Genomic DNA, 57,082 nt, shown 5'->3' on the forward strand with positions numbered 1-57,082 from the left:
GAGCGTGCAGCGTCGGCCGGGCCGCCGTCACTTGGAGATGAGACTATGCGCGCCGAAGCGCAGCAATATATCGATCGTATCGACGCCGCGCTGAACCTGTTGCGCCGCTTCCTCGACTGGGACCGCGCACTGCGCCGTCTCGACGAGTTGAACGCCCGCGTCGAAGATCCGACGCTGTGGGACAATGCGAAGCTGGCGCAGGAAGTCATGCGCGAACGCACCCGGCTGGACAGCGCGATCGGCGCGACCCGCGCGATCGCCGCGGAGAAATCCGACAATGCCGAACTCATCGAAATGGCCGAGGCCGAGGGTGATGAGGATATGGTCAGCGAAGCCATCGCCTCCTTGAAGGCGCTGGCCGACCGCGCTGATGAAGACAAGATCAAGGCGCTGCTGGCGGGCGAAGCCGACGCCAGCGACACTTATCTCGAAATCCACGCGGGCGCTGGCGGCACCGAAAGCCAGGATTGGGCCGAGATTCTGTCGCGCATGTATCGCCGTTGGGCGGAACGGCGCGGCTATAAGGTAGAACTGGTCGATTATCAGGCGGGCGATCAGGCGGGCATCAAGTCCGCGACTTTCCTGATCAAGGGCGAAAATGCCTATGGCTATGCCAAGACCGAAAGCGGCGTCCACCGCCTCGTCCGCATCAGCCCCTATGACAGCGCCGCGCGCCGCCACACCAGCTTCTCGTCGGTGTGGGTCTATCCGGTCATCGACGACGATATCGATATCGAGGTCAAGGAAAGCGACCTCAAGATCGATACCTATCGCGCGTCGGGCGCAGGCGGGCAGCACGTCAACACCACCGATTCGGCTGTCCGCATCACCCACGTTCCGTCCGGCATCATCGTCGCATCGCAAAATGATCGGTCGCAGCACAAGAACCGTGCGACCGCGATGAACATGCTCAAGGCCCGGCTCTACGAAGCCGAATTGGCCAAGCGCGAAGCCGTCACGGCAGGCGAATATGCGGCCAAGACGGAGATCGGCTGGGGCCATCAGATCCGCTCCTATGTGCTGCAACCCTATCAGCTGGTGAAGGATTTGCGCACCGGGGTCACCTCGACCGCGCCCGACGATGTTCTCGACGGCGCGCTCGATCCCTTCATGGCCGCTGCTCTGTCGCAAAAGGTGACGGGCGAAAAGGTCGATGTGGAGGATGTCGACTGATGATGCGCCTGGCGCTGGTGGGCATCTCCGTCCTGCTGGCCGCTTGCGACATGCTGTCGCCGGGCGACGGGACCAGGCGCGCCGTCGCTGCCCAGCCTTTTCCCCAGGCCGATCGCCCGGTCGCGCCGATCGTTTCGACCCGCTGGTCCAGCGAGGAAGCGCGCGACCGCGTGCATGAGGCCGACGATATCATGGACCGGGCGGGCATCCGCCCCGGCATGACCGTCGCCGACATCGGCGCAGGCGAGGGCTATTATACCGTCCGCCTCGCCGCGCGCGTGGGCGCGCAGGGCCGCGTGCTGGCCGAAGACATCATGCCCGAAGTGATCGAAGCGCTCTCACGCCGCATCACCCGCGAAAAATGGGATAATGTCAGCGTCAAGCTGGGGGCGCCAGAAGACCCCCGGCTGCCCGAAAACAGCTTCGACCGGATCATGATGGTGCATATGTATCATGAGATTGCCGAACCCTATGCCTTCCTGTGGCACCTGTCCCCAGCGCTGAAAAAGGATGGCGAACTGATCGTCGTCGATGCCGATCGGCCGACCGACCAACATGGCACGCCGCCGCGCCTGCTCGCCTGCGAATTGGCGGCGATGGGCTTCCGCATGGAAGAACTGATCCCCAAGCCAACCGCCGGCGGCTATTTCGCCCGTTTCCGCCGCATCGCCGCGCGGCCCGACCCTGCCACGATCATCCCCTGCGCACTCGATGACCGGTAAAGAGGGTTAATGCCGTCCTGACTTTTCTTGTTGGGAACGCATCGTCTTCGCCCATGTTATGCTTCCCAACGGGAGGCACAGGATTGCAGGACCATCATTCGCTTGGCGCGGCCCGTCGCGCGACGCGGCTCAAATTGTTCGAGCCGGTCCTGTTGCGCGTGCAGGGTCTGCCGGTGCGCGCGCATCTGCTCGATCTGTCGATGACGGGCGCGCTGGCGCATAGCGACAGTCCACCACAGGTCGGCGACCATGTCGTGATCGAAGCTAGCGCGCTGAGTGTGGCGGGCCGGGTCATGTGGGTGCGGGCGAAACGCTTCGGCGTCCATTTCGACCTGCCCTTGCCGCAGTTCACGGTCGATCGCGTCGTACGCGGCGACTAGCCCTTGCGCCGCCAGCGTCGAAACAGCGATACCCCCAACACACCGCCGCCGACCAATGCCGCGATCGCGCCACCGGCTGACGCCAGTGCCCAGGCACCCGCCGCCAGCAGCCCGGTCAGAAAATCGACAATGATCAGGGTCAGGTGGATCATGGGGGAAGGACAGGGGCCTTACGCCCCTAATTCCTTCGCCTCCTGATATTTCAGCTCCAGAAACCGGTTCTGCGTCGCCAACTTGTTGAGGTCGCCGCTCGCCAATTGCTCGCTCATCCGCGCGATTTCCGCGTCGATGACGCCCAGCCCGTCGATCAACTGCTGTTCGGGCACGCGCCCGTTCCGCTGTTCGCGCCGCATCGGCTGGGGGATGGACTGATAGCCGGTCACCAGTTCGGGCAAATGATCTGACAGCAAGCGGCGCACATCCTGCGCGGCCGGGTCTTGCGGGTCGAGCCGCTCCAACTGCGGGGCCAGCGTTTCCAGCTTGACGCCGATACTGTCGACCAGCGTGATCGCGGGCGCAGGCAGGGCCTTGCGCTGATTTTCCAGCCAGATTTCGGTCTGCAGCGGCAAGGCGGTGAGCGGCGTCTGTGCCAGCGCTTCGGACTTCACCTTCGTCTCCGTCGGCAACAGCGCGATCAGCAATAGCGCGGCGATCATCACGCCCAGCGCAATCATCACGCCGGTAGTGCCAAGCGGCAGCACGAACCCGGCCACCACGCTACCCAACAACACCGTCAGCACCGCCCAGAAGGCATATTTGACCTTCCGCATCAGCCCCGCATTGCGCCGCTGCCGTGCCCGCGCGCTCAGGCTCTGCCCGCGCTCGCTATGACGGCGCAGCACAGCCTCGGCATCGGCCAAGACGCGATCGGACCGGCTCATGCTCGTCCCCCCTCCGTTCGGTTCGAGCTTGTCGAGAACTGGCGCGCGAGGGTTCTCGACAGGCTCGAACCGAACGGGGTGGGGGCGCACATGCGGCTCACCCCTCGATCGCGCTCAACAGCGAATTATCCACGCGCACGTCGCGTGAGGCTTCGGCCTGGCCCTGCGCGCGGGCGATATAGCCCTTGGACTTCTCCACTTCGCCCGACAGCGTGGTCACCGTCGTCTTCATATTCTCCAGCGCCTTCATCTTGAACGCGTCGATATTGTCCATCGTGTCATAGATATTCTGGAAGGCGCGCTGCAGCGTTTCGATCGGGATCGTGCTGGACGCGGCCTGCTCGTGGATTTGCGCGGTCTGGCTCTTGAGCAATTCGCCGGTGCGATCGATCATGTTCGCGGTCGTCGTATTGAGCGCGCTGATCTGTTCCAGCACCAGCCGCTGCCCGGCCAGCGCCTGCGCCACCGTCACCGCCGTCCGCAGCGCCGCGACCGTGGTCGTGCTGGCGCGGTCCACGCCCTTGACCAGTTCGATATTATTCTTTTTCACCAGATCGAGCGCCAGATAGCCCTGCACCGTCACCGCCATCTGCGTCAGCAGATCCTGCGTCCGCTGGCGAATGTAGAACAGCGCGCTTTCGCGGATCGCCTTGGCCTTGGCCGGATCGCTCGAATCCAGCTCCAGCGCCTTGGCCTCCAGCCGCGCATCCATCGTCTTGCTGATATGGATCATCTGTTCCAGACGGCCCATGGTCTGCCACATATTCTGCCGCTCCACGTCGATCGCGGCATTATCCTTGATCAGCGTATCCTTGCCGCTGGCCAGCGACCCCAGGATCGCATTGATATGCCCCTGCGCGCTTTTATAGCCGTCGAAATAGTCGCGCATCTTGTTGCCGAACGGGATGATGCCGAACAGCTTCTTGGGCGCAAGCAGGTTGCCGCGCTTGCCGGGGTCCAGATCCTCGACCGTGCGGCGCAGTTCGGCGAGGTCCGCGCCGACCTTGGTATCGCTGTCCATCGCCCGCACCGGGCGGTCGAGGAAGCGGTTGGAGTGCCCGGCCGCCTCGGCGATTTCCTTGCGCCCCATATTGGTCAACTGGTCGACCCGCACCCCGAATTCGGGACTGTTGGCATCCTGCGCCACCAGATCGTCGATGAAGGCATCGACTTTTTCGTCCAGCTTGGACTTCTTTGCCTCGTCGATCGGCACCAGCCCGGCCGCCTTGTCGGCCGCGACGACCGGCACCGGGTCGGGCGCGGTCAGGTTCAACATATCGGCGGTCGCGGTCTGGGTCGCGGTGGGCGCAGTCGTAGCCATGCTATCTCCTTGGGTGTCATATCGATATAGAACACCTGCGCTGCAAGGCGCAATCGTCGCCATGATGATAGGAGCCACGTCGCGCGATGGGAAGCACGAAGGCACTTGGCCTTTGGCTTGGCTGCGGTCCTGCTCTTGCCGCAACGCGTCATTTCCTGTAGGGGCGCGGCCGAAGCCTCTGCGTGACCTTGTGTCGGCGTGGGCCAACACATATCCCGAAGGCAAGACATGTCCCTGCGTAATATCGCCATCATCGCGCACGTCGATCACGGCAAAACAACCCTCGTCGACCAGCTTTTCCGCCAGTCCGGCACCTTCCGCGACAATCAGCGCGTCGAAGAGCGCGCGATGGACAGCAACGATCTCGAAAAAGAGCGCGGCATCACCATTCTTGCCAAGCCGACCTCGGTTGAGTGGGAAGGCACCCGCATCAACATCGTCGATACACCGGGCCACGCCGATTTCGGCGGCGAAGTCGAACGCATCCTCTCGATGGTCGATGGCGTCGTCCTGCTGGTCGATTCGTCCGAAGGCGCGATGCCGCAGACGAAGTTCGTGACCGGCAAGGCGCTGGCGCTGGGGTTGAAGCCCATCGTCGTCGTCAACAAGGTCGACCGCCCCGACGAGCGTATCCAGGAAGTGCTGGACGAAGTGTTCGATCTGTTCGTGTCGCTCGAAGCGACCGACGAGCAGCTCGATTTCCCCGTTCTTTACGCGTCGGGTCGCAATGGCTACGCCAATGAAGACCCCACGCTGCGGGCGGGCACGTTGAAGCCGCTGTTCCAGAAGATTGTTGATCACGTCCCCGCGCCCGCCGTGGAAGTCGATGGCGTGCCCTTCACCTTCCTGGTGACTTTGCTCGACCGCGACAACTTCCTCGGCCGCATCCTCACCGGCCGCGTAACCAGCGGTTCGGTCAAGGTGAACCAGGCGATCCACGCGCTCGACATGGACGGCACGGTCATCGAAACGGGTCGTGCGTCGAAGATCATGGCGTTTCATGGCCTTGATCGCGTTCCTGTTGACGAAGCCAAGGCAGGCGACATCATCTCGCTGGCGGGCCTCTCCGTCGCGACCGTCGCCAACACCATCTGCGACATCTCGGTCACCGAACCGATCCAGGCCCAGCCGATCGATCCGCCAACGCTCTCGATGCGCTTTGCCGTGAATGATTCGCCGATGGCCGGCCGCGAAGGCACCAAGGTCACCAGCCGCATGATCCGCGATCGCCTCGCTCGCGAAGCCGAATCGAACGTCGCCGTGAAGGTCACGGAGAGCGCCGACAAGGACAGTTTCGAAGTCGCCGGCCGCGGCGAATTGCAGCTTGGCGTGCTCATCGAAACGATGCGCCGCGAAGGCTTCGAACTCTCGATCAGCCGCCCGCGCGTGCTGTTCGGCACGGACGAGGACGGCAACAAGACCGAGCCGTATGAAACCGTCATGATCGACGTCGATGATGAATTTTCCGGCACGGTCGTCGAGAAGATGAACCTGCGCAAGGCCGAGATGACCGACATGCGCCCATCGGGCGGCGGCAAGACCCGCATCACCTTCTCCGCGCCCTCGCGCGGCCTGATCGGCTATCATGGCGAATTCCTGTCCGACACGCGCGGCACGGGCATCATGAACCGCCTGTTCGAGAAATATGGTCCCCACAAGGGCACGATCGAAGGCCGCAAGAATGGCGTGCTGATCTCCAACGGGTCGGGCGAAGCCAATGCCTATGCGCTGGGTCCGCTCGAAGAGCGCGGCATCCTGATGGTTGGCGTGGGCGAAGCGCTCTATGAAGGCATGATCATCGGCCAGAACGCCAAGCCCGACGATCTCGAAGTCAACCCGATGAAGTCCAAGGCGCTGACCAACTTCCGTGCGAGCGGCAAGGACGACGCCGTCCGCCTGACCCCGCCCTGGAAGCTGACGCTGGAACAGGCCATCGCCTATATCGATGATGATGAGCTGGTCGAAGTCACGCCCAAGACGATCCGCCTGCGCAAGCGCTATCTGGATCCGAACGAGCGCAAGCGCATGAGCCGCTCGAAGGCAGCTTGATCAATCCTCCCTGAGCTAGCTCGGGGAGGGGGGCCATCAGCACAGCCGATGGTGGAGGGGGCGGGCGGCAACGCCCCGCCCCCGATCTTTTTACAGGAGCCCCAAATGGCCGACCTCTATCTCAAGGCCCTCACCGCCGAACGCCGCGCGCTCTGGGCCGAATGCCGTCTCAAGGGGCTGGCCAAGGACACCCCCCAACGCCTGCGCATCTTCGAAATCGACGCCCTGCTGGCCGCGCACAAGGCCAAGCAGGACGCGAAGGGCGCTTGAGGCGCCCTTGTGATCAGATAGCCAGCCCGACTGTCACCGACCCGGTAAAGCCGTTGGTGATGTCGCCGGTCATGGCGGGCGTCATCGCTGCGATCTGCTCTGCCGTGTTGTCGCCAAACACATTGTCATTGGCTGTCGTCGTGCTGGAGAAATTGCTTCTGCTGCTGGCGTAGCCGCTTGTGGCGTAGATGGCGGTACAGGCCGCTGTCGGCATCGCCAATTGGGACGTCAGCACGCGATTGGCGTAGGTCGTCGCGCGCGCTAGGCTGGGATAGACCTCGAAATGGATATGCGGGTATCGTCCAGCATAACATCCTGGAAAGATGCTGGTAAAAGTCACTTGTCCGTTGGCATCGGTCACGCCGACACCGCGCAGATAATTCTCGCCAGGGATATCGTATAGCGAATATTGGCCATCGCGCGTACAATGCCACAGATAGACTGCATAACCAGCCAACGGCGCACAACCGCTGTTCACATTCACGACAGTGATCGTCAATTGCATGTAAATCCCGGCAGCCGTGCCGGACGCCGTGCCGAAACTGGAACGAATGTCGGCGCGAACGATGCCGTTGTCGTCCAGAGCGTTGACCACACTGCCATTGACGCTATTGGACCCATCAGCCGGATATGGTCCGTTGGTTTCGGTCGGATCGGCGACGCAGCTTTCGCTGGACGTGCTGGTCGTTCCGGTTGTCGATGTCGTCGTGGTGTTTGTGGTGGTCGTCGTCGAACTGGTCGTTTCCACCGAGCCGCTGGCGTCGCTGCCCCCGCAGGCACTGACCATCGCTGCACCGCCCGCCGACAAAAGGAGCCGCAAAGTGCGCCGCCGACCGATTGCCTGGCGCGACAGAACGCTCATATGGCTCAGGTCATGGATCAGGCCGTGATCATGGGCATCTGCTATAGTCGTCACTCGTTTGCTCCTCACGCAAGCTTGGTCGGAACAGCAAACGTCGCGTCATGATGATTCCCGTCATGGCTGAGGCTTACCGTTCGCATAAGCCGGACGCGGCAGGCTCGCCAATGTCAGGCTGCTTGCCACCATCAGCGCGATGGTCAGCCACAGGAATGGGCCATAGCCCCCGGTCGCGTCATAAAGCGCCGACGCCCCAAGCGGCCCGGTTGCGGTGCCGACCGACAAGGCCATCAGCAACCCGCCATATAGTCCGCCAAAGGTCTTGAGCCCAAAATGCTGGGTGGTGAGATAGACGATCACGTCGACCTCGGCGCCCAATGTCAGCCCGATCATAGCGGCCGCCGCTGCCTGCGCGCCCCAGCTATCCCCGCCCATCAGCAACAGCAGGCAGCCGATGGCCGGCAGCAGAAAGACGACCGCCCCCACCATCGATCCGCGAAACCGGTCGAGCAGCAGCCCCGTCGCCAGCCGCCCGATGACCGAGAAGATACCCACCAGCGCAGCGATCCCCGCAGCCTCCATGCGCTCCGCGCCGCGATCGGTCAGGATGGGCACGAAATGCACGACCAGCGCGATGATGGTGAAGGTGAAGAGCAGGCTGGCCAGCAGCAGCCGATGATAGATGGAAGAGCGCACGCCTTCGCCCAGCGTCGCGCCCTCAAGCGCCGGCCGTTCTACCAGTGCGGCTTTCGCCCGCCGGTCGTGCGCGCCACGAAAGAAGAGGAAGATCATCGGAAAGGCGATTGCAACCCAGATCGCCGCCTGGATCGGCGCCGCGGTCTGCCAGCCATGGCGCGCGATGAGCCAGCTACCCAGCAGCGGAAACAGGGCGGCGGCCAAAGAAGCGCCGCACAATGTGACCGCAAACGCTAGCCCCCGCGACGCAGCAAAGCGGGTCGCCACCGCACTGGTCCACACCGTCGCCTGCACCGGCAATGTCGCCAAGGCCAACAGGCTCCACAGCATCAGCCATTGGGCCTTGTCCCCGGTCGCTGTCCCCAGCATGGCAAAGGCAGCACAGGTCAGGACCACACCGACCAGCCCGAACAGGCGCGGTCCCAGCCGGTCGACCATCAGCCCGATCGGCACCGAAAACAGCGCTTGCACCAATGTCGCCAGCGTCAGGCCGATGGTGGTTTGCGTCCGCGACCAGCCAAAGGATTGGCTGATCGGCTCGATATAGGGGCCAAGTCCATAGATATGGATGACGCTGGTCGCATAGCCAAGGCCCGCCGCGATCGGCAGGATCGGCGCCCGCCGCCATTCCGCCCCGGCCGTCATTGCTGCGCCTGTCTCTGCCATGGTCCTGCCTCTCCCGCTTTGCGTCCGTCTTTGTGGCGCATGATGCCAAGCAATTGGATAAAAAACTATAGCATCTCATTTATTATGATCCACACGCACGGCAAAGCGGCTGGCCATGCCGCTGCCCCGCTCATATAGTCGCGCCTGATTGTCCTCCCCCGCGAAAGCGCTTCATGCATCTTCTTATCGGCCTAGCCGGCATCCTGCTCATTCTTGCCGTTGCCCTCGCCCTCTCGTCCGATCGCCGCGCCATCAAGCCGCGCGTCGTCGGCGCGGCCTTTCTGTTGCAGGCGGGGATCGCCCTGCTGGTCCTCTATGTGCCCGCCGGTCGCGCCATCATCGGCGGCATGTCGAAGGGGGTGTCGAACCTGCTGGGCTATGCGCAGGCGGGCACCGACTTCATCTTCGGCCCGCTCGCCAGTCCCGAAATCGGCGGGGCCAGCTTCGCCATCGCCGCGCTGCCGGTCATCATCTTCTTCGCCAGCCTGGTGTCGATCCTCTACTATCTGGGCGTGATGCAGTTCATCGTCCGCTGGGTTGGCGGCGCGATCGAAGCCGTGACGGGCGTGTCGAAGGTTGAAAGCCTCTGCGCCGCCGCCAACATCTTCGTGGGACAAAGCGAAAGCCCGCTGGTGATCCGCCCCTATCTGGCCGCACTCACCCCTTCGCAACTCTTCACCGTGATGACCAGCGGCATGGCTGGGGTCGCGGGCACGATCCTGGCGGCTTATGCCTCCATGGGCATCCGCATCGACTATCTGCTCGCCGCCAGCTTCATGGCGGCACCCGGCGGGTTGCTGATGGCCAAGATCATGATGCCCGATCCGCGTGTCCCTGTGCAGGGCGAATTGCCGCTCGGCGACACGCCCGATGTCCCGCTGCCCGAAACGCGGATCAGCGGCGTCGGCCCGGCCGCGCTACTCCCCGAAGGCACGCCGGGCGAACCCATGCCGGTCGCCAGCCATGACGAGGAAAAGCCCGCCAACCTCATCATGGCTGCCGCTCAGGGCGCACAGACCGGGGTGAAACTCGCTGTCGCGGTCGGCGCGATGGTGCTGGCCTTCGTCGCGCTTGTGGCGCTCGCCAACGGCATATTGGGCGGCATCGGTGCCTGGTTCGGCTATCCTGACCTTAGCTTCCAGATGCTGCTTGGCTATGTCTTCTCGCCGATCATGTATCTGCTCAACATTCCCTGGGAAGAAGCGCAGGTTGCGGGCGGCCTGTTCGGGACGAAGGTCGTCCTCAACGAATTCGTCGCCTATATCAACCTTGGTCAGGTGCAGGGCGCGCTGTCGCCCGCGACCATCGCCATCGTCACCTTCGCGCTATGCGGCTTCGCCAATTTCAGCTCGATCGCGATCCAGATGGCGGTGACCGGCAACCTCGCGCCCAATCAACGGCCGATGATCGCACGTCTGGGGCTGAAGGCGCTGGTGGCAGGCAGCCTCGCCAACCTCATGAGCGCCGCGCTTGCCGGCCTGATGCTCAGCCTGCGCTAAGGGGCAGTCCTTTTGCTATCGTAACGGAAATGCTACCATCGCCCGCCCAAATCGGTTATGGTTAACCCATGGGGGCAAAGACACTTTCCGCAGCCGCACTAGCGGCTCTGTTGGCATCGTCGCCTAGTCTGGCGCAGGCGCCAAAACCGGGCGCGCTTGAAACCTACAAGGATTGGACCATCGGCTGCGACAATCGCAACCGATGCGAAGCCGTCGCGCTGATGCCCGAAGGCGCCGACTGGCCGGAGGTTCCGCTGATGATCGGCGTTGCGCGTGAGGCCGGGCCGGATGCAGCGACCGAAGTCTGGATTAGCCGCGAGAGCAAGGGCGTGGCGGATGTCAGCTTCCTGGTCGATGGCCGCACAGTGGCAACTGCGCGCGCTCGCGATGGCGAAGCGAAGGTCCGGGGACCGCAGGCCTCCGCCCTGGCCATCGCCATGGCACGCGGCACCACGATGGACGTCCGCGCCGGAAACCGGTCATGGGACACGCCTTCACTCGCCGGATCAGGCGCAGCGCTGCGCTACATGGACGCGCGGCAGGGCAGGGCGGGCACGATGACCGCGCTCGTTGCGACCGGTCCCATGGGCGTCATGGCGGTCAAGCCTGCACCCACCCCCCCGGTCATCCGCCGCGCGCCAGTGCCCGGCGGTACAGCGCCAGCCCCGCTCTGGCGCGAAGAACTGGCTAAACTGGTGACCTTCACAGGCTGCGCCGACGAAATGCGCAGCGACCAGACGCCGGAATTGCATCGCCTCAGCAAGACCGAAACCTTGATCCTCGTGCCCTGTGGGTCGGGGGCCTATAATTTCACCTCGGTTCCGGTCATCGCCACCGGCATCGCCGGTCGTCGCACCTTCCGCTTCGCGCCCTTCGACGCCCCACCCGGCTGGCTCAGCGATGACAAGCATCCGACCTTGGTCAATGTCGGCTGGACCCCGGAAAAATCCCGCCTCGACAGCTTCGCCAAGGGACGCGGCATCGGCGACTGCGGCGGTAGCGAAGCCTATGTCTGGGACGGCACCCGTTTCCGTCTGGTCGAAGCCGCGAGCATGGGCGAGTGCCGCGGCGCGTGGCACTGGATTCCGACCTGGACCGCCCAAGTCACCGACTGATTTCAAGACCAGATGGGACATCGCATTCTCACTGCCGCGATGTCCCATATTTCAATGCGCCGCGCCCCAACTCGGCCCCGTCCCGATCTCCACCCCCAACGGCACGCTCAGCTTCACGATCGGCTCAGCCGCACTCTCCATCACGCGCCGGATGACCGCGCTCGCCGCCTCGACGTTCCCCTCCGGCACTTCGAACACCAGTTCGTCGTGCACCTGCAACAGCATCTTCACGCCCGACAGCCCCGCCGCGTCCAGCGCCGGTTCCATGCGCGCCATCGCCCGCTTGATGATGTCGGCGCTCGTCCCCTGGATCGGCGCGTTGATCGCGGCGCGTTCGGCGCCTTGCCGTTCGTGCTGGACCGATGCCTTGATGCGCGGGAACCAGGTCTTTCGCCCGAACAGCGTCTCGGTATAGCCGCAGGCGCGGGCCTTTTCGATCGTCTCGTTGATATAGATGCTGATGCCGGGGAAGCGCTCATAATATTTGGCGATCATGTCCTGCGCCTCGTCCGCGCTGATCTCCAGCCGTCCGGCCAGACCCCAGCGCGAAATGCCGTAGAGGATCGCGAAGTTGATCGTCTTGGCCCGGCCGCGCGTGTCGCGATTGACCTCGCCGAACAATTCCTTGGCGGTGGCGGCGTGAATATCCTCGCCCGCCGCGAACGCATCGCGCAACGCGGGCACGTCAGCCATATGCGCGGCCAGCCGCAGCTCGATCTGGCTATAGTCCGCTGCCAATATGACATTGCCGGGTTCGGCGACGAAGGCATGGCGGATCTGCCGCCCGACTTCGGTGCGGATCGGGATATTCTGCAGGTTGGGATCGGTCGAGGACAGTCGCCCGGTCTGCGCGCCGGTCAGCGAATAGCTGGTATGGACGCGGCCCGTATCCTTATTGATCTGCGCCTGCAGCGCATCGGTATAAGTGGACTTCAACTTCGATAATTGCCGCCATTCCAATATCTTGGCAGCGATCGGCGCGCCCTGCGCCTGCAACTGCTCCAATATGGTGACGTCGGTCGAATAGGCACCGGACTTGCCCTTCTTGCCACCCTTATAGCCCATTTTGTCGAACAGGATCGCGCCCAGTTGCTGGGTCGATCCGATCGCGAAAGGCTGCCCCGCCAATTCGTGAATCTCGGTCTCCAGCGCCGCGATGCCAGCGGTGAACTCGCCCGACAGTCGCGCCAGATGCTCGCGATCCACCTTGATTCCGCGCTGCTCCATCCGCGCGATCACCGATACCAGCGGCCGGTCGACAAGTTCATAGACGCGGTTTGCGCCTTCATTGGCCACGCGCGTCTTGAACAGCCGCCACAGCCGCAGCGTCACGTCCGCATCCTCGGCGGCATAGGCGGTCGCCTTGTCCAGCGGCACTTCGGCAAAGCTGATCTGGTTCTTGCCGGTGCCGACCACCTCCTTGAAGCTGATGCACGCATGGCCAAGATGCGTCCGCGCGGCCTCGTCCATGCCATGGCCCGACAGGCTTTGCCCGGCATCCAGGTCGAAGCTCATGACGATCGTATCGTCATAGGGGGTGATCTCGATGGCGTGCCGGCGCAGCACGGTCATGTCATATCTGAGGTTCTGGCCGACTTTCAGGACCGCATCATCCTCCAGCAGCGGCTTGAGCTTCGCCAGCACCAGCGCCTTGTCGAGCTGCACCGGCTTTTCCGCGAACATGTCGCGCCCGCCATGGCCGACCGGAATATAGCAGGCCTGGTTGGGGCCGGTGGCGAGGCTGATGCCGACCAACTGGCACGACACGCAATCGAGCATGTCGGTTTCGGTGTCCACCGCGACGACCCCCTCGGCCCGTGCCTGTGCGATCCAGCGGTCGAGCGCCTCTTCGCTCACGACGGTTTCGTAGAGGCTTCGGTCGATCGGCGGCGCTTGCGGCGCGACCGGCGCGGCGATCGGCTCGGCCACGCCCGCAGCAGCGGCAGCAACTGCCACCGCCGCTGCGGGCGCACCCAGGCGATTGAGCAGCGTCTTGAAGCCATGATGCGTTAGGAAATCCTGCAACGGCTCCTTGGGAATGCCCTTCAACGCCAGGTCTTCGAGCGGTTCGGGCAAGTCCATGCTGTCGTGCAGCGCCACCAACCGCCGCGACAGCCGCGCCATGTCGGCATGGGCGATCAGATTTTCCTGCATCTTGGATTTCTTCATCGACGGCGCGGCATCCAGCGCGGCTTCCAGCCCGCCATGTTCGATGATCAGCTTGGCCGCCGTCTTGGGACCGATGCCCGGCACGCCCGGCACATTGTCGACGCTGTCGCCCATCAGCGCGAGGACATCGCCCAAGTGTTCGGGCTGCACCCCGAACTTGCCGACGACATAGTCGGCCCCGCGCCGCTCATTCTTCATCGTGTCGTACATGTCGACGCCGGGCTGGATCAGTTGCATCAGATCCTTGTCGGAACTGACGATGGTGACATGCCATCCCGCCGCAATCGCCGCCTTGGTATAACTGGCGATCAGATCGTCCGCCTCATAGCCCGCCTCCTCGATACAGGGCAGCGAGAAGGCGCGGGTCGCGTCGCGGATCATGGGGAATTGCGGGACCAGATCTTCGGGCGCGGGGGGACGGTTCGCCTTATACTGGTCATACATGTCGTTGCGGAAGGTGTGCGATCCCTTGTCGAGGATCACCGCCATATGGGTCGGCCCTTCTGCCTTGCCCAATTCCTCGGCCAGCTTCCACAACATCGTCGTATAGCCATAGACCGCGCCGACCGGCTGGCCATGCTGGTTGGTGAGCGGCGGCAACTGATGATAGGCGCGGAAAATATAGCCGCTGCCATCGACGAGATAGAGGTGATTCTGGGTCATGGGGCAGGGGATAGCCGGTAACGCCGCCCCGCTCCAGTAGCGCGGTGCCCGCGCCACTCGTAAGCGAACGGTCCGTGAGGCGGACCGCCTCAGCGTCGAACCCCTCATCCCACTGCGCCTAGGTGCCTTCGGCACTAAGGCTGCATATCCTTCTCCCCGGCGGGGAGAAGGGGTAGATTGAGGAAGGTCGGCTATCAAGCAGTGTAGCCCGCTTAGCGGACATTGACGCACATTCTGATCAGGATAGTTTCACATGATGAAAAGCGGCTATCCAACACTATTATTGTCGCTGCTTCTCGGCTGCTCAGAATTTCGAGAGCCGGAGGCGCAAGACCCATCACCGGTGTTTGGGTGCTATATGTCATCGTCCGCGCCTGCTTTTGCGCTTGGTCCACAAGGCTTGATGTTAAATTCTACTCAGAAAACCGTTCCCTTCCGATATGAATTTCGAAAGGTAGGAATGATCGTGCGTGCGCCAATCTCAGCAAATGTAGAGGGTGGCCGATATGTTTTCCGAAATTCAGACGATCGTTTCTACAGAGTTATATTTTCTGCGGGGCAACCAATCATAAGGGTCGCGTTTGGCAAGGAAGGTTACATTGTTGACTATGTCCGCTATCCGAGCACCAATTGTAAGCTATAAACGCCTATAAATGGGCGTTTGCGGAAGGCCCACTCCTAGCGACACTGCGGATCGCGTTGACCATCGGCATCGCTCCGCCTACCCGTGCGTTATATGAGTCAAACCTTGATTTTCCGAAGATATCCTTAGATTTCGGCCCTCAAGAAAATGCCTGGATCGTCCAAGCAATACCTATCTTTGCGTTCCCGTGCGGATCATAGGGTTGGCCTTCACAAGGGTCAGTCACAGGTGAGACGTGTATCGAACTGGAAAGCAGGATGCCTCCCATGGCCCATAGAGGGAGCCACTTTCTCAAGTGGAGGCGGTGAACGTCGAGGGCATAAACGGAGTAGGTCAGCCAAGCCGCCGCAGAGACTGTGGAAATCGCGATCAGGCAGTCCCGTATGCTCCACATTCGGCATACGATTGGGAATGCCAGCCAAAACATGTTCTGTGCTGCGTATAAAGCGAAGAGGCAACCGATAGCCCAATTCGTTACAGCAGTAAGGGATGACAGACGGTTTGACATGCTTCACGTTTATACCGATGCCGCTAACGCATCCCTAATAGCGAAATCGCATACCAGCCTGTTGGAGGTCGTCTTGATTAAAAAACTGGCTGTGTTCGCAGGTGTAACAGCGGCAACCGTCTCTTATTGGTTTGCTGTGATTGTTGCGGGGCAATATATCATCAACAGCCTATATGTTTGTCACTCTGAATTGAGGGAGCCGCTGTGGACGCAGTGCCGCGACGGCCAATACAACTCAGGTTTTCTCATATTCTTCATAGCTCAACTAGCTTTCACGGCAGCCATCTGGCGCAGCGCTCCATATTTCAAGGTCGAAAAGGACTAGGCAAAGCGACGTTGCGTTAACCAGTTGGCTTAACCACGCCTACAAGCGCGCTATAGCCAACCTGTCACACAACAGCACAGACAGACCATCCCTTACCGATCGATCACAATCAGCGTTGATGGTTCGCCGCGACCGCCTTCGCCACGCCCTGCATCAAGGCCCAGCGTTCGGGGATCGACACGGTGGTCGATCCGATCAGCACGGCGACGGCATAGCTGGTGCCATCGGGTGCGGTCATGATGCCGATGTCGTTATAGCCGGTCGAGCGTGGGGCGAGATCCTGGCCTGTGCCGGTTTTGTGCAGATAGGCCCAGCCCGGCGGCACACCGCCCTTGATCCGCTGCGGCCCGGTCTTCGCTTCGCCCATGACAGTCAGCAACAAGCGGGTGGATTCGGCCGACAGCATGTCGCCCTGCTTGAGCTTGGCGAGCGCGCCGACGATCGCGGTGGGGGCTGCACCGTCCGGCGGATTGGCGAGATAATTGTCCAGCGCCTTGACCCGCGCCGCCATCGGCAGCCGTGATCGCGCGGTGTAGAAATTGCGCCCGATCGAATAATCCTGCCGCCAGTCGAGGCCCGCCGTCGTCGCCTGCAACAACCGTTCGCCGGGGCCGAAGCGAACATCCTTGATCATTCGCCGCGCCAAATAGCTGCGCACCGCTTCCGGGCCGCCCACTGCGCGCAACAGCGTGTCGTTGGCGGTATTGTCGCTTTGCGTCATCGCCCGGCGCATCAGGTCGGAATAGCTGGTGGTCCAACCGCCCGCCTTCACCATCGCGGCCGAGGGCTGATGGAACAGGGTTAGGTCGTTTTTCGTGATCGTGGTCGTGTCGGTCAGGCGCAGCTTGCCCCGGTCCACCGCGTCCAGAAACGTCAGCGCCACCCAGAATTTCGATACGCTCTGCTGCGGGAACAAGGCGGTGCCGTTCCAGGCGACGGTCCAGTCCGCATCGATCCGGCGGACCGCGATGCCGACCTTGCCGCGAAATCCCTGGCCCAGATTGCGGATCGCGCTGACCAGCGTCGGCGATGGCGCATCATTCTGGCTGACCGCGCGATAAGGCAGCGGCGGATTGGGTGCCTGGCGGATCGGCCAGCTATTGGTCGCCGGGCGCGACGTCTGCGGCGCGCTCGCCGCCGCCTGGGCCGGGCGCGGATCGGGCGCGCTCACACAGGCCGACAGGGCCATAACCAGAAGGACCAGGCGCGCGACCCCGCCCCGGTTGTCATTCGATGCCATATAATCCCCGCACTTTGAGCGAACATAGGGGCTGCCCCCGCCCGGACGGGCAAGGACGATGCGACGAATGAGTCCACAAATGCGATGATAGGAGCCGGACGGATGCAACCCTTTGATCGACAGCGTCATCGCTCAGTTGCGGTTCAGTGAGTGGCGGGCAATAGCGGGCGGATGACAATGAAAGCTATAAACAGGCGCAATTGGCTGCTCGGCGCATTGGCCACCGGCGGCTTGCTTCGGGCGGGCGTGGCGCAGGCCGCCCCTTTTGCGTCGCGCCGGATCGCCGTGACGGTGCGGGGTACGGGTCGCGATGTGCTGCTCATCCCCGGCCTCGCCAGCGGCCCCGGCATCTGGAACGGCGTGCTGGCGGCGGTTCCCGGCTATCGCTTTCATCTGGTCCATGTGCGCGGCTTTGCCGGATTGGCGGGCGAGGCCAATGCAGGCGGCGACGCTCTGCTCCGGCCGATCGCCGATGAAATTGCGCGCTATGCCAGCGCCACGGGATTGAAACGTCCCGCGATCGTCGGCCATTCGATGGGCGGCACGCTGGCGATGCTGCTCGGCCTCAAGGGGCTGGCGAGCCGGGTCATGGTGGTGGACATGCTGCCCGCTGGTGCCGCCATGGTCGGCGGCACGGCTAGCGGACTTGGCTATCTCGCTGACCAGATTGGTGGCTATCTGACCGGCACGGCGGCGGGGCGGCGCTATCTGGGGCAGATGGTGGCGCAGACGCCGGGGGCCAAAGGCAGCGATCCCGATGTCATCGCCCAGGCGTTGCGTGATCTGGCCAACACCGATCTCGGCCCGCAACTGCCGCGCCTTAGCGTTCCGCTGGAGGTCGTCTATGCGATCGGATCGGATCGCGAACAGGCCGCCGCCATCGCCAGCCGCTTCCGCGCTGCCTATGCCCCCAAGAAGGATGCGCTGCTCCGCGCCATCGGTCCCAGCGGCCATATGCTGATGGCCGATCAACCGGCGCGCTTCCATGCCGCGCTGGGTGATTTTTTGAAGCGCATTTGACGGGCGTCAAAGCCGATGATGGTGCTTGGACGTACACCGAAGGCCCCGGACAGGCTTTCAGCATGTTCCCCTCCCCCTCAAGGCGCGGCGCCCCCCGGCGACCGCGCCTTTTTTTACGGCGCCAGCACCGTGTCGACCGCCGCGTCCAGCATGTCGGGATAGTCGAGCGTATAGTGGAGGCCGCGGCTTTCCTTTCGATGGAGGGCCGAACGTACCACCAGCCGCGCGACTTCCAGCAGGTTGCGCAATTCGATCAGGTCGGGCGTGACGCGGAAATTGCCGTAATAATCATCCACCTCCCGCGCCAGCAGGTCGATGCGGTGCTGGGCGCGTTCCAGCCGCTTGGTGGTGCGGACGATGCCGACATAATCCCACATGAAGCGGCGGATTTCCTTCCAGTTATGCTGGACGATGACTTCCTCGTCGCCATTGGTGACGCGGCTTTCGTCCCATGGGCGGATCGGCGGCGGAGCGGGTAGATCATCCCAGTTCGCGCGGATATGCTTGGCCGCTGCTTCGCCGAATACGAAACATTCGAGCAGCGAGTTGGAGGCGAGACGGTTGGCCCCGTGCAGGCCGCTTTCGCTGACTTCGCCCGCCGCATAGAGGCCGGGCAGGTCGGTGCGCCCGTCCAGGTCGATCACCACGCCACCACAGGTATAATGTTGCGCGGGCACGACCGGGATCGGTTCCTTGGTGATGTCGATGTCCAGGTCCAGCAGCCGGGCATAGATGGTCGGGAAGTGATGCTTCACAAATTCCGGCGGCTTGTGGCTGATGTCGAGATGGACATAGTCGAGGCCGAGCCGCTTGATCTCATGGTCGATGGCGCGCGCCACCACGTCGCGCGGGGCCAGTTCCTCGCGCGGATCGAAGCGCGGCATGAAGCGCTCGCCGCCGCCCGGTACGCCGGGGGGCAGCTTCAAATGCCCGCCTTCGCCGCGCACGGCTTCGGTGATCAGGAAATTCTTGACCTCCAGATTGTAGAGGCAGGTGGGATGAAACTGGTTCATCTCCATGTTCGACACGCGGCATCCCGCGCGCCAGGCCATGGCGATGCCGTCGCCGGTCGCGCCGCGCGGCGCGGTGGAGAAGAGATAGGTGCGTCCCGCGCCACCCGTGCATAGGATCGTCGCGCGACCGAGTAGCGCATCGACATGCCCCGTCGCCTTGTTGAAGGCATAGACGCCCCAAACATGCCCCGCGCCCGAATAGCGCTCGCCATGGCGGGAGGTGATCAGGTCGATTGCGACCATATCCTCCATCAGCGTGATGTTGGGGTTGGCCCGCGCGGCCTTGAGCAAGGCGACCTGCACCGCATGGCCGGTCGCGTCATCGACATGGATGATGCGGCGGTGGCTATGCCCGCCTTCGCGCGTCAAATGCCAGCGCTCGCCAAATTCCTCGCCGCCGTTGAAGGGCACGCCCAGCGCCGCCAGCCGGTCGATCGCGGCGGGCGCTTCGGACACGACGAACTCGACCGTCGCCCGATCATTGAGGCCCGCGCCCGCGACCATCGTGTCATGGACATGCGCCTCGAAACTGTCACCGGCGTCGAGTACGGCAGCAATGCCCCCCTGCGCCCAGTTGGTCGACCCGCCATCCAGCGCGCCCTTGGCCAGCACCAGCACCTTGCGGTCCTGCGCCAGGTTAATGGCGGCCGTCAGGCCCGCCGCGCCCGAACCGATGATGACGACCTCGTAGGTGGTGATGGGCATTCTAATCTCCCCCCTCCTGCGTGCGGGAGGGGCCGGGGGTGGGCAGTTGCGGCGTTACCGTAGAAGAGTAGGTCATGTCAGGAAGATTTTCTTTCGATGACTGTCCAGTCCGGAGGACGTCCGTCTATTTCCCACAGGTCATGGCGAAAGCCGGTGATGCTGGCAGCCAGTTCGATGGGAATGTCGAAAACAAAATCAACTTCCGCGCTTCCCGCATCTTCCTTTTCCTGTTCGCCAAACAGTCCGTCTTTGATGGCTGGAAATTCCTCCGGCGGGTCACCGGAAACCGAAAGATCGTGCAACGATTGTTGCGCGTCATGGATGACGCTCCACAACTCGATGCCATCCTCAGCACCATGCACGGCACTATACATCAAGCCCTCATGCAACTGGCAACTGACTATGCGCTTGGTAGGAAACGATAATTTGATCGGCTGCGTTGCTGCCCACTCAAAGTCGTTAGACCAGATTATGCTCCAGCCATTGCGCAATTGAACGGCAGAAAAAGGGCTTTCATTCGCCTCATCAGCTTCGCCAGTGTCTTTGAAGTCCAAAGCCTCCAGCAAAGCGGCTTTTTCGACGGACTCAAAAGCTAACCATGAGATTCTAAAGCCCACGATCCTACTCCTTCAAAATCACGCAGCCGCCGCCGTCAAATTCAAGAACACATCTTCCAGATCCGGGTCGCGGGTCACCACGTCGACGATCGCCAGCCCGCTCGCCTGCACGGCGCTCAGTACCTGGCCCGCATTGGCGCGGTCCTTGAGGTAGGTGATGGTCAGCGTGCGCTCGCCCGTCAGTTCGATCTTTTCAAAGCAGGGGGCATCCGGCACCATGGTCACGTCGCGGTCGACCGTCACCTGCACCACCTTTTCCTGCGCCATCGCCAGCAATTCGCGGGTGGGCTTGTCGGTGATCAGCTGGCCATGGTTGATGATGCCGATGCGGTCGCACAGTTGCTCGGCTTCTTCGAGATAATGGGTCGTCAGCACGATCGTCACGCCCAGGGCGTTGAGTTCACGCACATATTCCCACAATTGCTGGCGCAATTGCACGTCAACGCCTGCGGTCGGTTCGTCCAGCACCAGGATCGGCGGGCTATGCACCATCGCCTTGGCCACCAGCAGGCGGCGTTTCATGCCGCCCGACAGCGTGCGGGCATAGGCGGTGGCCTTGTCCTCCAGATGGACGGCGCGCAGCAATTCCATCGACCGGCGCTTGTCCTTGGGCACGCCATAGAAGCCCGCCTGATTCTCCAGCGTTTCGAACGGCGTGAAGAAGGGATCGAACACGATTTCCTGCGGCACGATGCCGATGCTGTTCTTTGCATTGCGCGGATTGGCGTCGATGTCGAAGCCCCAGATGCTGACCGACCCTGATGTCTTGTTCACCATCCCGGCCAATATGTTGATCGTGGTCGACTTGCCCGCGCCATTGGGGCCGAGCAGCCCGTAAATCTGGCCGCGCGGGATCGACAGGTTGATCCCGTCCAGCGCGCGCTTGCCGCCCTTATAGACTTTGGTGAGGTTGCGAATGGCGATCGCGGGGGGTGGGGCGGGGGGCGGGCTGTCGGTCATGGCTGATCTCTATGGGGATCGAGGGCAGGGAAGGAAAGAGGGCTGATTGTCCTGCGGCGCGCACGGAGTGACGCGACAGGGCGAAGTTCACACCGTCGTCGAGGGTCGTCGGGCCGATTCGCAGAAATTGGGACAGGGAAGCGACAGTAAAGCAAAGGCGACGTACTGCCGACGCGACACCCGCGCGACAGGTGCGTCCCATTGGCGCGTCAGGGACGCGACAGGCATCAGCGCGCTTTGTGCGGGGTGTCGTGAACGGCGCCAGTGGCGAAGGGATCGGCCATGCGATCGGCGTGCAGGGCCAGGGCCTTGTCCCATGTGCGGTCGAAAACGGTCCCGGCCAGCCGCACGCGGAGGCGATGCGCGCTCGACCGCGACATGCCCGCCGCCCGCGCCGCGCGCGAGACATTGCCAGTTTCGAGCAGCGCCGCGAGAAAGAGGCGCTGCCGGGCCGGGGTCCAATGGGTGCGATCGGGCTGGACGGTCGCAGGCGAGGGGGTGGGGATATGGTGCTTCATCTGACAGGATAAAGCAGAGGAAATCCTACATTGGAAGGGGGGTGGTCCGCAGCGTAGGTGTTGCGCAGGCCCACCCCGCTGCGACTAAATTCGCTCCGCTCATCAAGTCTCGCTGCCCTTCCCGCAAGCGGGCGGGGCGAAGAAAGCCTACGGTCCGCAAACTACCATCTCTGCTCCGGTGGATTGGTTGCTTTGCTCGCCGCTTATCTGCCGCCGCTTTTCACCCACATCCTCCCGCGCAATTGACGCGGTGCAGCATTGGCGTCACTCAGGGGCGAAGAGGCTTTGGATTGATGCGAATCGTCATCATCGACGACAGCGGGCTGCGCGCGACGGTTCTGGAGGAGGGGCTGCGCGAGGCGGGCTATGACGATATTCATATCGTGCCACCGCGCGGCGCTTTCGTCGCGCGGCTCGAACGCATGGCACCCGACGTCGTGCTGATGGACCTGGGCAGCCCCAGCCGCGATACGCTCGAAGAAATGCTCATCGTCAGCCGGGCGCTGGCCAAGCCGATCGCGATGTTCGTGGACCAGTCCGACGATGCGATGATCGGCGCGGCGATCGATGCCGGGGTGTCGGCCTATGTGGTGGACGGATTGCGCAAGGAGCGGGTCAAGCCGGTGCTGGAACTGGCAGTGCGGCGTTTCAATGCCTTTGCCAAGATGCAGAGCGAGTTGGACGAGGCGCGCACGGCGCTGTCGGATCGCAAGATCGTTGACCGCGCCAAGTCGATCCTGATGAACCAGCGGTCGCTCAGCGAGCAGGATGCCTATGCGCTGTTGCGGTCGGCGGCGATGAACCAGGGCAAGAAGATCGTGGAGGTGGCGCAGGCGCTGATCACCGCCAGCGAGTTGTTGGGAGGGGGAGTATGACGACGGGCCTGCGGATCGCCTTCCTGCCGCTGACCGATGCGGCCGTGCTGGTCGCGGCGCGCGAGCGGGGCTTTGCGGAGGCCGAGGGCATTGCGCTCGACCTGGTGCGGACCACAAGCTGGGCCACGCTGCGCGACCGGCTCGTCTATGGCCAGGTGCAGGCGGCGCATATGCTGGCCCCGCTGGCGGTTGCAGTGACGCTGGGGCTGAGCCAGCAGCCCGCTGCATTGGCCGCGCCCTATAAGCTCAACGTCAACGGCAATATGCTGGTTATGACGTGCGATTTCGCCGCTGCGCTGGAGCCCGATGTGGCGGCGCGGCTGGCCGATCCGCTGGGGACGGCGCATGATTTTGCCGCCGCGATCGGGCTGTGGCGGCGCAAGCCGGTGATCGGCGTCGTCCATCGTTTTTCCAGCCATGCGATCATGCTGCGTTACTGGCTGGCGAGCGCGGGGGTGGACCCGGACCGCGACGTGGTGCTGCGCGTGCTGCCGCCGTCGCTGACGGTCGAGGCGATGCAGGCGGGCGAGATTGATGGCTTCATCGCGGGCGAACCGTGGGGCAGCGCGGCGGTCGAGGCGGGCCTGGCCGAAGTGGTGGCGATCGGCGAGCGGATCTGGCGGCGGGGCGTCGAGAAGGTGTTGGCGTTTCGCGAGGCGTGGGCGGAGGAAAATCCCGATATGGTCGATCGTCTGCTGCGCGCGCTGGTGCGGGCGGCGGCCTGGTGCGATGATCCCGCCAACCATGGCGATCTGGCCGGGTTGCTGGCGGCGCCTGCCTATGTCGATCAACCCGCCGATCTGATCGCGCGGGCTTTGTCGGGGCAGATCGTCGCGCGGGCGGGTGAAGCGCCGATCGCCAGCCCCGATTTCATGCTGTTCGCGCGTGAGGCGACGCCCTTTCCGTGGCGCAGCCAGGCGCTGTGGATCTATTCGCAACTGGTGCGGTGGGGGATGGTCGATCATGACCCCGCGGCGGCGGCGAAGGCGGGCGCAGTGTTTCGGCCCGACATCTTCCGCCGCGCGCTGGCGGACAGCGATGTGCCGATGCCGGGCGCGAGCATGAAGCTGGAGGGGGCGGTGGGTATGCCGCTGGCGGTCGGGTCGCGCCGCGGCGAGCTGACGTTGGGGCCGGATCGATTCTTCGACGGGCGCGTGTTCGACCCCGAACGGATCGAGGAGTTTCTGGCGGGCTTTACGCCGCTACGTTGAAAGCAGGCGCAAAATTGTGCCTTGCAACATGATGCGAATCGGGAGATAACATAGGCGTCGCGCGATGAAGCGCGCCTATATCTGGATGCGCTCTCCCAAGGACGGGACCGCCATCCCCATCCACATCGCAGCAAAGCCGCTGACCGGACTACGCCCTTCGTGCGTGCGTCCGGCCTGCGGCTTTTTTCGTGTCCATTTCCGTTTATTGGGGGACGTATCATGGCTACCGCTTATTGGGATCGCGACAAGGAGGGTGAACAGCCCGCCGCCGCGATCAGCTTCTGGAAGGCCGGCCACACGCCGACCCTTGTTGCCGCCTTTCTCTATTTCGACCTCGCCTTCATGGTGTGGGTGCTGCTCGGCCCGCTTGCGCCGATGATCGCACAGACATTGGCGCTGACCCCGGCCGAAAAAGGCCTAATGGTCGCCACGCCGACATTGATGGGCGCGCTGCTCCGCGTCGTGAACGGCCTGCTGGTCGACCGGATCGGGCCGAAAATGTCGGGCGCGATCAGCCAGTTGATCGTGATTGCCGGGTTGTTTGTGGCCTGGCTGATGGGGGTCAGCAGCTTTGAAGGCACGCTGGCGCTGGGGGTCGTGCTGGGCTTTGCGGGCGCGAGCTTCGCGATCGCGTTGCCGCTGGCGAGCCGCTGGTATCCGCCTGAGCATCAGGGCAAGGCGATGGGCCTGGCGGGCATGGGCAATTCGGGCACCGTGCTGGCGGCATTGTTCGCGCCGGGGCTGGCCAAATTATTCGGCTGGAACGCGGTGCTGGGCCTCGCCTGCATCCCGCTGACCATCGTGTTCGTCATCTATATGATCATGGCGAAGGACGCGCCCAACGCGCCGCCGCCCAAGAAGATGATCGACTATTTCCAGCCGCTGAAACAGGCCGATGCCTGGTTGCTGATGGCCTTTTATGCGGTGACGTTCGGCGGTTTCGTTGGCCTCGCCGCCAGCCTGCCGATCTACTTTACCGACCAATTCGGCCTGACGCCGGTGATGGCGGGCTATTGCACCGCAGGCTGCGTGTTCGCCGGGTCGCTGGTTCGCCCGATCGGTGGGGCGCTGGCTGACAAGATTGGCGGCGTAAGAACGCTGATGATCGTTTATCTGATTGCCGCGATCGCGCTGGCAGGCGTCGCCTTTGCCACGACGCTGGTGACGGCGCTTGGCCTCTTCGTCCTCGCCATGCTGGCGCTGGGCACGGGCAATGGATCGGTTTTCCAGTTGGTGCCGCAGCGGTTCCAGGCGGAAATCGGCGTGATGACCGGCCTTGTCGGCATGGCAGGCGGGATTGGCGGCTTCTACCTTGCCAGTTCGCTCGGCTTTGCCAAGCAATTGACCGGCAGCTTTTCGGCCGGGTTCCTGATCTTCGCTGGCCTTGCGGTCGTCGCCTTCATCGGCGTGGCGCTGGTCAAGGCGCGGTGGCGGGCGACCTGGACCAGCGGCGCACGCATCTGACTTTGGAGGGGTGGGGGCGGACCGGCATAGCCAGGCCGCCCCCCAATAATTCCTCCCCTGCGAGGGGAGGAGTTTAGCGAAGTCCGAGGGGGACAGATTTCCATGAAATATATATTCGCAACGGCGGCCTCTTTGGCCGTCGCAGGGACCGCTTGTGCCCAGGAAGTGACGCTCAAGCCGATCGCCGAAACGCGGTTGCGCTATGAACAGGCCGATCAGGCGGGGCTGGCGACCGAGACATCCGACGCGCTGACCATCCGGGCGCGGGCCGGGCTGTCGGCCAGCAGCGGTGGTTTTTCGGCGATGGTTGTGGGGCAGGGGACGCTGGCTGCCATCGACGACTATTATGACGGGCTGAACGGCGCAGCGACCCGGCCGATCATCGCCGACCCGGAGAATATCGCGCTCTATATCGCCCAGCTCCAGTACAAGACCAAGGCGGTGACGCTGACCGGCGGGCGCCAAAGGATCGTACTGGATGACGAGCGGTTCGTCGGCAATGTCGCCTTTCGCGACAATGGCCAGACATTCGATGCGGTGCGCGCCGAACTGACCCCGGCCAAGGGGCTGAAGCTCGACCTCTCCTATGTGTGGAGCGTGCGGACGATCTGGGGCTTTCAGGGGCGTGGTGCGCGGCAGCAGGCGGTGGGCGGCGACACGATCCTCGCCAACATCTCCTATGCCACGCCGGTCGGGGCGCTGACGGGCTTTGCCTATCTGGTCGATCAGGATGAGGCGGCGATGCAGGGCTATCGGCTGTCGAGCCAGACCTATGGCGTGCGGCTGGCGGGGGCGCAGCCTTTGGCCAAGGCGGCGAAGCTCAGTTACCAGCTCAGCTATGCGCGCCAGTCGGACTATCACCGCAATCCCAACAGCTATAGCGCGGATTATTGGCTGGCGGACCTGACGTTGGACGTGAAGGGCTGGAAGCTCAATGCAGGCTATGAGGTGCTGGGCGCGACTAGCGGCACGCCGCTGACGAGTTTCCAGACGCCGCTCGGCACCAATTTCAAATTTCAGGGTTGGGCCGACAAATTCCTGACCACGCCCGCCAACGGCATTCGCGACCTCTATGTCGGCGGCGGCTATGGCTGGAAACAGCTGGGGCCGCTGACCGGCGTGTCGATGCAGGCGGTGTGGCATCGATTCGATAGCGACCGGCTGGACCAGCATTATGGCGATGAGATCAATCTGATCGCTTCGGCCAAGGTCAAGAAGACCGCGCTGTCGGTCCGCTATGCACGTTACGAAGCCAAGACGATGGCGACCGATACGCAGAAATTATGGGTGCAGGCCGATTGGGCCTATTGATCGGGCCAGGAACAGGAATCGCTTGAGGCATCAGGCGATTCTGTTATGGTGCAGTGCAAGAGGGCAAAGCTGTCCTTCCAACCATAGCCAAAGCGATCCAGGGACGGATCGACAAGGCGCATATGATGGCAAAGCCGCCATCCTGACTCCCGGTTCTCACCGGGGGTCAGGATGGCGGCTTTTTTGTTTTCTGGAGTCACGAATATGGAATTTCAGATCGGAACGGAGCCGATGGCAGGCAGCGAGGAGACTATCCTTGTCCCTGCCGATGAGGGGCGCGACCATCTGGTCGTGATCGGCAACGGCATGGCCGGGTGCCGCGCGGTTGAGGAACTGCTGGCGCGCGACGCGGGGCGCTATCGCGTCACCATCTTCGGCGCGGAACCGCATGTGAACTATAACCGCATCATGCTGTCGCCGGTGCTGGCGGGTGAAAAGACGTTTCAGGACATCATCATCAACGACCGCGCCTGGTATGACGATAATCGCATCGACCTGATCGTCGCTGATCCGGTTGTGGCGATCGATCGCAGCGCCAGGACCGTCACGAGCCAGTCGGGCCGCACCGTTGCCTATGACAAGCTGTTGATCGCGACCGGCTCCGACCCGTTCATCATTCCGGTGCCGGGCAAGGATCTGCCGGGCGTCATCAGCTTTCGCGACATGAAGGATGTCGATGCGATGCTGGACGCCGCTGGCCGGGGTGGCGACGCCGTGGTGATCGGCGGCGGGCTGTTGGGACTGGAAGCGGCGCATGGCCTGACGCTGCGCGGCATGAAGGTTACGGTCCTGCACATCATGCCGACGCTGATGGAACGGCAATTGGATGAGGCGGCCGGCTGGCTGCTCAAGAGCGCGCTCGAAGCGCGCGGCCAGACCATCTTGACCGGGGCCGACACGGCGGAAATCTGCGGCGATGGCAAGGTGGAGGGCGTGCGGTTGAAGGACGGCACGCTGATCCCCGCCAGCTTGGTGGTGATGGCGGTGGGCATTCGTCCCTGCGTCGCGCTGGCGCGGGCGGCGGGGCTGGACATCGGGCGCGGGATCAAGGTGGACGACCATATGGTCACCAGCGATCCCGATGTGCTGGCGGTCGGCGAATGTGTCGAACATGACGGCAATGTCTATGGCCTGGTCGCGCCGCTGTGGGATATGTGCCGCAGCCTGGCCGATGGTCTGACCGACCGGCATACGGGCTATAAGGGGTCGGTGACATCGACCAAGCTGAAGGTGGCCGGGTTGGACGTCTTTTCCGCCGGAGACTTTTCGGGCGGCGAGGGGTGCGAGGACATCGTCCTGCGCGATGCCTCACGCGGCGTGTATAAACGGGTCGTGGTGAAGGAAGATCGCGTCATCGGCGCGGTGCTCTATGGCGATACCGCCGATGGCGGCTGGTATTTCGATTTGCTCAAGCGCGGCGAAGATGTTGCCGACATTCGCGACCTTCTGATCTTCGGCCAAGCCTTCGCCTCTGGAGGGGGCGCGCAGGACCCTAAGGCGGCCGTTGCAGCGCTCTCGGACGATGCCGAGATTTGCGGCTGCAACGGCGTGTCCAAGGGCCAGGTGGTTGCCTGCATCAACGCAGGCGCATGCAGCCTGGACGCGGTTCGGGCCGGGTGCAAGGCGTCGGCGAGCTGCGGTTCCTGCACCGGGCTGGTCGAAACTATCCTGGCGTTGACGCTGGGGGAGGATGTCCAGTCCGGGCCGAAGACGATGTGCAAATGCACCAGCTTTGGCCATGACGATGTACGGCGCGAAATCGTGGCGCAGGGCATGACGTCGATCCCCGAAGTGATGCAGAAGCTGCATTGGTCCACGCCCGACGGCTGTTCTTCCTGCCGTCCCGCGCTCAATTATTATCTGCTCTGCGCGCTGCCCGGTGCCTATGTCGATGACCAGCAGAGCCGCTTCGTCAATGAACGGATGCACGCCAATATCCAGAAGGACGGCACCTATTCGGTGGTGCCGCGCATGTGGGGCGGGCTGACCAATCCGCGCGAATTGCGCGCGATCGCCGACGTGGTCGAGAAGTTCAACGCGCCGATGGTCAAGGTCACTGGCGGCCAGCGGCTCGATATTTTCGGGATCAAGAAGGAGGATTTGCCCGCCGTCTGGGCGGACCTGAATGCAGCGGGGATGGTATCGGGCCATGCCTATGGCAAGTCGCTGCGCACGGTGAAGACCTGCGTCGGGTCCGAATGGTGCCGCTTCGGTACGCAGGACAGCACGGGGCTGGGCGTCAAGGCCGAGCGGATGACCTGGGGATCGTGGATGCCGCACAAGTTCAAGATCGCGGTGTCGGGCTGCCCGCGCAATTGCGCCGAAGCCACGATCAAGGATTTCGGCATCGTCTGCGTCGACAGCGGCTATGAGCTGCATGTCGGCGGCAATGGCGGCATCCATGTTCGCGTCACCGACCTGCTGTGCAAGGTGGCGACCGAGCAGGAGGCGCTCGATTATTGCGCCGCCTTTACCCAGCTTTACCGTGAAGAGGCCCGCTATCTGGAGCGCACCGCGCCGTGGATCGAGCGGGTCGGGGTCGATTATGTGAAGGCGCGCATCGTCGAGGATGATGCAGGCCGCGAAGCGCTGCGGGCGCGCTTCCTCTTTTCGCAGCAGTTTATGCAGGACGATCCCTGGGCGGAGCGCGCCGCGGGCCAGCATGCCGAACTGCATCAGCATATCGCGCAAGTGCGCCCGTTGGAGACCGTATGATGACCGGAGACTGGCTCGATATCGGTTCGGTGGATCAGATCACGCCGGGCAATGCCCGCACCCTGCCAGTGCTGGGCGGCGAGGAGATCGCGATCTTCCGCACGACGAGCGGCGATTTCCATGCCCTCGTCAATCGCTGCCCGCATAAGCAGGGGCCGCTCAGTCAGGGGATCGTCCATGGCGGGGTCGTGACCTGCCCGCTCCACAATTGGAACATCTCGCTCAAGACTGGCGAGGCGCTGGGCGAGGATAAGGGATGCGTGCCGGTGATCCCGCTCAAGGTCGATGCCGGGCGTATCTTCCTGCTGCGCGATGCCGTCATCGGGAAGCGCGCGGCGTGAAGGTCGAACTGAAATCACCCCTCCCCTTTAGGGGAGGGGCCGGGGGTGGGGGCTATCGTCTTGGCCTGATGCTTGGGGCACGCCCCCACCCCAACCCTTCAAACGAGGCACGTGACTCGTTTGAACCTAAAGGGGAGGGGCTATAATGTCGGCACCCATCCGCACCACCTGCGCCTATTGCGGTGTCGGGTGCGGCATCTCCGCGACGCCGACCGGGCCGCGTGCCGTCACGATTGCGGGAGATCCAGCGCATCCTGCCAATGGCGGCAAGCTTTGTTCCAAGGGCACGCATCTGGGCGAGACGGTCGGGCTGGAGGGGCGGCTGCTCCATCCGATGATCGGCGACAAGCGGGCAAGCTGGGACAAGGCGCTCGATCTGGTGGCCAAGCGCTTTCGCGAGACGATCGCCAAGCATGGGCCGGACAGCGTCGCCTTCTACGTCTCCGGCCAGTTGCTGACCGAAGATTATTATGTCGCCAACAAGCTGATGAAGGGCTTTATCGGGTCGGCAAATATCGACACCAACAGCCGCCTGTGCATGTCGAGCGCGGTGGCCGGGCATATGCGCGCGTTCGGCGAGGATGTCGTGCCCGCCAGCTATGACGATTTGGATGAGGCCGACCTGATTGTCCTCGTTGGGTCCAACACCGCCTGGTGCCATCCGGTCGTCTATCAGCGGATACTGGCGGCGCGAGCCGCGCGCGGCACCAAGCTGGTGGTGATCGACCCGCGTCGGACCGAAAGCTGCGAAGGGGCGGACCTGCATCTTGCCTTGAAGCCCGGCAGCGACGTGGCGCTGATGAACGGGTTGCTGGCCTGGATGGATCAGGCCGGGCAACTGGATGCGGACTTTCTACGCGATAGCGTTGCTGCGCCCGATGGTTTCTGGGACGCGATCCGCGCGGGCCATGATTTGTGGACGACGGCGAAGGCGTGCGACCTGCCGCCTGCCGAATTGCAGCAATTTTACGAGATGTTCGCCGCGACCCCGCGCACCGTCACGCTGTTTAGCCAGGGGATCAACCAGTCGATCCGTGGCACGGATCAGGTCAATGCGATCATCAACGTCCACCTCGCCACCGGCCGCATCGGCAAGCCCGGTGCCGCGCCTTTCTCGATCACGGGCCAGCCCAATGCCATGAGTGGGCGTGAGGTTGGCGGGCTGGCGACGACGCTGGCGGCGCATATGGATTTCGCGCCCGACAATGTCGCGCGGGTCGGGCGTTTCTGGGCCGCGCCGAACGTGGCGACCAAGCCGGGGCTGAAGGCCGTCGACCTGTTTCGCGCGATCGACGAGGGGCGGATCAAGGCGCTGTGGGTGATGGCCACCAATCCCGCCGTCTCGATGCCTGATGCGGGGCGCGTGCGCGCGGCGCTGGAGGCCTGCCCCTTTGTCGTCGTGTCGGACGTGATGGCGACCACCGATACCACCGTTCATGCCCATGTGCGGCTGCCCGCCGCCGCCTGGGGCGAGAAGGACGGGACCGTCACCAACTCCGACCGCACGATCAGCCGCCAGCGCGCCTTGCTGCCGCTGCCCGGTGAGTCCAAGCCCGACTGGTGGATCGTGACGCAGGTCGCGCGGCGGATGGGGTGGCGCAATGCCTTCACCTATGACCGGCCCGCCGACATCTGGCGCGAACATGCGCGACTGACCGCCTATCAGAATGATGGCGCGCGGCTGCTCAATCTGCGCGCGCAGGCGACGATCGGCAATGACGCCTATGAAGCGATGGAACCGTTCCGCTGGGGCGGCATGCCCTTTGCCGATGGGCGGTTTCCCACGAATGATGGCAAGGCGCGGCTGGTGCCGGTGACGCAGATGGCGTTGCAGGGGCCGTTGCGCGACTGGCCGATGACGCTCAACACCGGCCGCTATCGCGATCAATGGCATACGATGACGCGCACCGGCCTGTCGCCCAAATTGGCGCGGCATCGCGAGGAGCCCTTGGTCGAACTGCATCCGCGCGACGCGACGGCGTTGGGCATTGCGGATGGCGATCTGGCGCGGGTGTCGACGGCGCAGGGCGAGAGCCTCTTCCGCGCGCGGATCAGCGAGGGGCAGCGCCGCGGTGAAGTGTTTACGCCGATCCACTGGACCGATCAGCAATCAAGCGGCGGCCGCACCGGCCTGTTGCCGCGCCCGCTGGTCGATCCCCATTCGGGGCAGCCGGGGTTCAAATCCACGCCCGTCCGGGTCGAAAAGGTCAAGACGGAGTGGAAGGGATTCCTGATCCTGCGCGGGGCTGATCCGGTGCGGGTGCCGTGCCTGTGGGCTACGCGCATCACCGTGCCAGGCGGCGCGCTCTATGAGGTGGCGGGCAATGGCGATCCGGCGCGGCTGGAAGCCTGCCTGCCCAAGGGCGAAAGGGTCGAGGCGATCGACCAGACGCGCGGTACCCGCCGCGTCGCGATCATCCGCGAAGGGAAGCTCGCGGGCGTGCTGATCGTGACGCGTAGCGGCCTGTTGCCGACGCGCGACTGGTTGATCGGGCAACTGGCGGTCGAGGGCGTGGGCGCTTCGGTGCTGGCCGCGCGCGGGCCAGGCAGCCAGCCCGACAAAGGCGCGGTGGTGTGCGTCTGCTTCGACATTGGCCTCAACCAGATCGTCGCGGCGATCCGCGACCAGCGGCTGGTTGACGTGCCCGCGATCGGCACGGCGATCGGCGCGGGGACCAATTGCGGATCGTGCCGTCCCGCACTCGCCAACATTCTCGTCCAGACTTCGCAGGAGACGTTGCATGCAGCCGAATGACCTGATCGCGCCGGGTGATGTCTGGCTGGTGGGCGCCGGGCCGGGCGACCCGGACCTGCTGACGCGCAAGGCGGAAAGGCTGATCGGCGCGGCGGACATCGTCTTTTACGATGCGCTGGTGGGGCCGGGGGTACTGGATTTGATCCCCGCTGGTGTCGATCGCGTCAGCGTGGGCAAGCGGTCCGGGCGGCACAGCAAGCAACAGGAGAGCATCAACGACCTGCTGCTCGCCTCAGCGCGCGCAGGCAAGCGTGTCGTGCGGCTGAAAGGCGGCGATCCGTCGATCTTTGGCCGGTCGGCGGAGGAGATGGCGCATCTGGGCGAAGGCGGCGTGCGGGTGCGCATCTGCCCCGGCGTCACCACCGCCAGCGCGGCAGCGGCGAGCGGCCATGCGTCGCTCACCCTGCGCGGCAAGGCGCGCGGGCTGACGCTGGTGACGGCGCATTTGAAGGCGGGCGAACCCTTGAAGCTCGACTGGGCCGCGCTGGCGCAACCGGGCGGAACGATCGGCATCTATATGGGCCGGGCGGCGGCGGGTGAGATTGCTCGCAGCTTGATCGCGGCGGGGCGTGACCCGGAAACGCCGGTGATGGTGGCGGTGAATGTCTCGCTGCCGAACGAACGGCTGATCCGGGGGAAGCTGTCGGCGCTGGCCTTTCTGGTGGCGACGATCAGCGACGAAGATCCGACCTTGTTGCTGATTGGCGAGGCAGTGGCGGGGACAGGGCTGTCGGCGGAGATTGCGGCGAGCGTGGCTTTGCCGGCTTAACTCCTTCCGTTCGTTTCGAGCGAAGTCGAGAAACGGGGGACGGCGCAAGCGTTTCTCGACTTCGCTCGAAACGAACGGGCGTTAAGCGTTACAACCCCTCCAAATCTTCCGGCCGGTTGATGTTAGGGAGGATCATTCCCGGCCTCTCCACCACGCGCGCGCCGATGCGGTCGAGCCAGCCATGGATGGAGCGGTTATTCGCTTCGGCCAGATGCGCGTCGAGCGTAGGCGCAAGGGTGACCGGCCACCAGCCGAGCAGTTGCTGGCCCTTGAGAATCGCGGCGCCCTCGCCGATCAGTGCGGCGGGCAACTCTGCCGGATAAAGCGGCATGTCGCAGCCGGTGGTCAGGACGCCATCAAAACCATGGGCAAGCGCATGATGCAGCACCGCATTGAGGCCGCCCAACGGTCCCATGTCCGGCGCGGGCCGATCAGGCAGGCCGCCCGCGCGTCCGCAGATCACGACCTGCGCGACATGGGGTGCCAGGCCCGCCATCGCATGGTCGATCAGGGTGCGGCCATCGGGCATCAGGGCCAGCGCCTTGTCGCTGCCGAAGCGGCTGGAACGCCCCCCCGCCAGCACCGCGCCCAATATCCGTCCTGCCGCCATAGCGCTTCCTTGATAGCTTCGCTCTATAAAGCCTATAGCAAAGCGATGCAGACCCGACTTGTCGAATATTTTCTGGCGCTGGAGCGCGAAGGCCATTTCGCGCGGGCGGCGGCGCTATGCCATGTGTCGCAACCCACGCTGTCGGCGGGGATTGCGACGCTGGAGACGCAACTGGGCAAGCGTTTGATTCGCCGCGATCGCAAATATGCCGGTTTGACGCCGGAGGGCGAGGCGATCCTGCCCTGGGCGCGGCAACTGGTGGCGGCGGCCGAGGCGCTGGGGCAGGCGGCGGAAACCGCGCGCGGGCCGTTGCGGGGCGAACTGCGGCTGGGCGCGATCCCCGCCGCCATGCCCGCCATCGGTTGCCTCGCGACGGCGATGCTGGCGCGCTATCCGGGGCTGAATATTTCAGTGCGGGCGCTGACATCGCGCCAGATCGAGCGCGAACTGGCGGCGTTCGAGCTGGACGCAGGCCTCACCTATCTCGATTTCGAGCCACCCGCCCATGCCTTGTCGGTGCCGCTCTATGTCGAGCGCGCAATGCTGGTGAGCGCGGTGGACGGCGTGCCGATCCCTGCCGTCATCGACCGGGCGGACTTGGCCGGCCTGCCGCTGTGCCTGCTGCATCAGGGGATGCAGAACCGGCGGATATTGGATGCGCGGCTGGCCGCGCGCGGGCTGGCGCTGCGGCCTTTGGTGACGGCGGACAGCTATGTCGCGTTGCTGGGGCTGGTGCAACAGGGGCGACTCTGTTCGATCATTCCCGACAGCCATGCCGCCTTGCTGGACGGGCTGCGCTGGGCGCACACCACGCCGCTGCCCGATATGGGGGAGGGCAGCCGAGTCGGCGTCATCGTGTCGGACAGCGCGCCGATGGGGCCATTGGCGCAAGCGGTGCTGGCCGTCGCGCGGGAATTGCGATTGCCGCCGGGCTTTACGACGATTTAGGGCAGAACAATCCTCCCCTGCAAGGGGAGGTGGCGCGCGCGAAGCGCGTGACGGAGGGGTGTCGTCCTCTCGATAAGGTGACACCCCTCCGTCTGGCCTGCGGCCAGCCACCTCCCCCGCCGGGGGAGGATGATGTGGGCGCGTCCGATGCTTGATAGAGTATCCCTATCAAGCATCGCTGGCTTCGATTTGACCGACGCGCCCCGCCGCCCCACTATGGCGCAAAATTGCGGCCAAGAGGCAGGGTATCGGGATGGACGAGTTTATCGAAGGCTGGACGGCGCAGCATGGGGCGACGCGCGACCAGCTATTGCCGCTGCTCCATGCCGTGCAGGAAGAGGCCGGGCATGTCGATGATGCGGTCGTGCCGGTCATCGCCAAAGCGCTGAACCTGTCGCGTGCCGATGTGCATGGCGTCGTCACCTTCTATCATGATTTTCGCCGCACGCCGCAGGGTCGCCATGTCGTGAAACTGTGCCGCGCCGAAAGCTGCCAGGCGCGCGGCGGTGCGGCGATCGAGGCGGCGGCGGCGCAGCGGCTGGGCGTGGCGATGGGGCAGACGCGCGGCGACGGCGCGGTCAGCCTGGAGCCGGTCTATTGCCTGGGTCTCTGCGCGATCGGGCCTAATGCTTTGGTCGATGGCCGCCCGGTGGCGCGGATCGACGGTGCGGCGCTGGAGCGGATCGCGGCGGAGGTGGCGGCATGAAAATCTATGTAAGCCGCGATATGGCCTCGGTCGCGCTGGGCGCGGATGATGTCGCCCACGCCTTTACCGAAGCCGGATGCGACGTGATCCGCACCGGATCGCGCGGGCTGTTCAGCATCGAACCGCTGGTCGAGGTCGAGAGGGCGGACGGCCGCATCGGCTATGGCCCGGTGGGGCCGGGCGATGTGGCGGCGGTGCTGGACGGCACCCACCCCAACCGGCTCGGACGCATCGACGCGCTGCCTTTCTTTGCCGGGCAGCAGCGCTTCACCTTTGCCCGCTGCGGCGTGATCGACCCCGTCTGCCTGGACGACTATGCCGCCACAAGTGGATGGAAAGGCCTGGACGCGGCGCGCGCGCTTGCTCCGCAGGCGGTGGTCGATGCGGTCAAGGCGTCGGGCCTGCGCGGGCGCGGTGGTGCTGGCTTTCCCACCGGCATCAAGTGGCAGACGGTGCTGGATGCGCCCGGCGACGCGAAATATATCGTCTGCAACGCGGACGAGGGCGACAGCGGTACCTTCGCCGACCGGATGCTGATGGAGGGCGACCCCTATTGTCTGATCGAGGGTATGGCGATCGCCGCCCATGCCGTCGGCGCGCACCATGGCTATATCTATATCCGCTCGGAATATCCGTTCGCCATCTACACCATGCGGTTGGCGATCGAGCGGTCGGCGCATCTGATCGCCCCCTTCACGCTGGAAGTGCGCGAGGGGGCAGGGGCCTATGTCTGCGGCGAAGAGACGGCATTGCTCGATTCGATCGAGGGCAAGCGCGGACAGGTGCGCGCCAAGCCGCCCTTGCCCGCGCTCAAAGGGTTGTTCGGCCAGCCGACCGTCATCAACAATGTGCTGAGCCTCGCCGCCGTGCCCTTCATATTGGCGGAAGGGGCTGAGGCCTATGCGGGCGTCGGCTTCGGCCGGTCGCGCGGCACGATGCCTGTGCAACTGGCGGGCAATGTGCGGCATGGCGGCCTCTATGAGATTGGCTTCGGTATCACGCTGGGCGAACTGGTGAACGATATCGGCGGCGGCACCGCCAGCGGTCGTCCGGTACGCGCGGTGCAGGTGGGCGGGCCGCTCGGCGCGTATTTCCCGCCCAGCATGTTCCATCTGCCGTTCGATTATGAAGCCTTTGCGGCAGCCGGGGGCCTCATCGGCCATGCCGGGATCACCGTGTTCGACGACAGCGTGGATATGGCGCATATGGCGCGTTTCGCGATGGAATTTTGCGCGGTGGAAAGCTGCGGCAAATGCACGCCCTGCCGCATCGGATCGACGCGCGGGGTGGAGATTGTCGATCGGATTATTGGGATGCGCGATACGTCTCACACCGTTCGCCCTGAGCTTGTCGAAGGGCTTTCCTTCTTGAAGGATCAGGGGAAGGCTTCGACAGGCTCAGCCCGAACGGGGGAGGGGTATTTGGATAAAGCCCTCTACTCGCGCGCGCCCAGCCGGATCGATGTGTCTGTCGACGCGCAATCCGACCTGCTGCGCGATCTGTGCGATACGATGAAATATGGCTCGCTCTGTGCGCTGGGGGGCTTCACCCCCTATCCGGTGTTGAGCGCGCTTGACTATTTTCCAGAGGATTTTGGCTTGGCCAAGTCCGTTCAGGAGGCTGCGGAATGACATTCACGCGCGAAACCGACCATGGCACCCCGGCGGCCATCGCCACCAGCAAGTCCGTCACCCTGACCATCGATGGGCAGGCCGTGACCTTGCCCGAAGGCACCAGCATCATGCGCGCCGCCTCGCTGCTCGGCGGCTCCATCCCGAAACTCTGCGCGACCGACAATGTCGAGAGTTTCGGCTCCTGCCGCCTGTGCCTGGTCGAGGTGGAGGGCCGCAACGGCTATCCCGCCTCCTGCACCACGCCGGTCGCCGAAGGCATGGTGGTCCGCACCCAGACCGAGCGGCTCAAAAAGCTGCGCCGCGGGGTCATGGAACTCTACATCTCCGACCATCCGCTCGATTGCCTGACCTGCGGCGCGAATGGCGATTGCGAATTGCAGGATCAGGCCGGTGCGGTCGGCCTGCGCGATGTGCGCTATGGCTATGACGGCGCGACCAATATGGGCCAGGCGAAGGACCAGTCGAACCCCTATTTCGATTTCGATCCCAGCAAATGCATCGTCTGCTCCCGCTGCGTGCGCGCCTGCGACGAAGTGCAGGGGACGTTCGCGCTGACCATCGAGGGCATGGGGTTCGACTCCAAGGTCGCCGCGTCGCAGGGCGAGGATTTCCTCGGCTCCGAATGCGTCTCCTGTGGTGCCTGTGTGCAGGCCTGCCCGACCGCGTCGCTGATCGAAAAAAAGGTCGTCGAGGTCGGCACGCCCGATCGCGCCATCGTCACGACCTGCGCCTATTGCGGCGTCGGCTGCACCTTCCGCGCGGAAATGCGGGGCGAGGAACTGGTCCGCATGGTGCCATGGAAGGACGGCAAGGCCAATCGCGGCCATAGCTGCGTCAAGGGCCGCTTTGCCTGGGGCTATGCCCGGCATCAGGACCGCATCCTCAATCCCATGATCCGCGCGTCGGTCAGCGAACCCTGGCGCGAAGTATCGTGGGACGAGGCCATCGCCCATACCGCCAGTGAATTTCGCCGCATCCAGGCGAAATATGGCACCCGTTCGATCGGCGGCATCACGTCCAGCCGCTGCACCAATGAAGAAACCTTTTTGGTTCAAAAGCTGATTCGCCAGGGCTTCGGCAACAACAATGTCGATACCTGCGCGCGCGTCTGTCACTCGCCGACCGGCTATGGCTTGAGCAAGACCTTCGGCACCTCGGCCGGCACGCAAGATTTCGACAGCGTGATGCAGGCCGATGTGATCCTGGTGATCGGCGCGAATCCCACCGACGGCCACCCCGTATTCGCCAGCCGCATGAAGCGGCGCCTGCGCCAAGGCGCAAAGCTGATCGTCATGGACCCGCGCCGCACCGATCTGGTCAAATCCCCCCATGTCGAGGCGGATCATCATCTGCCGCTGCGGCCCGGCACCAATGTCGCGATGCTGACGGCGATGGCGCATGTGATCGTCACCGAGAAACTGTACGACGAAGCGTTCATCCGTGAACGCTGCGACTGGGATGAATTTGCCGACTGGGCGGAGTTCGTGGCGCAACCCGCCCGCTCGCCCGAAGCGATCGAGCCGCTGACCGGCGTGAAGGCGGACGAGGTGCGCGCCGCCGCGCGGCTCTACGCCACTGGCGGCAACGGTGCCATTTACTATGGCCTCGGCGTCACCGAACATAGTCAGGGCAGCTCGACCGTCATGGCGATCGCCAATCTCGCCATGGCAACCGGCAATGTCGGGCGCGAAGGCGTGGGCGTGAACCCGCTACGGGGGCAGAACAACGTCCAGGGTGCTTGCGACATGGGCAGCTTCCCGCATGAATTTTCGGGCTACCGGCACGTTTCCGACACCGCGACGCGCAGCCTGTTCGAACGGGCCTGGGGCGTGTCGCTCGATGCCGAACCCGGCCTGCGTATCCCCAACATGCTGGACGCCGCGACCGACGGGACGTTCAAGGGGCTGTTCGTGCAGGGCGAGGACATCCTTCAGTCCGACCCCAATACCCATCATGTCGCGGCGGGCCTCGCGGCGATGGAGTGCGTGGTGGTGCAGGATCTGTTCCTCAACGAAACCGCCAATTACGCGCATATCTTCCTGCCCGGATCGACCTTCCTGGAAAAGGACGGCACCTTCACCAATGCCGAACGCCGCATCCAGCGGGTGCGCAAGGTGATGGCCCCGCTCAACGGCCATGCCGATTGGGAAATCGTGCAACTGGTCGCCAACGCCATGGGCCTCAATTGGACCTATGATCATCCCTCGCAGATCATGGACGAGATTGCCGCGCTCACCCCGACCTTTGCGGGCGTCCATTATGACCGGCTGGAAGCGGAAGGGTCGCTGCAATGGCCCGCCAATGACGCAGCGCCCGACGGCACGCCGACCATGCATGCCGATGGCTTCGTGCGCGGCAAGGGCAAGTTCGTCGTCACCGACTATGTGCCCACCGACGAAAAGACCGGCCCGCGCTTCCCGCTGCTGCTGACCACCGGGCGCATCCTGTCCCACTATAATGTCGGCGCGCAGACGCGGCGGACGGCCAACACTGCCTGGCACCCGGAGGACAGGCTGGAAATCCATCCGTCCGACGCAGATAATCGCGGCCTCAAGGATGGCGACTGGGTGACATTGCGCAGCCGCGCGGGCGAAACGACATTGCGCGCGCAGGTGACCGAGCGGGTTGCGCCGGGCGTCGTCTATACGACCTTCCACCATCCAGAGACGCAGGCGAACGTCATCACCACCGACTATAGCGACTGGGCCACCAACTGCCCGGAATATAAGGTGACGGCGGTGCAGGTGATGCCATCCAACGGCCCCAGCGACTGGCAGCAGGATTATGCCAGCCAGGCGCGGATGAGCCGTCGCATCGCGCCGCTGGAAGCGGCAGAATAGGACCGGGCCGATGAGCGACGAACCCCAGATCATGTCCACAGCCGACCGGCTGGTCTATATGGCGCATCAGATCGCCCGCAATCTGGCGATAATGGGCGAGGCCAAGGCGACCGAAACCCTGGCCGAGCATTTGGCGAGCTTCTGGGATCCCCGGATGAAAGAGCGGATCATCGCCATGGCGCAGGAAGAGCCTGATCGCTTTTCGCCTGTCGTCGCGGCGGCGGTCGCCCGGCTTGCAGGCGGCAGGCCGGTGCCGCAGGATCAGGCGACGCCGTTCAACGCGGTGAATGAAGCCGGGCATTGCGACGCGGGTTGACCATCGCTACCCCCACCCGATGATGGACAGGCCAGCCGACAATGGGACGATGCGGTTCGACCGGCTGACGCCCGATGGTGCGACGCATCCGATTGATCGGGCGCTTGCACAGGAAATGCCGGTCGCGATCGAGCTAAGCGGCATCGGCTATGCGGTGCTGATGGCGACACCCGCTGACATCGATGATCTGGTGCTGGGCTTTGCGCTGGCCGAACGGTTGATCGAGCCGGGCGACGGGGCGTTCGCTGTCGATGTCCATGCAACGCTGCAGGGACTGGTGGCGCGCGCCACCCTGCCGCCCGAACGGGTCGAGCGGCTGCTGAACCGGGTGCGGCATCGCGCCTCGGATTCCTCCTGCGGCCTGTGCGGCATCGAAAATCTGGAACAAGCGATCCGGCCGCTGCCGCGCGTGACGGCGCAGGGAAGGGCCGACCGCGCCGCAATCTTCCGCGCACTGGCGGCGATGCGCGATCATCAGCCGTTGAATGCAGCGACCGGCGCGGTCCATGCCGCCGCCTGGGTCGGCGTGGACGGCGCGATCCGGTTGGTGCGCGAGGATGTCGGGCGGCATAATGCGTTCGACAAGCTGATCGGCGCTATGGCGCGCAGGGGGGCGGACTGGGACGGCGGCTTCGCCCTGCTCTCCTCACGCTGTTCCTATGAACTGGTGGAAAAGGCGGTGCTGGCCAACTGCCCCCTGCTCGTCACCATCTCCGCCCCGACGCAATTGGCGGCGGACCGCGCGGCGGCGGCGGGCCTGCCACTGGTCGTCCTGGCGCGGGGTGATGCGGTGCTAGCTTGCGGATTAAACTCCGATTTTTAGCCCGTCATCCCCGCGAAGGCGGGGATCCATCTCCCAAGCGTGGTGCTGGATGCAAAGGGTGGGAGATGGGTTCCCGCCTTCGCGGGAACGACAGTCACATTTGATTGCGAATATCACCGAAACACCCACTGCCGATTGAGGACAAACACCAAAGCCGGCGTCACGAACAGCATCGCCGGGATCGGCGACCAGGCGGGCCAGCCCATATGGGTGACGCATAGCCACACCCACAGCGCATTGAGTGCATAGCTGACCAAGGACACGGCGACGAATTTCGCCCCGCGCGCGGCATGGCCGTCATTCGCCCCCTGGCCGCGAAAGGTGAAGGCGCTGTGCGCGATATAGCCGATGACGACCGCCGCGCCATAGCCGATCAGATTGGCGATCTGGACATGCAGCCCGGCATAGGTGGCAAGGACCCAGTAGATCGCGGCCTGGCAGGCAGTGACGAACAGGCCGGTGACGCCATAGCGCAGGATCTGCCAGAACAGCGCCCGGTGCTGCGGCGACACGCGTTGCGCGAATTTCATGGCTGGCCCCCGTTGCGCTTTGATGCGCAGCCTCTAATCCACGGGCATGACCTTGCATAGCGGCGAAACCCTGCGCGCCCGCGCCTGCCACATCGCGGCCTTCCTGTCCGTCCATGGCGCACGCCATTGGAAATGGCTGACCTTTCTGATCTGGATCGCCATTGCGGTGACGATGGTGGCGACGCGCTGGTCCGCCATTCACTGGCTGGTGCTGGGCGATACCGACGACAATATCCGCTATGTCCAGGTCAAGGACTGGCTGGCGGGGCAGGGCTGGTACGACCTGCGCCAATATCGGCTCGACCCGCCGGGCGGGGCGAATATCCACTGGTCGCGACTGGTCGATTTGCCGCTCGCCGGACTGATGCTGTTCTTCCGCGCCTTCGTCGATCAGGGCATGGCCGATCGGCTGGCCTGCGGGGTCGCACCCTTGCTGCCGCTGTTGCTGCTGATGCTCAGCCTCGGCTTCATCGGGCGGCGGCTGGCGGGGCCGAATGGCTGGCTGCTCGCCGTGCTGGCGCCCCTGGCGGCGCAAATGGGCTTTGGCATGTATGCGCCGATGCGGATCGACCATCATGGCTGGCAATTGGCGCTGGCGCTGACCATGCTGGCCGGGGTGATCGACACCAACCGGCTGCGCGGCGGCATCATGGCCGGGGTCAGCAGCGCGCTGTCGATCGCGATCGGTATGGAGATGATCGTCTATCTGGCGGCGGGCGGCGGGCTGATCGCGCTGCGCTGGGTATTTCGCGACGGTGCCGAGCGGCGGATGCTGCCCTATGCGCTCAGCCTCGGTGGCGCGACCTCGCTCTGCTATCTGGTGTTCGCCAGCACCGCCAATCGGGAGCAGGTCTGCGACGCACTCTCGCCGATCTGGGTGGCGGTATTCGGCGCGGCATCGGCGGGCATGGTGCTGCTGGCGCTCGCCCCCTTGCGCGGCTGGATGGCGCGGCTGGGTGCAGGCGTCATCGTGGGCGGCGCAGTGGCGATCTTCTTCTGGCTCAACTGGCCCCAATGCCTCAGTCCTTATCAGATTTCGCCCGAACTGGAGCGGCTGTGGCTCGCCAACATCCGCGAGGCCAAGCCGATCACCGCGCAGGCCCAGTCGATGGTGGTGCCGTTACTGGCGATTCCGCTCGCCGGGCTCGTCGGGCTGCTCTGGGCCTTGTGGGATGCGCGGCGCGACGCTGAGCGGCTCTGGGCCTGGGCCACCGTGGGGCTGATGATGGTCTTCGCCATCGCTTTGCTCTTCTGGCAGCTGCGCGCGGGGCCAGCCGCGCAATTGCTGGCGATCCCGCCTGCCGCCTGGGCCGCGCATCGTCTGGTCGTCGTCATCCTCACTGGATCACGCCGGGCCAGGATTGCGGGCGGGGCAGGGGTGGCGTTGCTCGTAGCGATCGCCTGCGCCTATCCGCTCTATCCGCAGGCGTTGAAACTCTATCAACAGGCGACCGGTAAGACGCCGCGTCCCTGGCGCCCGTCCGCCGTGGCGCGCAACGATGCGATCAAGAAAGCGAACGGGCGCTGCCGGACCCAGCCTGCGCTCGCGGTGCTGGATCAACTCCCGCCCGCGACCATCTTCACCATGGTCGATCTGGGGCCGCGCCTGATCGCGACCACACATCATAGCGCGCTCGCCGGACCCTATCACCGCAACGGCGCGACGATCCTCGACATCCACCACGCTTTCGACGGCCCGGCGCGCGACTTCCGCGCTATCGCGGCGAAGCATCATGCGACCTATCTGCTGGTCTGCCCCTGGTTTCCCGAAGGCACCATCTATCAGTCGCGCAATCCCACGGGCTTCTATGCCGACCTGATGCGCGACAAATTGCCCGACTGGCTGGTGCCGGTCACGCTGAACACGGGCATGACCTTGCCCTATCAGCTCTACCGCATCGACTATTCAGCGCCGGGCGGCGAAAAAGTCCCGCAACAGCGCTGAGGCCTCCGCTTCGGCCAAGCCGCCATAGACGTCCGGGCGGTGCAGGCATTGCGGCTGGGCAAAGAGGCGCGGTCCTTGCTCGATCGCGCCGCCCTTGGGATCGCCCACCGCATAATAAAGCCGGGCGATTCGCGCGTGAGAGATTGCCCCCGCGCACATCGGGCAGGGCTCCAGCGTGACCCACAGGTCGCAGCTGGTCAGGCGAAAGTCATTGAGATGCGCCGCCGCCGCCCGCATCGCCACGATTTCGGCATGGGCGGTCGGATCGCAATCGCGCCGGTTGCGATTCTCGCCCTCACCGATGATCGCGCCATCCCTGGTCACGACGGCGCCGATCGGCACTTCACCCGCCGCCTCGGCCAAACGGGCAAGATCGAGCGCACGGCGCATCGGGGCGGGCAAGGGAAAGGGCGGAGCCATGGCTCCGCCCGTTACAGGATCAGGCAGGGGAGGGGAAGAATCAGGGCTTCTTGACGTCTACCGTGGGCACTTCGACGGTTTCGGTGCGGCTGCCGACATCGACCTTGGCGACATTGGCCTCATATTTGGGCAGCGTGCCTTCCCTGACCGCGATCTGCGGCAATTGCCCATCGCGCGTCTTTTGCAGGTCGATAAAGCCCGTGGCGATGCCCCCGGCCAGGACCAGCAGGATAATGACGAGTAGACCACCAATGAATCGCATTTCGACCTCCCTTAGGATAACAACGGCTCAACGCAGGCCTCACCCAAAGGGTTGCATCCAACGCGCGCGGGTTGACGGGAGCCACGAATCCCATTATCGGCGCGACTTTCCGAACGAACCCGAATTACAAGGTTGATTGACTATGTCGCGCATTTGCGAGCTGACCGGCAAGGGTCGCCAGGTGGGTCACAATGTTTCCCACGCCAATAACAAGACCAAGCGGGTGTTCCTGCCCAATCTGCAGAATGTTTCGCTGATCTCCGAAACGCTGGAATCGAGCTTCAAGCTGCGCGTGTCGACCCATGGTCTGCGTTCGGTCGAACATAATGGCGGCCTCGACAACTGGCTGGTCAAGACCAGCGACGACAAGCTGTCGCTCAAGGCCCGTCGCCTCAAGCGCGATATCGTCAAGAAGCAGGCTGCCACCACCGCCTGATTTCATCGATTCGTTTCGGCATAAGAAGCGGCCCCGCAACGGGCCGCTTTTTTGCGTGATGGACCGTCGGCCTACGATCACCTGATGGTTGAGGGCGGACCGCTCACTTTTTTTTGCCCGCGCCCCGGCCCGCGATACGGTCGAGGGCGCGGCGTTCGGATTGGCTTGCGCTATTGTAGGTCTCTTCGCTCGCCAATTTGCGCCAGCGCTCCAGGCGTGTGCGCTCAAGCTGTCCGCTGGCGATAGCGGTCTGAACCGCACAGCCCGGTTCGACATCATGGGTGCAGTCGGAAAAGCGGCAATGGTCCGCCATATCGACGATGTCGTCGAAAACCTCCGCAATGCCCGTTCCCGCATCGACCAATTGCAATTCCCGCATGCCAGGCGTGTCGAGTAACCAGCCGCCACCTTCCAGCCGGTGCATCTCGCGTACTGTGGTCGTGTGCCGCCCTGTATCATCGCCCTTGCGGATGGCCTGCGTCGCTATGCTATCGGAACCGCGAAGGCTGTTCACCAGCGTTGATTTGCCGACGCCCGATGACCCCAGAAGGGCGACCGTCTGGCCCTTTCCACACCATCTGGAAAGACGCGCGACACTGTCCCGATCCCGCCCGTCAATGGCCTCGATCGCCAACCCCGGCTGCAAATCTCGAACCGCGGCCACGAAAGAGTCTGGCGTATCCGTCAGGTCGATCTTGGTGAGAATAACGACCGGTTGCACGCCGACCTCCCGTGCCAACACGAGATAGCGTTCCAGCCGCGGGGCGCTGAAATCTTGATTGCAGGAAGCAACGACAAATAGCGTATCCACGTTCGCGGCGATCAACTGCGTCCTTTTATCGTGACCGGCCGCGCGTCGTTTGAACAAGTTGGCGCGTTGTAGGACATGCTTGATCTCAAACGTGGCATTGTCGATCAACAGCCAGTCGCCGACCGTGGGATGTTCTTCGGCCATCATGGCATCGGCGATATAGGGTGAGATCAGCCGCGTCGTTCCTTCGCCCGCCACCGCGATCTTGCCGCGATGAACGGCCATGACTCGGACGGGATGGCATTCCGCAGCCTCATGGGCCGCCATCTGCGCGCTGAAAAAGGACCGCCATCCAAGCTCTTCCAAAGTCTCAGTCATTATGTCCACATATCCATCGCGCCGTTCCTGGCTTTTAATCCCCATGGGCTGTGCGCGGCTACCAAGACAAGATGTTTAAAATGACGTTGGCTCCGTCGCGCATGGTGGAGGCCGTCGAACGATCAGCCGTAAAATTCGCTCTCGATCTTTGAAAGCGTGTCGAAGCCATCGGCGATATGGCTGCGCATGGCGGCTTCGGCGCCTTCCGCATCGCCCGCCAACAGCAAGGCGACCATCTTCTTGTGATCGGCGTTTGCGGTGCGCAGGCGGCCTTCGTCGTAGAAGCTTTCGAACAATAGCCGGTGGATGGGGACGTTCAGCCGCTTGAGCAATTCGGCGATAACGCTGTTACCAGACCCCTGCACGATGATCCGATGCCATTCGAGATTCAGCCGGCCAAAGCGGTCGGGCGCGCGATCGATCACGCACTGGTCCAGCTGGTCCTGCACCGCGCACAGTTGGCGCTTATCTTCGTCCGAGGCATGGCGCGCAAAATCCGCGGCGCAGATTCCTTCCAACGCGATGCGGGCGCGGTAGATTTGCGCGACTTCCTCCAGGCCCGTGCTCTTGACGGAGGCACCGCGAAACTCCTCGATCTGGACAAGGCCTTCCCCTTCCAGACGTTGCAGCGCCTCGCGCACCTTTGAGCGGCTGGCGCCAGTCTGGCGGATGATGTCGACCTCGACCAGCCGTTGTCCCGGCGAAAAACGCCCGTTTCTGATGCGGTTGCGGACCCAGCCCGCCACTTCCACGCCCGTCGGCGCGCGTTTTTCCATACCGTCCATAGGCTGATAGTCTCGCCATCGAACAATATTGTCAACAATATTGTCAGCGAGTTTTTGGTTGCATCGGCCTGCCTGATCGCTGATGAAATTGTCAACAATAGGAGAGAGCGATGCAGGCGGCGCGATCGATCGCAATGCTGGCGGCCTTGGGGGTCGCCATGCCGGGGCTGGCCAGGGACTATGCCGATGTGCAGCGCAGTTCGGTCTATGTGCCGGTGCGCGATGGCACGAAGCTGGCCGTCAACCTGTATCGCCCCAGCGACAAGGACAAGGTCGCGGCCGAAAAGCTGCCGGTGATCTTCGTCTTCACCCCTTATCGGGCACGGTTTCGGGACAAGGATGGCGCGATCAAGGAAGTCGCCCTGGACGACCGGCTGGCATTACGATCGTTGATCAAGGCGGGCTATGTCGTGGCCGTCGCGGATATTCGCGGCAAGGGCGCGTCCTTTGGTCGCCGTCACGGTTTTCAGGACAGGACCGAAGCGCGCGACGGCCATGATCTGGTCGAATGGCTGGCTCGGCAGCCCTTTTCCAGTGGCAAGGTCGGCATGATCGGTTGCTCCTATCTGGGCGGCACCACCTTCCACACCGCCACCACCGCGCCGCCGTCGCTCAAGGCCGTGTTCGTCGGCGCGTCCGACCTGGACAAATATGCCTTCGTTCGGCGCGGCGGGATCACGGCGCAATTCAACACCCGGCCGGACGAGCCGCTGAGCGACGATCTGGCGAGCCTGCCGGTCGATGGCGACCGCGACGGTGCGCAATTGCAGGCGGCGGTGCAGCAACATGCGAAGAACACGCCGATGGCGGCGCTATGGTATGGCATGACGTATCGCGACAGCGTGTCGCCGCTGACCGGCAACGCCTTCTGGGAAGAGGTCGGCGTCTATCGCTATCTCGATGCGATCCGGCAGGCGGGGATCGCCACCTATTTCTGGAGCAATTGGCAAGACGAACCAACCGCCCAGTCGATCCTGAGCGCAGCGAACATGGCGGGATCGAAGTTCCTGGCCGGGCCGGGCAGCCATTGCGTGCCGCCGCCGGGGTTCGATTTTACCGGGGAGGTCGTGCGCTATTTCGACCATCATCTCAAAGGCGTCGCCAATGGCATCGCCGCCGAACCGCGCGCGACCTATTGGGTCGAGGGGCTGGACGGCAAGGGCGGCTATGTGCGGTCCAACAGTTTGCCGGGCGAAAGCGCCAAGCCGATCCGCTGGTTTTTCGACGCGGGGCGGAGCGGCACGGCCCGGTCAGTCAATGACGGACAATTGGGCACCCAGACGGGCAAGGCAGGTACAGACCGGTTTACCGTGCGCTACGACCTGCCGCCCGCCGACTATTTCGCCTTCTGGGCCAAGCCGATGGATGACAAGGGGCTGAGCTATACCAGCGCGCCCTTGGCCAAGGCGACCAAGCTGGTCGGCTATCCGGTTGTACGGTTACGCGTTTCGGCGGACAAGCCCGACGCCAATATCTTTGCCTATCTCGACCAGGTGGCCGCCGATGGCACGACGGAAGTCGTCGCCTTCGGGCGACTGGCCCTGTCGCACCGCAGGACGGGCAAGCCACCCTATGAGACGATGGGCCTGCCCTGGCATTCTGGTTTGCGCGCCGATGTCGCGCCATTGCCGCCGGGGCAGCAGGCGGACCTCGCGATCGACCTGACGCCGGTGTCGCGGGTCGTGCCGGCAGGGGCGCGGCTGCGCGTGACGATCGCGGGTGCAGACCCACGCCAGCGCAACCTCAAGGATATCGAACAGAAACCCGCACCGGTCATCACCGTGCAGCGGGGCGGAACGAGGGCATCGTGGATCGAACTGCCGGTCGCGGATTGAACGACGGCGCAATGATAATGGCCGCGCAACGCGGCGAGGGAGGATGGCATGAACAGGAATCGTAAAGGTGGGATCAGCCTGCGGGCGGCTTTGCAGATCGGCTGCTGCGGGATCGCTGTAGGTCTATCAGCTGTGGCGGCAGCGCAGGAGGAGGCGAGCACCGCCGACATCGTCGTCACCGGCAGCCGCGTGCGCGGCGCGGCCCCCGTCGGCTCCACCGTCACAACGCTCGGCCGCGCCGAAATGGAAGCGTCCAGCGCCGTCACGGTCGATCGCATGATCAAGGAAATTCCGCAGGTCTTTGACCTTGGCGTGTCGGAAAATTCACGCGGCCAATCGGGCGGCAGCGGCAACATCACCTATGGTAACTCGGTCAATCTGCGCGGTATCGGCCCCTATGCCACGCTGGTCATCATCGACGGCCATCGCGTGACCAACAACAGCAGGTCGATCGACCCCTCGGTCCTGCCCTCTCTGGGTGTCGAGCGGATCGAGGTCGTGGCGGATGGCGCATCGGCCGTCTATGGGTCGGATGCCGTGGCTGGCGTGGTCAATCTGATCCCGCGCCGGTCGCTGGACGGGGGCGAAGTCTTTGCCCGGTCGGGCATCGCCTCACGCGGCGATTTTCATGAAACGACGCTGGGCGCGGCCATCGGCAAGGTGTTCGACCGCGGGCAGATCATGGTCGCCTATGAGCATGTCGAACGATCGAACCTGAGCGGCGATGACCGGTCCTTCTTCACGAGCGACCAGCGAGCGTCAGGCGGCGGCGATTACCGGATCGCGCGCTGCGCACCCGGCAACATCAATGCCAATGGCACCACCTATGCCATTCCGACAGGTGGCGTGACGCAGGCCAATGCGGGATCGCTGGCGGCAGGCGCGATCAACCGGTGCGATGAGCTGGCCAATCAGGATTTGATGCCGGAACAGAATTATGACTCGGTCAACAGCACGGGCCGGTTCGAATTTAACGATTGGCTGAGCGTCTTCTATGATGGCTTTTACTCCAAACGGAACTTCTATCGCCAGTCGGCCTATTCCAACGCCCGGCTGACCGTGCCGCAGACCAATGCCTTTTTCGTGCGGCCCGCAGGCTTTACCGGCACCAGCTATACGCTCGATTATAATTTCCGCGACGACGTGCCGACCAATGACAGTTTCGGATCGGCCGAAAGCTGGCAGATCACGCCCGGCGTGCGCGCCAAGCTGCCCCATGATTGGGAAGCCGAAGCCTTGTTCGGCTATGGCAAGACCAATGATTTTTCCGGTTCCTATCATGGCATCAACAATGCAGCGCTCAACGCGGCACTGGCGAGCAGCGATCCTGCGACGGCGTTCGATCCCTATGGGCTGGGACGCACCAGCGAGACGCTATTGGCGACGATCGCCAACCAGATATTCCTCGCCCCCACCAATGGTCGCTTGAAAACCTATGAGGCCCGGCTCAACGGACCGCTCTTCACCCTGCCCGGCGGCGCGGTGAAGCTGGCGACGGGCTATGAACGGCAGGATTTCACCGTTGCCCTGGGGTCTGCGCGAGGCGCGCCGACCAACCCGATCACCTTCCGCCATTTCGGCCGCAAGGTGGATTCGGTCTATGGCGAACTCTACATCCCCATTTTCGGCGCGGACAATGCGATGCCGGGGTTCGAGCGGCTGGAACTGAACGCAGCGGTGCGCCACGACAAATATAGCGACGTCGGATCGACCACCAACCCCAAATTCGGCATCAATTGGCAACCGGTGCGCTGGGCCAAGCTGCGCGCCAGTTACGGCACATCCTTCCGCGCGCCGACCATCCCGGAAATCTATGGCAATTCCAACAATATCTTCGGCCAGAGCTACCAGAATCCGGCCGGTGGCGCGCCGCTGCAGGGCTATGCCCTGTCCGGTCCCAATCTGGACCTGAAACCCGAAACGGCAACGACCTGGTCGATCGGTGCGGACTTTGATCCTTTGCCCAACCTGCGTTTCGGCATCACCTATTGGGACGTCAAATATGAAAATCAGGTGCTCGCCAATCTGTCGAACCTGACCATCCTCGGCAATGAAGCGGAATATGCCGGGACCGACATCATCCTGCGCGGGGCGGCCGCGGCGGCGCGGGTACAGGAATTGCTGGCGCAGGGCGTGGCGCTGGCAGGCGGCTCCTTCCCCGGTGGCGATCCGGCGAACGTCACGCTGTTCGTCGACGGGCGCAGCCAGAATCTGGGCGTATCGGTGACGCGCGGTATCGATTTTACCGGCACCTGGAACACCCGGCTGGGCGCGAAGGACGCGTTGACGGTCAATATATCCGGAACCTATCTGACCAAATATAATGTCGCCGTGACACCTGCGGCGCCTCTGGTCGATCGGCGCAATATCATCTTCAACCCGTTAAAGCTGAAAGCGCGCGCAAGCGTGACATGGGATCATGGCCCGTTCAGCGCACGAGTGCTGGCGACCCATGTCGGGGGCTATCGCAACAATCTGTCGAGGCCGGTGCAGTCGGTAAAAAGCTATACGCCGGTCGATCTGACGCTGAACTGGAAGGTGGGCGATCAACAGGCCGACGGCTTCTTCGAAAAGGGTCTCGTGCTGGGGCTGGAGGTGCGCAACATGTTCGATATCGCGCCGCCCTATGTGAACCTGGCGCCCAATGGCAATGGTGGCGGCGGCTATGACGCGACGGCGAGTGACCCGATCGGGCGGCTGTTCGCGGTCAGCGTGCGCAAGTCCTTCTGACACGGAGCGGATGACAGCGTGACACAGGATGCGATCTCGATCGTGCTGGCAGGCGATCTGGTTCTGGACGAGCCGGATGGCGCCTATTGGCTGGCCGGGATCGCGCCCGCGCTGCGCGCTGCGGACCTTTCGATCGGCCATTTGGAGGTGCCGCATACGGTGCGCGGGGCGGAGTTGAAAGGCGATGTCCCCGCACCCGGCGCACCGCCCGAAAATCTGGCCGCCATTGCCGATGCGGGCTTTGCCATGCTGAGCTTGGCGGGCAATCACATCGCCGATTGCGGCGCGGAGGGCATAGCCGATACGATAGCGGGACTGGATGCGCTGGGCGTGGCGCATTGCGGCGCGGGGCTGACGCTCGCCGCCGCACGCGCACCGGCCATCGTCACGCGCGGCGGACATCGGATCGCACTGCTCAGCTATAATTGCGTGGGTCCGGTCGCAAGCTGGGCGACCAAGGATAAGGCCGGATGCGCCTGGCTGCGGATCGAGACGGCCGATGGCGCGCCGATCGCGCCCGCGGCCGCGCTGGTCACGCTGACGGACGAGGCACGCGCCATGCTCAAGGGCGACATTGCCGCCGTCCGGGACCAGGCCGACATCGTGCTGGTCGCGCTACACAAGGGCATCGTCCATACCCCCGTCCAGTTGGCACCCTATGAGCGGGCGGTGTCGCATGCCGCGATCGACGCGGGCGCGGATGTCGTCATCGGCCATCACGCCCATATCGTGCGGGGCATCGAATTTTACCAGGGCAAGCCGATCTTCCACGGGCTTGGCAATGGCTGCGTCGTGACGAGCGCGCTCAGCCCGGCGCAGGATCACCCGGCACGGGCGGAATGGGCGGCGCGGCGGCGGACCTTGTTCGGGTTCGAGCCCGACCCGGCCTATACGCTCGCGCCTTTTCACCCCGAAGCGGTCAATGCCTTTCTGGGCCATGTCACATGGGATGCGGACCGGACCATCGGGGTCCGCATCATTCCGGTCGATGTCGAGCCGCCCGGTCGTCCAACACTAGCGTCGGCGACGCGCGCGGCGGAGATTTGCGCCTATGTCGAACAGATCACGCACGCTGCCGGGCTTCCGGCGATCACAATCAGCAACGACGGTCGGGTCGAAGAGGTGACTGCATGAATGCTGCCAAGACCATGATGATATGGACGGGCGGGGTCGCCTTGATCGTCGCAGCCGCGCTCAATCTGCTGGCGGTGATCGGTCGGCACACCGGCCTGCCGCTCAAGGGCGCGATCGAACTGGTGCAGGTCGTCGTCCTGATCGGCGGATCGCTGGCGCTGGTCGCCGCGACGCTCGGCCGCAACCATGCGCGCGTTCACCTGATCCTCGATCGGCTGACCGGCAGGAACCGCGATGTCGCCGAATGGGTCTGCACCGCGCTGTCGATCCTGTTCTACCTGATGCTGCTTGGCGGCTCCTGCTGGCTGGCCGTTGATCTGTGGGGCAGCCAGGAGGTGAGCGAACTGGTCGGTGTGCCCTGGTGGGCGATGCGCGCCTTCCTCAACGTCACGCTGGTCGTCATCATCGCGCTGCTTGTCCGCCAACTGGTGGAAGGGCGCCGACCATGATCCTCGCAACGCCCGAAACCGGGCTGATCGGCCTCATCCTCCTGTTCGCCATGCTGTTGTGCGGCGTACCGATCGGCGTTTCGCTGGGCCTTGTCGGCGTCGGCGGCCTGATGGTCGCACTTGGGCCGGAGGGGGCACTCATCAAGGCGGGCGTCGTCGTGGTCGAAACGCTGACCCGCTATGAACTGGGCACATTGCCGCTGTTCATGCTGATGGCGCATCTCTTCTTTGCGGCCAATGCCAGTCGGGACCTGTTCGATGCCGCCGCCAAGATGATCGGCCATCGACGCGGCGGCCTCGCCTATGCGTCGATCGGCGGCTGCGCCGGTTTTGGATCGATCAACGGTTCCAGCCTGGCGACGGCGGCGACCATCGGCCTGGTCGCGCTGCCCGAAATGCGCCAGCGCGGCTATAGCGATGCGCTGGCGACCGGTACGGTCGCCGCCGGTGGCACATTGGGCCAGATGCTGCCGCCTTCGGGTGCGCTCATCGTCTATGGCATCATCGCCGAACAATCGATCGGCACGTTGTTCACCGCCACCCTCATTCCCGGCATTTCGCAGATGCTCTTCTATTGCCTCGTCGTGTGGCTGCTCGTGCGCTGGCGTCCTTCGATCGCGCCGCCGAGCGAGCGGGCGAGCTGGGCGGCGCGCGGCCGGGCCATGTTGCGCATCGCCGACATGCTGCTGCTCCTGGCCGTGGTGCTGGGCGGGATCGTACTGGGCTGGTTCAGTCCGTCCGAAGCCTCCTCCATCGGCACGGCGGGCGCACTGGCGATCACCGCATGGCGTGGGCGGCTCAACCGGGAGGTGCTGTTCCGCGCGTTTTCCGAAACCTTGCGGACGGCGGGTCTTATCTTCCTTGTCATCATCGGCGCGATCATCTTTTCGGTCTTCATCAGCGTGACCGGGCTGACCGAAGCGGTCGGTACTGCCGTGTCGGCCATGGACATGGGCACCATCCCGACCCTGCTGGTCGTCGCGCTGCTTTTGCTGCTGCTGGGGTCGGTGCTGGATGGGCTGGCATTGATGCTGCTGACGACGCCCATCCTGCTGCCGATCGTCGAAGGGGTGGGCATGTCGCCGATCTGGTTCGGCATCTTCATCACCCGCGCCATGGAGATCGGCTTCGTCCATCCGCCGCTGGGGATGAACCTCTATGTCATCCAGGGGGTAGCCAAGGACGTGCCGTTGGGACGGATATTCAAGGGCGTGCTGCCCTTCCTCGGCAGTGATCTCATCCACCTGCTTCTCATCATCCTTTTCCCGGCCATGGCGCTGTGGCTGCCCACTGTTATTGGACAATGACCATGATTGCCTATGTCGGCCCCGACCTGCCGCAAGATGTGCTGACCGCCACGGGTGCCTGTTCCGGCCCGGTGGGATGGAATGTCGATCGGCCCCTTCCGGCGGCGGATCGCTGGCTCGAAAGCAAATTTCCGCTCTGGACGCGGTCCATCCTTCAGGATTGGGCGGATGGCGCGCTGAATGGGCGGGACGCCGTGCTCTTCTCGCGCGGTGACGATGCAGCGCAGCGGCTCTATTATTATATCTGCGAATTGCGGCAGCGGGGCGAGATTGCTGGTCCCGAACCGATGATCTTCGACACGGCCACGATCCAGCGCGCCAGCAGCGTCGCGCATATGGGCAAGGCGATCAGACGACTGACCGAACGCCTCGGCATCTACGATGACGCGCTGGAGCAAGGGATCGTGGCGACCAACGCGCTGCGGCTTGCCGCGCCGCAAGTCGGCGGCGACGCGCCATTGTGCCTGCTGGCGGGCACACCGCCGCCCGATACCCGCATCCATGCGATGATTGAGGCGGCCGGATGGCGCGCGGCCGGACCGACGCTGGCGCAAAGCTGGCAGAACCCCGGCGACCTTCGCGTGGAGGAAGGCAGCGGCGATCCATGTGCCGCGATCGCACGCCAGTTGCATGAGGCCGCGCAAGGCAGCCGGGCCTTTCGCGATCATGCCGACGCACTGTCGGCGCAAGCGCGGCAGGTCCGCGCATCGGCGGTCCTGTTATGGTTCGCGGAAGAGGATGAGGCACGCATCTGGCACTTGCCCGCGCAGCGGGACGCACTGGCCGACGCCAATATACCGACGCTCATCCTCACCCGCCGCGACTGGCGCGCGAACGATGGGGTGGCAGAGGAGATTGCGATATTTTTGAAGGAGTTAAAGGCATGACCCCGCTTGCAGGCCATCGCGTCGCCACATTGGGCGGCATGGCGGACCGCCCGCTGGCGCGCTTCCTGGCGTCGCTGGGCGCTGAACTGGGCGGAGGGGTCGAAGGCGCGTCCTTCGTCATCGACGATCTCGGCTTGGAAAGCCTGAAAGACGTCGCGATACCGAAGACGGCTGTGCATGTCTCGGTCACCACCTTCGGATCGGGCGGGCCGCGATCCGGCTGGAAGGGTGGCGAGTTCGTCGCGTCGGCCATGGGCGGGGCGCTGCGGGTGACGGGTGAACCCGACCTCCCGCCGGTCAAGGAAGCGGGCGATGCCTGCACCTTCCATGCGGACATGGTCGCGGCGAGTGGTGCGATGGCCGCCCATTATGCACGCGGCACGCATGGCAAGGGGCAGCATGTCGACATATCCATCCAGCAGGTAGCCTTCAGCCGTAATTTCAACGGGATATTGTGCTGGCAATTCGACCGGCGCAAACTGAAACGGGTCGGCGGCGCGCTTGCCTATGGCAAAGCGACGGTGCGCGCGATCTGGCGGCTGGCCGATGGATGGTGTTTCCATTCGCTGATGACCGGGCGACTGGGTGCGCCCGCCAATCAGGCTCTGTCCGACTGGATGGATGCCGTCGGCGCGCCCAATCCGCTGCACGGCACCGATTGGCTCAGCTATAACCGTTCCACCCTGCCCGCCGACACGCGCGCGGTGTGGGAAGCAGCCATCGACGCCTTCTTCCGGTCGCGCACCAAGGCGGAGATCGCGACCGAAGGGCTGCGGCGGGGGATCAATGCCTGTGTAGCGAACGAACCGGCCGATGTGCTGGCGGACCGGCATCTCGCCGCACGCGGCTTTTTCGACACGCCATCGGGCCTGCCGGAACGATTTGCCGCGATCCGCGCGGGTTCGGCGGTTGCCGCGCCTGCCATTCATACAGGCGATCGGCCGGGGCCATTGGCAGGTGTCCGGGTACTTGATTTCGCCTGGGCACTGGTCGGGTCGATCACGACCAAGACGCTGGGCGACCTGGGCGCGGAGATCGTGAAGATCGAAAGCCGCACGCGCCCGGATCTTGCCCGGTTGGATGTGCAGGTGTCCGCATCGCAGCCCGGCAATTGGGACGACAAGCCCTGGTTCGCCCATCTCAACTCGTCCAAGCGTAGCCTGTCGCTCAATATGAAGAAGCCGGAGGCGCGCGAACTCATCGATCCGCTGATCGACTGGGCGGACGTGGTGGTCGAAAATTTCTCGCCGGGCACGATGAAGAAGCTGGGGCTGGACTATGACGCGCTTTGCCAACGCGATCCGGGCATCGTGATGGTGTCGGGCAGCGTGTTCGGGCAGACCGGGCCGCTGGCGCAGGAATGGGGCGTCGATGGCACGGGTGGCGCCTTGTCGGGGCGCACCTTCCTGACCGGCTATCCGACGCGAGACCCGGTGATACCCGGCGCCGTGCCCTATGGTGATGTGATCGTGCCGTTCGTGATGGCAGGGGCCGTGGCAGCCGCGCTCCAGCACCGGCGCGAAACGGGACGTGGCGCGCATATCGATGCATCCATGTATGAAATCTGCGTGCAGCAGATGCGCGATAGCCTGTCCGCCGCGCGGCGCGGCGAGCGACCGCAACGGTCGGGCAATGCCGATCCGGGCGTCTTCTTTCAGGATGTGTTTCCGGCACGCGGCGAAGACCGCTGGGTCGCGATCAGCCTGTTCGATGAGGCGGATCGCGTGCGCCTGCACGCGATGACCGGTCCCGATGTCGCGGCATGGACCGCGCAGCGCGAGGACCATGCCATCGCCTCTACCCTTCAAGCGGCCGGTATCGCCTGCGGCGTGGTGCAGGATTGTGAGGATATGATCGACCTTGATCCGCAACTGGCCGGACGTGGCGCGCTGGTGACGCTCGA

49 protein-coding genes (1 of these 49 only partly in view) are annotated in these 57,082 nt (G+C 64.1%); 32 read left to right on the forward strand and 17 right to left on the reverse strand.

The window, feature by feature from the left end:
- The first annotated feature begins 45 nt into the window (after positions 1-45).
- From prfB to ACZ2HM_RS16540, 3 genes are all read left to right on the forward strand, one after another.
- Positions 46-1,173, forward strand: a complete 1,128-nt coding sequence (prfB, locus tag ACZ2HM_RS16530; RefSeq protein WP_037473510.1) for a peptide chain release factor 2 — start codon at positions 46-48, stop codon at positions 1,171-1,173.
- Positions 1,173-1,895, forward strand: coding sequence for a class I SAM-dependent methyltransferase (locus ACZ2HM_RS16535; RefSeq protein ID WP_037473511.1), 723 nt, complete (start codon positions 1,173-1,175; stop codon positions 1,893-1,895). Before prfB ends, ACZ2HM_RS16535 begins: the two co-directional genes overlap by 1 nt.
- 83 nt (positions 1,896-1,978) lie before the next feature.
- On the forward strand, positions 1,979-2,275 hold the full coding sequence (locus tag ACZ2HM_RS16540) for a PilZ domain-containing protein (RefSeq protein WP_037473512.1): 297 nt from the start codon (positions 1,979-1,981) through the stop codon (positions 2,273-2,275).
- On the opposite strand, the gene ACZ2HM_RS16545 is transcribed toward ACZ2HM_RS16540, so the two are convergent.
- From ACZ2HM_RS16545 to ACZ2HM_RS16555, 3 genes are all read right to left on the reverse strand, one after another.
- Complete coding sequence (locus tag ACZ2HM_RS16545) at positions 2,272-2,427, reverse strand: hypothetical protein (RefSeq protein ID WP_193378812.1); 156 nt, start codon at positions 2,425-2,427, stop codon at positions 2,272-2,274. The two genes, ACZ2HM_RS16540 and ACZ2HM_RS16545, sit on opposite strands and share 4 nt — an antisense overlap.
- A gap of 18 nt (positions 2,428-2,445) precedes the next feature.
- Positions 2,446-3,156, reverse strand: coding sequence for a hypothetical protein (locus tag ACZ2HM_RS16550; protein ID WP_037473513.1), 711 nt, complete (start codon positions 3,154-3,156; stop codon positions 2,446-2,448).
- Positions 3,157-3,253: 97 nt separating this feature from the next.
- Positions 3,254-4,477 carry a toxic anion resistance protein gene (locus ACZ2HM_RS16555; protein WP_037473514.1) on the reverse strand — a complete coding sequence of 408 codons (1,224 nt, stop codon included), beginning with the start codon at positions 4,475-4,477 and terminating at the stop codon, positions 3,254-3,256.
- Positions 4,478-4,705: 228 nt separating this feature from the next.
- Between ACZ2HM_RS16555 and typA the strand changes: the two genes are divergently transcribed.
- Complete coding sequence (typA, locus tag ACZ2HM_RS16560) at positions 4,706-6,526, forward strand: translational GTPase TypA (RefSeq protein ID WP_037473516.1); 1,821 nt, start codon at positions 4,706-4,708, stop codon at positions 6,524-6,526.
- 105 nt (positions 6,527-6,631) lie between these two features.
- The gene (locus tag ACZ2HM_RS16565; protein WP_470425737.1) at positions 6,632-6,796 is read left to right on the forward strand and encodes a hypothetical protein; all 165 of its coding nucleotides are present in this window, start codon (positions 6,632-6,634) and stop codon (positions 6,794-6,796) included.
- A 13-nt stretch (positions 6,797-6,809) separates the two neighbouring features.
- Here ACZ2HM_RS16565 and ACZ2HM_RS16570 read toward each other — a convergent pair whose 3' ends face one another.
- Together ACZ2HM_RS16570 and ACZ2HM_RS16575 are read right to left on the reverse strand one after the other, a co-directional pair.
- Positions 6,810-7,658: an intradiol ring-cleavage dioxygenase gene (locus ACZ2HM_RS16570; protein WP_069065950.1), complete on the reverse strand. Its 849-nt coding sequence runs from the start codon at positions 7,656-7,658 to the stop codon at positions 6,810-6,812.
- Positions 7,659-7,772: 114 nt separating this feature from the next.
- Complete coding sequence (locus tag ACZ2HM_RS16575) at positions 7,773-9,017, reverse strand: MFS transporter (protein WP_470425738.1); 1,245 nt, start codon at positions 9,015-9,017, stop codon at positions 7,773-7,775.
- Positions 9,018-9,190: 173 nt separating this feature from the next.
- Here ACZ2HM_RS16575 and ACZ2HM_RS16580 point away from each other — a divergent pair, with 173 nt between their 5' ends.
- Both ACZ2HM_RS16580 and ACZ2HM_RS16585 read left to right on the forward strand, forming a co-directional pair.
- The gene (locus ACZ2HM_RS16580) at positions 9,191-10,516 is read left to right on the forward strand and encodes a NupC/NupG family nucleoside CNT transporter (protein ID WP_069065952.1); all 1,326 of its coding nucleotides are present in this window, start codon (positions 9,191-9,193) and stop codon (positions 10,514-10,516) included.
- Between the two features lie 68 nt (positions 10,517-10,584).
- Positions 10,585-11,631 (forward strand): DUF1176 domain-containing protein, encoded by a 1,047-nt coding sequence (locus tag ACZ2HM_RS16585; RefSeq protein ID WP_470425739.1) that lies wholly within the window; start codon positions 10,585-10,587, stop codon positions 11,629-11,631.
- Positions 11,632-11,682: 51 nt separating this feature from the next.
- Here the strand turns inward: ACZ2HM_RS16585 and polA are convergent, their stop codons facing one another.
- Positions 11,683-14,463 (reverse strand): DNA polymerase I, encoded by a 2,781-nt coding sequence (gene polA / locus ACZ2HM_RS16590; protein ID WP_470425740.1) that lies wholly within the window; start codon positions 14,461-14,463, stop codon positions 11,683-11,685.
- A gap of 1,149 nt (positions 14,464-15,612) precedes the next feature.
- Here polA and ACZ2HM_RS16595 point away from each other — a divergent pair.
- On the forward strand, positions 15,613-15,939 hold the full coding sequence (locus ACZ2HM_RS16595; RefSeq protein ID WP_156106023.1) for a hypothetical protein: 327 nt from the start codon (positions 15,613-15,615) through the stop codon (positions 15,937-15,939).
- 109 nt (positions 15,940-16,048) lie between these two features.
- On the opposite strand, the gene ACZ2HM_RS16600 is transcribed toward ACZ2HM_RS16595, so the two are convergent.
- Complete coding sequence (locus ACZ2HM_RS16600) at positions 16,049-17,179, reverse strand: serine hydrolase (RefSeq protein ID WP_037472513.1); 1,131 nt, start codon at positions 17,177-17,179, stop codon at positions 16,049-16,051.
- Between the two features lie 171 nt (positions 17,180-17,350).
- Here ACZ2HM_RS16600 and ACZ2HM_RS16605 point away from each other — a divergent pair, with 171 nt between their 5' ends.
- The gene (locus ACZ2HM_RS16605) at positions 17,351-18,199 is read left to right on the forward strand and encodes an alpha/beta fold hydrolase (RefSeq protein WP_037472514.1); all 849 of its coding nucleotides are present in this window, start codon (positions 17,351-17,353) and stop codon (positions 18,197-18,199) included.
- Between the two features lie 113 nt (positions 18,200-18,312).
- On the opposite strand, the gene nadB is transcribed toward ACZ2HM_RS16605, so the two are convergent.
- From nadB to ACZ2HM_RS16625, 4 genes are all read right to left on the reverse strand, one after another.
- Positions 18,313-19,917, reverse strand: coding sequence for an L-aspartate oxidase (gene nadB, locus ACZ2HM_RS16610; protein WP_470425741.1), 1,605 nt, complete (start codon positions 19,915-19,917; stop codon positions 18,313-18,315).
- Positions 19,918-19,994: 77 nt separating this feature from the next.
- A complete protein-coding gene (locus ACZ2HM_RS16615; RefSeq protein WP_470425742.1) occupies positions 19,995-20,534 on the reverse strand; it encodes a hypothetical protein in 540 nt (179 codons plus the stop codon).
- 18 nt (positions 20,535-20,552) lie between these two features.
- Positions 20,553-21,494 (reverse strand): ABC transporter ATP-binding protein, encoded by a 942-nt coding sequence (locus ACZ2HM_RS16620; RefSeq protein WP_470425743.1) that lies wholly within the window; start codon positions 21,492-21,494, stop codon positions 20,553-20,555.
- A 227-nt stretch (positions 21,495-21,721) separates the two neighbouring features.
- Entirely contained in the window at positions 21,722-22,012 is a 291-nt protein-coding gene (locus tag ACZ2HM_RS16625) for a LysR family transcriptional regulator (RefSeq protein WP_470425744.1), read from the reverse strand.
- A 293-nt stretch (positions 22,013-22,305) separates the two neighbouring features.
- Between ACZ2HM_RS16625 and ACZ2HM_RS16630 the strand changes: the two genes are divergently transcribed.
- The 8 genes from ACZ2HM_RS16630 (at position 22,306) to cobA (ending at position 33,453) form a co-directional block, all read left to right on the forward strand.
- Positions 22,306-22,887, forward strand: a complete 582-nt coding sequence (locus tag ACZ2HM_RS16630) for an ANTAR domain-containing response regulator (protein WP_037472914.1) — start codon at positions 22,306-22,308, stop codon at positions 22,885-22,887.
- Complete coding sequence (locus ACZ2HM_RS16635) at positions 22,884-24,098, forward strand: CmpA/NrtA family ABC transporter substrate-binding protein (RefSeq protein WP_470425745.1); 1,215 nt, start codon at positions 22,884-22,886, stop codon at positions 24,096-24,098. The genes ACZ2HM_RS16630 and ACZ2HM_RS16635 overlap by 4 nt, the downstream gene beginning before the upstream one ends.
- Before the next feature lie 219 nt (positions 24,099-24,317).
- Positions 24,318-25,562 carry a nitrate/nitrite transporter gene (locus tag ACZ2HM_RS16640; RefSeq protein WP_037479091.1) on the forward strand — a complete coding sequence of 415 codons (1,245 nt, stop codon included), beginning with the start codon at positions 24,318-24,320 and terminating at the stop codon, positions 25,560-25,562.
- Positions 25,563-25,664: 102 nt separating this feature from the next.
- Positions 25,665-26,873, forward strand: a complete 1,209-nt coding sequence (locus ACZ2HM_RS16645) for a hypothetical protein (protein WP_470425746.1) — start codon at positions 25,665-25,667, stop codon at positions 26,871-26,873.
- A 204-nt stretch (positions 26,874-27,077) separates the two neighbouring features.
- Positions 27,078-29,588: a nitrite reductase large subunit NirB gene (gene nirB, locus ACZ2HM_RS16650; RefSeq protein ID WP_470425747.1), complete on the forward strand. Its 2,511-nt coding sequence runs from the start codon at positions 27,078-27,080 to the stop codon at positions 29,586-29,588.
- Positions 29,588-29,929 carry a nitrite reductase small subunit NirD gene (gene nirD / locus ACZ2HM_RS16655; protein ID WP_096060709.1) on the forward strand — a complete coding sequence of 114 codons (342 nt, stop codon included), beginning with the start codon at positions 29,588-29,590 and terminating at the stop codon, positions 29,927-29,929. Before nirB ends, nirD begins: the two co-directional genes overlap by 1 nt.
- Positions 29,930-30,074: 145 nt before the next feature.
- Entirely contained in the window at positions 30,075-32,684 is a 2,610-nt protein-coding gene (locus ACZ2HM_RS16660; protein ID WP_470425748.1) for a molybdopterin-dependent oxidoreductase, read from the forward strand.
- The gene (gene cobA, locus ACZ2HM_RS16665) at positions 32,671-33,453 is read left to right on the forward strand and encodes a uroporphyrinogen-III C-methyltransferase (RefSeq protein ID WP_037473856.1); all 783 of its coding nucleotides are present in this window, start codon (positions 32,671-32,673) and stop codon (positions 33,451-33,453) included. Before ACZ2HM_RS16660 ends, cobA begins: the two co-directional genes overlap by 14 nt.
- A gap of 88 nt (positions 33,454-33,541) precedes the next feature.
- Here the strand turns inward: cobA and mobA are convergent, their stop codons facing one another.
- Complete coding sequence (mobA, locus tag ACZ2HM_RS16670; protein ID WP_037473860.1) at positions 33,542-34,063, reverse strand: molybdenum cofactor guanylyltransferase; 522 nt, start codon at positions 34,061-34,063, stop codon at positions 33,542-33,544.
- A gap of 45 nt (positions 34,064-34,108) precedes the next feature.
- Here mobA and ACZ2HM_RS16675 point away from each other — a divergent pair, with 45 nt between their 5' ends.
- From ACZ2HM_RS16675 to fdhD, 6 genes are all read left to right on the forward strand, one after another.
- Entirely contained in the window at positions 34,109-35,011 is a 903-nt protein-coding gene (locus tag ACZ2HM_RS16675; protein ID WP_470425749.1) for a LysR family transcriptional regulator, read from the forward strand.
- A 253-nt stretch (positions 35,012-35,264) separates the two neighbouring features.
- A complete protein-coding gene (locus tag ACZ2HM_RS16680; protein WP_037476543.1) occupies positions 35,265-35,717 on the forward strand; it encodes a formate dehydrogenase subunit gamma in 453 nt (150 codons plus the stop codon).
- Positions 35,714-37,348 carry an NADH-ubiquinone oxidoreductase-F iron-sulfur binding region domain-containing protein gene (locus tag ACZ2HM_RS16685; RefSeq protein ID WP_037476542.1) on the forward strand — a complete coding sequence of 545 codons (1,635 nt, stop codon included), beginning with the start codon at positions 35,714-35,716 and terminating at the stop codon, positions 37,346-37,348. The genes ACZ2HM_RS16680 and ACZ2HM_RS16685 overlap by 4 nt, the downstream gene beginning before the upstream one ends.
- Entirely contained in the window at positions 37,345-40,191 is a 2,847-nt protein-coding gene (gene fdhF, locus ACZ2HM_RS16690) for a formate dehydrogenase subunit alpha (RefSeq protein ID WP_470425750.1), read from the forward strand. Before ACZ2HM_RS16685 ends, fdhF begins: the two co-directional genes overlap by 4 nt.
- Positions 40,192-40,201: 10 nt before the next feature.
- Positions 40,202-40,507 (forward strand): formate dehydrogenase subunit delta, encoded by a 306-nt coding sequence (locus ACZ2HM_RS16695; protein WP_081912821.1) that lies wholly within the window; start codon positions 40,202-40,204, stop codon positions 40,505-40,507.
- A gap of 22 nt (positions 40,508-40,529) precedes the next feature.
- Positions 40,530-41,330: a formate dehydrogenase accessory sulfurtransferase FdhD gene (gene fdhD / locus ACZ2HM_RS16700; RefSeq protein ID WP_052027762.1), complete on the forward strand. Its 801-nt coding sequence runs from the start codon at positions 40,530-40,532 to the stop codon at positions 41,328-41,330.
- Between the two features lie 113 nt (positions 41,331-41,443).
- Here the strand turns inward: fdhD and ACZ2HM_RS16705 are convergent, their stop codons facing one another.
- Entirely contained in the window at positions 41,444-41,860 is a 417-nt protein-coding gene (locus ACZ2HM_RS16705; protein ID WP_470425751.1) for a GtrA family protein, read from the reverse strand.
- Between the two features lie 46 nt (positions 41,861-41,906).
- On the opposite strand from ACZ2HM_RS16705, the gene ACZ2HM_RS16710 reads away from it, so the two are divergent.
- Positions 41,907-43,805, forward strand: coding sequence for a hypothetical protein (locus tag ACZ2HM_RS16710; protein ID WP_470425752.1), 1,899 nt, complete (start codon positions 41,907-41,909; stop codon positions 43,803-43,805).
- Here ACZ2HM_RS16710 and ACZ2HM_RS16715 read toward each other — a convergent pair.
- Both ACZ2HM_RS16715 and ACZ2HM_RS16720 read right to left on the reverse strand, forming a co-directional pair.
- Positions 43,767-44,225 carry a nucleoside deaminase gene (locus ACZ2HM_RS16715; RefSeq protein ID WP_037474913.1) on the reverse strand — a complete coding sequence of 153 codons (459 nt, stop codon included), beginning with the start codon at positions 44,223-44,225 and terminating at the stop codon, positions 43,767-43,769. The two genes, ACZ2HM_RS16710 and ACZ2HM_RS16715, sit on opposite strands and share 39 nt — an antisense overlap.
- A 40-nt stretch (positions 44,226-44,265) precedes the next feature.
- Positions 44,266-44,487, reverse strand: a complete 222-nt coding sequence (locus ACZ2HM_RS16720; RefSeq protein ID WP_470425753.1) for a hypothetical protein — start codon at positions 44,485-44,487, stop codon at positions 44,266-44,268.
- 142 nt (positions 44,488-44,629) lie between these two features.
- Between ACZ2HM_RS16720 and rpmB the strand changes: the two genes are divergently transcribed.
- Complete coding sequence (gene rpmB / locus ACZ2HM_RS16725; RefSeq protein ID WP_470425754.1) at positions 44,630-44,923, forward strand: 50S ribosomal protein L28; 294 nt, start codon at positions 44,630-44,632, stop codon at positions 44,921-44,923.
- A 103-nt stretch (positions 44,924-45,026) separates the two neighbouring features.
- Here rpmB and rsgA read toward each other — a convergent pair whose 3' ends face one another.
- Both rsgA and ACZ2HM_RS16735 read right to left on the reverse strand, forming a co-directional pair.
- Positions 45,027-46,052: a ribosome small subunit-dependent GTPase A gene (gene rsgA / locus ACZ2HM_RS16730; RefSeq protein WP_470425755.1), complete on the reverse strand. Its 1,026-nt coding sequence runs from the start codon at positions 46,050-46,052 to the stop codon at positions 45,027-45,029.
- 122 nt (positions 46,053-46,174) lie between these two features.
- On the reverse strand, positions 46,175-46,837 hold the full coding sequence (locus ACZ2HM_RS16735; RefSeq protein WP_470425756.1) for a GntR family transcriptional regulator: 663 nt from the start codon (positions 46,835-46,837) through the stop codon (positions 46,175-46,177).
- 110 nt (positions 46,838-46,947) lie between these two features.
- Here ACZ2HM_RS16735 and ACZ2HM_RS16740 point away from each other — a divergent pair, with 110 nt between their 5' ends.
- The 7 genes in view from ACZ2HM_RS16740 to ACZ2HM_RS16770 are tightly spaced (at most 48 nt apart) and all read left to right on the forward strand, a layout consistent with a single transcriptional unit that may run on beyond the window.
- Positions 46,948-48,672, forward strand: a complete 1,725-nt coding sequence (locus ACZ2HM_RS16740) for a CocE/NonD family hydrolase (RefSeq protein ID WP_470425757.1) — start codon at positions 46,948-46,950, stop codon at positions 48,670-48,672.
- Between the two features lie 48 nt (positions 48,673-48,720).
- The gene (locus ACZ2HM_RS16745) at positions 48,721-51,402 is read left to right on the forward strand and encodes a TonB-dependent receptor domain-containing protein (RefSeq protein WP_470425758.1); all 2,682 of its coding nucleotides are present in this window, start codon (positions 48,721-48,723) and stop codon (positions 51,400-51,402) included.
- An 18-nt stretch (positions 51,403-51,420) separates the two neighbouring features.
- A complete protein-coding gene (locus tag ACZ2HM_RS16750) occupies positions 51,421-52,536 on the forward strand; it encodes a CapA family protein (RefSeq protein WP_470425759.1) in 1,116 nt (371 codons plus the stop codon).
- Positions 52,533-52,985, forward strand: a complete 453-nt coding sequence (locus ACZ2HM_RS16755; RefSeq protein WP_470425760.1) for a TRAP transporter small permease — start codon at positions 52,533-52,535, stop codon at positions 52,983-52,985. The genes ACZ2HM_RS16750 and ACZ2HM_RS16755 overlap by 4 nt, the downstream gene beginning before the upstream one ends.
- Complete coding sequence (locus ACZ2HM_RS16760; RefSeq protein WP_470425761.1) at positions 52,982-54,292, forward strand: TRAP transporter large permease; 1,311 nt, start codon at positions 52,982-52,984, stop codon at positions 54,290-54,292. The genes ACZ2HM_RS16755 and ACZ2HM_RS16760 overlap by 4 nt, the downstream gene beginning before the upstream one ends.
- 2 nt (positions 54,293-54,294) lie before the next feature.
- A complete protein-coding gene (locus ACZ2HM_RS16765; RefSeq protein ID WP_470425762.1) occupies positions 54,295-55,179 on the forward strand; it encodes a hypothetical protein in 885 nt (294 codons plus the stop codon).
- Positions 55,176-57,082: the 5' portion of a CaiB/BaiF CoA-transferase family protein gene (locus ACZ2HM_RS16770; RefSeq protein ID WP_470425763.1), read on the forward strand. It continues 178 nt past the right edge of the window; only the first 1,907 of its 2,085 coding nucleotides appear in the window; it begins with the start codon at positions 55,176-55,178; the stop codon falls past the right edge of the window. Before ACZ2HM_RS16765 ends, ACZ2HM_RS16770 begins: the two co-directional genes overlap by 4 nt.

Source organism: Sphingobium sp. KKT206 (assembly GCF_055640555.1).

Bases quoted from the DNA above. Each gene is read 5' to 3' on its own strand.
- prfB (WP_037473510.1), top strand. From the start codon at position 46: ATGCGCGCCGAAGCGCAGCAATATATCGATCGTATCGACGCCGCGCTG.
- ACZ2HM_RS16535 (WP_037473511.1), top strand. From the start codon at position 1,173: ATGATGCGCCTGGCGCTGGTGGGCATCTCCGTCCTGCTGGCCGCTTGC.
- ACZ2HM_RS16545 (WP_193378812.1), bottom strand. From the start codon at position 2,427: ATGATCCACCTGACCCTGATCATTGTCGATTTTCTGACCGGGCTGCTG.
- ACZ2HM_RS16550 (WP_037473513.1), bottom strand. From the start codon at position 3,156: ATGAGCCGGTCCGATCGCGTCTTGGCCGATGCCGAGGCTGTGCTGCGC.
- ACZ2HM_RS16555 (WP_037473514.1), bottom strand. From the start codon at position 4,477: ATGGCTACGACTGCGCCCACCGCGACCCAGACCGCGACCGCCGATATG.
- typA (WP_037473516.1), top strand. From the start codon at position 4,706: ATGTCCCTGCGTAATATCGCCATCATCGCGCACGTCGATCACGGCAAA.
- ACZ2HM_RS16565 (WP_470425737.1), top strand. From the start codon at position 6,632: ATGGCCGACCTCTATCTCAAGGCCCTCACCGCCGAACGCCGCGCGCTC.
- ACZ2HM_RS16570 (WP_069065950.1), bottom strand. From the start codon at position 7,658: ATGAGCGTTCTGTCGCGCCAGGCAATCGGTCGGCGGCGCACTTTGCGG.
- ACZ2HM_RS16575 (WP_470425738.1), bottom strand. From the start codon at position 9,017: ATGGCAGAGACAGGCGCAGCAATGACGGCCGGGGCGGAATGGCGGCGG.
- ACZ2HM_RS16580 (WP_069065952.1), top strand. From the start codon at position 9,191: ATGCATCTTCTTATCGGCCTAGCCGGCATCCTGCTCATTCTTGCCGTT.
- ACZ2HM_RS16585 (WP_470425739.1), top strand. From the start codon at position 10,585: ATGGGGGCAAAGACACTTTCCGCAGCCGCACTAGCGGCTCTGTTGGCA.
- polA (WP_470425740.1), bottom strand. From the start codon at position 14,463: ATGACCCAGAATCACCTCTATCTCGTCGATGGCAGCGGCTATATTTTC.
- ACZ2HM_RS16595 (WP_156106023.1), top strand. From the start codon at position 15,613: ATGCTTCACGTTTATACCGATGCCGCTAACGCATCCCTAATAGCGAAA.
- ACZ2HM_RS16600 (WP_037472513.1), bottom strand. From the start codon at position 17,179: ATGGCATCGAATGACAACCGGGGCGGGGTCGCGCGCCTGGTCCTTCTG.
- ACZ2HM_RS16605 (WP_037472514.1), top strand. From the start codon at position 17,351: ATGACAATGAAAGCTATAAACAGGCGCAATTGGCTGCTCGGCGCATTG.
- nadB (WP_470425741.1), bottom strand. From the start codon at position 19,917: ATGCCCATCACCACCTACGAGGTCGTCATCATCGGTTCGGGCGCGGCG.
- ACZ2HM_RS16620 (WP_470425743.1), bottom strand. From the start codon at position 21,494: ATGACCGACAGCCCGCCCCCCGCCCCACCCCCCGCGATCGCCATTCGC.
- ACZ2HM_RS16625 (WP_470425744.1), bottom strand. From the start codon at position 22,012: ATGAAGCACCATATCCCCACCCCCTCGCCTGCGACCGTCCAGCCCGAT.
- ACZ2HM_RS16630 (WP_037472914.1), top strand. From the start codon at position 22,306: ATGCGAATCGTCATCATCGACGACAGCGGGCTGCGCGCGACGGTTCTG.
- ACZ2HM_RS16635 (WP_470425745.1), top strand. From the start codon at position 22,884: ATGACGACGGGCCTGCGGATCGCCTTCCTGCCGCTGACCGATGCGGCC.
- ACZ2HM_RS16640 (WP_037479091.1), top strand. From the start codon at position 24,318: ATGGCTACCGCTTATTGGGATCGCGACAAGGAGGGTGAACAGCCCGCC.
- ACZ2HM_RS16645 (WP_470425746.1), top strand. From the start codon at position 25,665: ATGAAATATATATTCGCAACGGCGGCCTCTTTGGCCGTCGCAGGGACC.
- nirB (WP_470425747.1), top strand. From the start codon at position 27,078: ATGGAATTTCAGATCGGAACGGAGCCGATGGCAGGCAGCGAGGAGACT.
- nirD (WP_096060709.1), top strand. From the start codon at position 29,588: ATGACCGGAGACTGGCTCGATATCGGTTCGGTGGATCAGATCACGCCG.
- ACZ2HM_RS16660 (WP_470425748.1), top strand. From the start codon at position 30,075: ATGTCGGCACCCATCCGCACCACCTGCGCCTATTGCGGTGTCGGGTGC.
- cobA (WP_037473856.1), top strand. From the start codon at position 32,671: ATGCAGCCGAATGACCTGATCGCGCCGGGTGATGTCTGGCTGGTGGGC.
- mobA (WP_037473860.1), bottom strand. From the start codon at position 34,063: ATGGCGGCAGGACGGATATTGGGCGCGGTGCTGGCGGGGGGGCGTTCC.
- ACZ2HM_RS16675 (WP_470425749.1), top strand. From the start codon at position 34,109: ATGCAGACCCGACTTGTCGAATATTTTCTGGCGCTGGAGCGCGAAGGC.
- ACZ2HM_RS16680 (WP_037476543.1), top strand. From the start codon at position 35,265: ATGGACGAGTTTATCGAAGGCTGGACGGCGCAGCATGGGGCGACGCGC.
- ACZ2HM_RS16685 (WP_037476542.1), top strand. From the start codon at position 35,714: ATGAAAATCTATGTAAGCCGCGATATGGCCTCGGTCGCGCTGGGCGCG.
- fdhF (WP_470425750.1), top strand. From the start codon at position 37,345: ATGACATTCACGCGCGAAACCGACCATGGCACCCCGGCGGCCATCGCC.
- ACZ2HM_RS16695 (WP_081912821.1), top strand. From the start codon at position 40,202: ATGAGCGACGAACCCCAGATCATGTCCACAGCCGACCGGCTGGTCTAT.
- fdhD (WP_052027762.1), top strand. From the start codon at position 40,530: ATGGACAGGCCAGCCGACAATGGGACGATGCGGTTCGACCGGCTGACG.
- ACZ2HM_RS16705 (WP_470425751.1), bottom strand. From the start codon at position 41,860: ATGAAATTCGCGCAACGCGTGTCGCCGCAGCACCGGGCGCTGTTCTGG.
- ACZ2HM_RS16710 (WP_470425752.1), top strand. From the start codon at position 41,907: ATGACCTTGCATAGCGGCGAAACCCTGCGCGCCCGCGCCTGCCACATC.
- ACZ2HM_RS16715 (WP_037474913.1), bottom strand. From the start codon at position 44,225: ATGGCTCCGCCCTTTCCCTTGCCCGCCCCGATGCGCCGTGCGCTCGAT.
- ACZ2HM_RS16720 (WP_470425753.1), bottom strand. From the start codon at position 44,487: ATGCGATTCATTGGTGGTCTACTCGTCATTATCCTGCTGGTCCTGGCC.
- rpmB (WP_470425754.1), top strand. From the start codon at position 44,630: ATGTCGCGCATTTGCGAGCTGACCGGCAAGGGTCGCCAGGTGGGTCAC.
- rsgA (WP_470425755.1), bottom strand. From the start codon at position 46,052: ATGACTGAGACTTTGGAAGAGCTTGGATGGCGGTCCTTTTTCAGCGCG.
- ACZ2HM_RS16735 (WP_470425756.1), bottom strand. From the start codon at position 46,837: ATGGACGGTATGGAAAAACGCGCGCCGACGGGCGTGGAAGTGGCGGGC.
- ACZ2HM_RS16740 (WP_470425757.1), top strand. From the start codon at position 46,948: ATGCAGGCGGCGCGATCGATCGCAATGCTGGCGGCCTTGGGGGTCGCC.
- ACZ2HM_RS16745 (WP_470425758.1), top strand. From the start codon at position 48,721: ATGAACAGGAATCGTAAAGGTGGGATCAGCCTGCGGGCGGCTTTGCAG.
- ACZ2HM_RS16755 (WP_470425760.1), top strand. From the start codon at position 52,533: ATGAATGCTGCCAAGACCATGATGATATGGACGGGCGGGGTCGCCTTG.
- ACZ2HM_RS16760 (WP_470425761.1), top strand. From the start codon at position 52,982: ATGATCCTCGCAACGCCCGAAACCGGGCTGATCGGCCTCATCCTCCTG.
- ACZ2HM_RS16765 (WP_470425762.1), top strand. From the start codon at position 54,295: ATGATTGCCTATGTCGGCCCCGACCTGCCGCAAGATGTGCTGACCGCC.